This is a genomic window from Agromyces sp. NDB4Y10, assembly GCF_001620055.1.
Classification (GTDB): Bacteria; Actinomycetota; Actinomycetes; order Actinomycetales; family Microbacteriaceae; genus Agromyces; species Agromyces indicus.
Genome location: NZ_LQGY01000055.1, coordinates 170,108 through 219,514 on the forward strand (window position 1 = coordinate 170,108; position 49,407 = coordinate 219,514).

55 protein-coding genes and 1 tRNA gene are annotated in these 49,407 nt (G+C 71.4%); 20 read left to right on the plus strand and 36 right to left on the minus strand.

Annotated elements, in window-relative coordinates; translation table 11 throughout:
- Positions 1-100 precede the first annotated feature (100 nt).
- Genes AVP42_RS13095 through AVP42_RS13105 form a run of 3 tightly spaced genes read right to left on the minus strand, consistent with a single transcriptional unit; the run spans position 101 to position 1,398 of the window.
- Positions 101-361 (minus strand): SHOCT domain-containing protein, encoded by a 261-nt coding sequence (locus AVP42_RS13095; RefSeq protein ID WP_082847257.1) that lies wholly within the window; start codon positions 359-361, stop codon positions 101-103.
- The gene (locus AVP42_RS13100; protein WP_067949710.1) at positions 358-1,065 is read right to left on the minus strand and encodes a hypothetical protein; all 708 of its coding nucleotides are present in this window, start codon (positions 1,063-1,065) and stop codon (positions 358-360) included. Before AVP42_RS13100 ends, AVP42_RS13095 begins: the two co-directional genes overlap by 4 nt.
- 33 nt (positions 1,066-1,098) lie before the next feature.
- Positions 1,099-1,398, minus strand: coding sequence for an alkylmercury lyase (locus tag AVP42_RS13105; protein WP_067949712.1), 300 nt, complete (start codon positions 1,396-1,398; stop codon positions 1,099-1,101).
- 56 nt (positions 1,399-1,454) lie between these two features.
- Here AVP42_RS13105 and AVP42_RS13110 point away from each other — a divergent pair, with 56 nt between their 5' ends.
- Together AVP42_RS13110 and AVP42_RS16310 are read left to right on the plus strand one after the other, a co-directional pair.
- Positions 1,455-1,886, plus strand: coding sequence for a heavy metal-responsive transcriptional regulator (locus tag AVP42_RS13110; protein ID WP_067949714.1), 432 nt, complete (start codon positions 1,455-1,457; stop codon positions 1,884-1,886).
- Positions 1,887-1,996: 110 nt separating this feature from the next.
- Entirely contained in the window at positions 1,997-2,461 is a 465-nt protein-coding gene (locus tag AVP42_RS16310; protein ID WP_082847258.1) for a YdeI/OmpD-associated family protein, read from the plus strand.
- Positions 2,462-2,695: 234 nt separating this feature from the next.
- On the opposite strand, the gene AVP42_RS16490 is transcribed toward AVP42_RS16310, so the two are convergent.
- The gene (locus AVP42_RS16490) at positions 2,696-3,112 is read right to left on the minus strand and encodes a hypothetical protein (protein ID WP_157356842.1); all 417 of its coding nucleotides are present in this window, start codon (positions 3,110-3,112) and stop codon (positions 2,696-2,698) included.
- Positions 3,113-3,641: 529 nt separating this feature from the next.
- On the opposite strand from AVP42_RS16490, the gene AVP42_RS16495 reads away from it, so the two are divergent.
- Positions 3,642-3,724, plus strand: a tRNA-Gly gene (locus AVP42_RS16495).
- Positions 3,725-3,907: 183 nt separating this feature from the next.
- Here AVP42_RS16495 and AVP42_RS13120 read toward each other — a convergent pair.
- From AVP42_RS13120 to AVP42_RS13145, 6 genes are all read right to left on the minus strand, one after another.
- The gene (locus AVP42_RS13120) at positions 3,908-5,155 is read right to left on the minus strand and encodes an RNA polymerase sigma factor (RefSeq protein WP_067949715.1); all 1,248 of its coding nucleotides are present in this window, start codon (positions 5,153-5,155) and stop codon (positions 3,908-3,910) included.
- Positions 5,156-5,168: 13 nt separating this feature from the next.
- Complete coding sequence (locus tag AVP42_RS13125; RefSeq protein WP_067949717.1) at positions 5,169-5,519, minus strand: YciI family protein; 351 nt, start codon at positions 5,517-5,519, stop codon at positions 5,169-5,171.
- Between the two features lie 198 nt (positions 5,520-5,717).
- Entirely contained in the window at positions 5,718-6,074 is a 357-nt protein-coding gene (locus tag AVP42_RS13130; RefSeq protein ID WP_067949719.1) for a YciI family protein, read from the minus strand.
- Positions 6,075-6,194: 120 nt separating this feature from the next.
- Positions 6,195-6,638 (minus strand): VOC family protein, encoded by a 444-nt coding sequence (locus tag AVP42_RS13135; protein ID WP_067949721.1) that lies wholly within the window; start codon positions 6,636-6,638, stop codon positions 6,195-6,197.
- 63 nt (positions 6,639-6,701) lie between these two features.
- Positions 6,702-8,312, minus strand: a complete 1,611-nt coding sequence (locus tag AVP42_RS13140) for an amidohydrolase (RefSeq protein WP_067949722.1) — start codon at positions 8,310-8,312, stop codon at positions 6,702-6,704.
- Positions 8,309-9,757, minus strand: a complete 1,449-nt coding sequence (locus AVP42_RS13145) for a cytosine permease (protein ID WP_157356843.1) — start codon at positions 9,755-9,757, stop codon at positions 8,309-8,311. Before AVP42_RS13145 ends, AVP42_RS13140 begins: the two co-directional genes overlap by 4 nt.
- A gap of 84 nt (positions 9,758-9,841) precedes the next feature.
- Between AVP42_RS13145 and AVP42_RS13150 the strand changes: the two genes are divergently transcribed.
- On the plus strand, positions 9,842-10,489 hold the full coding sequence (locus AVP42_RS13150) for a TetR/AcrR family transcriptional regulator (protein ID WP_067949723.1): 648 nt from the start codon (positions 9,842-9,844) through the stop codon (positions 10,487-10,489).
- Positions 10,490-10,687: 198 nt separating this feature from the next.
- Positions 10,688-11,725 carry a TerC family protein gene (locus AVP42_RS13155; RefSeq protein ID WP_067949724.1) on the plus strand — a complete coding sequence of 346 codons (1,038 nt, stop codon included), beginning with the start codon at positions 10,688-10,690 and terminating at the stop codon, positions 11,723-11,725.
- Between the two features lie 28 nt (positions 11,726-11,753).
- On the opposite strand, the gene AVP42_RS13160 is transcribed toward AVP42_RS13155, so the two are convergent.
- Positions 11,754-12,227, minus strand: coding sequence for a GNAT family N-acetyltransferase (locus AVP42_RS13160; protein ID WP_067949726.1), 474 nt, complete (start codon positions 12,225-12,227; stop codon positions 11,754-11,756).
- Between the two features lie 77 nt (positions 12,228-12,304).
- Here AVP42_RS13160 and AVP42_RS13165 point away from each other — a divergent pair, with 77 nt between their 5' ends.
- The 3 genes from AVP42_RS13165 (at position 12,305) to AVP42_RS13175 (ending at position 14,360) form a co-directional block, all read left to right on the plus strand.
- On the plus strand, positions 12,305-12,913 hold the full coding sequence (locus AVP42_RS13165; RefSeq protein WP_067949728.1) for a TetR/AcrR family transcriptional regulator: 609 nt from the start codon (positions 12,305-12,307) through the stop codon (positions 12,911-12,913).
- Between the two features lie 103 nt (positions 12,914-13,016).
- Entirely contained in the window at positions 13,017-13,955 is a 939-nt protein-coding gene (gene bla / locus AVP42_RS13170) for a class A beta-lactamase (protein WP_067949730.1), read from the plus strand.
- A gap of 69 nt (positions 13,956-14,024) precedes the next feature.
- The gene (locus tag AVP42_RS13175; protein ID WP_067949732.1) at positions 14,025-14,360 is read left to right on the plus strand and encodes a hypothetical protein; all 336 of its coding nucleotides are present in this window, start codon (positions 14,025-14,027) and stop codon (positions 14,358-14,360) included.
- Between the two features lie 20 nt (positions 14,361-14,380).
- Here AVP42_RS13175 and AVP42_RS13180 read toward each other — a convergent pair whose 3' ends face one another.
- The 4 genes from AVP42_RS13180 to AVP42_RS13195 form a co-directional block, all read right to left on the minus strand.
- Positions 14,381-15,052 carry a GAP family protein gene (locus AVP42_RS13180; RefSeq protein WP_067949734.1) on the minus strand — a complete coding sequence of 224 codons (672 nt, stop codon included), beginning with the start codon at positions 15,050-15,052 and terminating at the stop codon, positions 14,381-14,383.
- Positions 15,049-16,722 carry a SulP family inorganic anion transporter gene (locus AVP42_RS13185; RefSeq protein ID WP_067949736.1) on the minus strand — a complete coding sequence of 558 codons (1,674 nt, stop codon included), beginning with the start codon at positions 16,720-16,722 and terminating at the stop codon, positions 15,049-15,051. Before AVP42_RS13185 ends, AVP42_RS13180 begins: the two co-directional genes overlap by 4 nt.
- Positions 16,719-18,635 carry an alkyl/aryl-sulfatase gene (locus AVP42_RS13190; protein WP_067949738.1) on the minus strand — a complete coding sequence of 639 codons (1,917 nt, stop codon included), beginning with the start codon at positions 18,633-18,635 and terminating at the stop codon, positions 16,719-16,721. The genes AVP42_RS13185 and AVP42_RS13190 overlap by 4 nt, the downstream gene beginning before the upstream one ends.
- Positions 18,636-18,735: 100 nt before the next feature.
- On the minus strand, positions 18,736-19,341 hold the full coding sequence (locus AVP42_RS13195; protein WP_082847262.1) for a DUF305 domain-containing protein: 606 nt from the start codon (positions 19,339-19,341) through the stop codon (positions 18,736-18,738).
- Between the two features lie 222 nt (positions 19,342-19,563).
- Between AVP42_RS13195 and AVP42_RS13200 the strand changes: the two genes are divergently transcribed.
- Genes AVP42_RS13200 through AVP42_RS13215 form a run of 4 tightly spaced genes read left to right on the plus strand, consistent with a single transcriptional unit; the run spans position 19,564 to position 22,717 of the window.
- A complete protein-coding gene (locus AVP42_RS13200) occupies positions 19,564-20,094 on the plus strand; it encodes a thioredoxin family protein (RefSeq protein ID WP_197467024.1) in 531 nt (176 codons plus the stop codon).
- Between the two features lie 4 nt (positions 20,095-20,098).
- Complete coding sequence (locus AVP42_RS13205; RefSeq protein WP_067949742.1) at positions 20,099-20,839, plus strand: cytochrome c biogenesis CcdA family protein; 741 nt, start codon at positions 20,099-20,101, stop codon at positions 20,837-20,839.
- Complete coding sequence (locus tag AVP42_RS13210; RefSeq protein WP_067949744.1) at positions 20,829-21,572, plus strand: response regulator transcription factor; 744 nt, start codon at positions 20,829-20,831, stop codon at positions 21,570-21,572. The genes AVP42_RS13205 and AVP42_RS13210 overlap by 11 nt, the downstream gene beginning before the upstream one ends.
- Entirely contained in the window at positions 21,569-22,717 is a 1,149-nt protein-coding gene (locus AVP42_RS13215; RefSeq protein WP_067949745.1) for a sensor histidine kinase KdpD, read from the plus strand. Before AVP42_RS13210 ends, AVP42_RS13215 begins: the two co-directional genes overlap by 4 nt.
- A gap of 18 nt (positions 22,718-22,735) precedes the next feature.
- On the opposite strand, the gene AVP42_RS13220 is transcribed toward AVP42_RS13215, so the two are convergent.
- Positions 22,736-23,095: a MerR family transcriptional regulator gene (locus AVP42_RS13220; RefSeq protein ID WP_067949747.1), complete on the minus strand. Its 360-nt coding sequence runs from the start codon at positions 23,093-23,095 to the stop codon at positions 22,736-22,738.
- A 172-nt stretch (positions 23,096-23,267) separates the two neighbouring features.
- Here AVP42_RS13220 and AVP42_RS13225 point away from each other — a divergent pair, with 172 nt between their 5' ends.
- A complete protein-coding gene (locus AVP42_RS13225; protein WP_067949749.1) occupies positions 23,268-24,788 on the plus strand; it encodes a SulP family inorganic anion transporter in 1,521 nt (506 codons plus the stop codon).
- A gap of 40 nt (positions 24,789-24,828) precedes the next feature.
- On the opposite strand, the gene AVP42_RS13230 is transcribed toward AVP42_RS13225, so the two are convergent.
- Positions 24,829-25,689: a universal stress protein gene (locus tag AVP42_RS13230; protein WP_082847263.1), complete on the minus strand. Its 861-nt coding sequence runs from the start codon at positions 25,687-25,689 to the stop codon at positions 24,829-24,831.
- 164 nt (positions 25,690-25,853) lie between these two features.
- On the opposite strand from AVP42_RS13230, the gene AVP42_RS13235 reads away from it, so the two are divergent.
- The 4 genes from AVP42_RS13235 (at position 25,854) to AVP42_RS13250 (ending at position 29,194) form a co-directional block, all read left to right on the plus strand.
- Positions 25,854-26,234 carry a TIGR03618 family F420-dependent PPOX class oxidoreductase gene (locus tag AVP42_RS13235; protein ID WP_082847264.1) on the plus strand — a complete coding sequence of 127 codons (381 nt, stop codon included), beginning with the start codon at positions 25,854-25,856 and terminating at the stop codon, positions 26,232-26,234.
- A 91-nt stretch (positions 26,235-26,325) separates the two neighbouring features.
- Positions 26,326-26,568: a hypothetical protein gene (locus AVP42_RS13240; protein ID WP_067949752.1), complete on the plus strand. Its 243-nt coding sequence runs from the start codon at positions 26,326-26,328 to the stop codon at positions 26,566-26,568.
- Between the two features lie 135 nt (positions 26,569-26,703).
- Positions 26,704-27,474 (plus strand): hypothetical protein, encoded by a 771-nt coding sequence (locus tag AVP42_RS13245; RefSeq protein WP_067949757.1) that lies wholly within the window; start codon positions 26,704-26,706, stop codon positions 27,472-27,474.
- A gap of 130 nt (positions 27,475-27,604) precedes the next feature.
- A complete protein-coding gene (locus AVP42_RS13250; protein WP_067949759.1) occupies positions 27,605-29,194 on the plus strand; it encodes a PxKF domain-containing protein in 1,590 nt (529 codons plus the stop codon).
- Between the two features lie 63 nt (positions 29,195-29,257).
- Here AVP42_RS13250 and AVP42_RS16500 read toward each other — a convergent pair whose 3' ends face one another.
- The 10 genes from AVP42_RS16500 to AVP42_RS13290 form a co-directional block, all read right to left on the minus strand.
- Positions 29,258-29,740 carry a hypothetical protein gene (locus AVP42_RS16500; RefSeq protein WP_157356844.1) on the minus strand — a complete coding sequence of 161 codons (483 nt, stop codon included), beginning with the start codon at positions 29,738-29,740 and terminating at the stop codon, positions 29,258-29,260.
- 271 nt (positions 29,741-30,011) lie between these two features.
- Entirely contained in the window at positions 30,012-30,662 is a 651-nt protein-coding gene (locus AVP42_RS13260; RefSeq protein ID WP_067949763.1) for an RNA polymerase sigma factor, read from the minus strand.
- 68 nt (positions 30,663-30,730) lie between these two features.
- On the minus strand, positions 30,731-31,057 hold the full coding sequence (locus AVP42_RS13265; RefSeq protein WP_067949765.1) for a hypothetical protein: 327 nt from the start codon (positions 31,055-31,057) through the stop codon (positions 30,731-30,733).
- A 4-nt stretch (positions 31,058-31,061) separates the two neighbouring features.
- Positions 31,062-31,223 (minus strand): hypothetical protein, encoded by a 162-nt coding sequence (locus tag AVP42_RS16755; protein WP_197467025.1) that lies wholly within the window; start codon positions 31,221-31,223, stop codon positions 31,062-31,064.
- Positions 31,224-31,270: 47 nt separating this feature from the next.
- On the minus strand, positions 31,271-31,396 hold the full coding sequence (locus AVP42_RS16995; protein WP_255361480.1) for a hypothetical protein: 126 nt from the start codon (positions 31,394-31,396) through the stop codon (positions 31,271-31,273).
- A 70-nt stretch (positions 31,397-31,466) separates the two neighbouring features.
- Positions 31,467-33,134, minus strand: a complete 1,668-nt coding sequence (locus AVP42_RS13270) for an FAD-dependent oxidoreductase (protein WP_067949767.1) — start codon at positions 33,132-33,134, stop codon at positions 31,467-31,469.
- A 55-nt stretch (positions 33,135-33,189) separates the two neighbouring features.
- Positions 33,190-34,692: a multicopper oxidase family protein gene (locus tag AVP42_RS13275; protein ID WP_157356845.1), complete on the minus strand. Its 1,503-nt coding sequence runs from the start codon at positions 34,690-34,692 to the stop codon at positions 33,190-33,192.
- Positions 34,685-34,873 carry a hypothetical protein gene (locus AVP42_RS13280; RefSeq protein WP_067949769.1) on the minus strand — a complete coding sequence of 63 codons (189 nt, stop codon included), beginning with the start codon at positions 34,871-34,873 and terminating at the stop codon, positions 34,685-34,687. The genes AVP42_RS13275 and AVP42_RS13280 overlap by 8 nt, the downstream gene beginning before the upstream one ends.
- A gap of 81 nt (positions 34,874-34,954) precedes the next feature.
- Positions 34,955-36,631: an AarF/ABC1/UbiB kinase family protein gene (locus AVP42_RS13285; RefSeq protein ID WP_067949771.1), complete on the minus strand. Its 1,677-nt coding sequence runs from the start codon at positions 36,629-36,631 to the stop codon at positions 34,955-34,957.
- Positions 36,631-37,014 carry an SHOCT domain-containing protein gene (locus AVP42_RS13290; protein WP_067949772.1) on the minus strand — a complete coding sequence of 128 codons (384 nt, stop codon included), beginning with the start codon at positions 37,012-37,014 and terminating at the stop codon, positions 36,631-36,633. The genes AVP42_RS13285 and AVP42_RS13290 overlap by 1 nt, the downstream gene beginning before the upstream one ends.
- Positions 37,015-37,149: 135 nt before the next feature.
- On the opposite strand from AVP42_RS13290, the gene AVP42_RS13295 reads away from it, so the two are divergent.
- The gene (locus tag AVP42_RS13295) at positions 37,150-37,932 is read left to right on the plus strand and encodes an SDR family oxidoreductase (protein ID WP_067949774.1); all 783 of its coding nucleotides are present in this window, start codon (positions 37,150-37,152) and stop codon (positions 37,930-37,932) included.
- On the opposite strand, the gene AVP42_RS13300 is transcribed toward AVP42_RS13295, so the two are convergent.
- From AVP42_RS13300 to AVP42_RS13335, 9 genes are all read right to left on the minus strand, one after another.
- Entirely contained in the window at positions 37,933-39,696 is a 1,764-nt protein-coding gene (locus AVP42_RS13300; RefSeq protein WP_369798147.1) for a SulP family inorganic anion transporter, read from the minus strand.
- Positions 39,689-40,459 (minus strand): phosphatase PAP2 family protein, encoded by a 771-nt coding sequence (locus AVP42_RS13305; RefSeq protein WP_082847265.1) that lies wholly within the window; start codon positions 40,457-40,459, stop codon positions 39,689-39,691. Before AVP42_RS13305 ends, AVP42_RS13300 begins: the two co-directional genes overlap by 8 nt.
- Positions 40,449-41,288 (minus strand): phosphatase PAP2 family protein, encoded by an 840-nt coding sequence (locus tag AVP42_RS13310; RefSeq protein ID WP_082847266.1) that lies wholly within the window; start codon positions 41,286-41,288, stop codon positions 40,449-40,451. Before AVP42_RS13310 ends, AVP42_RS13305 begins: the two co-directional genes overlap by 11 nt.
- A 9-nt stretch (positions 41,289-41,297) precedes the next feature.
- A complete protein-coding gene (locus tag AVP42_RS16505; protein ID WP_157356846.1) occupies positions 41,298-41,465 on the minus strand; it encodes a methionine/alanine import family NSS transporter small subunit in 168 nt (55 codons plus the stop codon).
- Positions 41,462-43,069, minus strand: coding sequence for a sodium-dependent transporter (locus tag AVP42_RS13315; protein ID WP_067949779.1), 1,608 nt, complete (start codon positions 43,067-43,069; stop codon positions 41,462-41,464). Before AVP42_RS13315 ends, AVP42_RS16505 begins: the two co-directional genes overlap by 4 nt.
- A 90-nt stretch (positions 43,070-43,159) precedes the next feature.
- Positions 43,160-44,596, minus strand: a complete 1,437-nt coding sequence (locus AVP42_RS13320) for a DUF2252 domain-containing protein (protein WP_067949781.1) — start codon at positions 44,594-44,596, stop codon at positions 43,160-43,162.
- The gene (locus tag AVP42_RS13325) at positions 44,593-46,299 is read right to left on the minus strand and encodes an MFS transporter (RefSeq protein ID WP_082847267.1); all 1,707 of its coding nucleotides are present in this window, start codon (positions 46,297-46,299) and stop codon (positions 44,593-44,595) included. Before AVP42_RS13325 ends, AVP42_RS13320 begins: the two co-directional genes overlap by 4 nt.
- On the minus strand, positions 46,274-47,113 hold the full coding sequence (locus AVP42_RS13330) for a class II glutamine amidotransferase (protein ID WP_067949783.1): 840 nt from the start codon (positions 47,111-47,113) through the stop codon (positions 46,274-46,276). Before AVP42_RS13330 ends, AVP42_RS13325 begins: the two co-directional genes overlap by 26 nt.
- A gap of 122 nt (positions 47,114-47,235) precedes the next feature.
- Positions 47,236-48,567 carry a serine hydrolase gene (locus AVP42_RS13335; RefSeq protein WP_067949785.1) on the minus strand — a complete coding sequence of 444 codons (1,332 nt, stop codon included), beginning with the start codon at positions 48,565-48,567 and terminating at the stop codon, positions 47,236-47,238.
- 198 nt (positions 48,568-48,765) lie between these two features.
- On the opposite strand from AVP42_RS13335, the gene AVP42_RS13340 reads away from it, so the two are divergent.
- Together AVP42_RS13340 and AVP42_RS13345 are read left to right on the plus strand one after the other, a co-directional pair.
- Complete coding sequence (locus AVP42_RS13340; protein WP_067949787.1) at positions 48,766-49,173, plus strand: DUF4383 domain-containing protein; 408 nt, start codon at positions 48,766-48,768, stop codon at positions 49,171-49,173.
- 10 nt (positions 49,174-49,183) lie between these two features.
- Positions 49,184-49,372 carry a hypothetical protein gene (locus tag AVP42_RS13345; RefSeq protein WP_067949789.1) on the plus strand — a complete coding sequence of 63 codons (189 nt, stop codon included), beginning with the start codon at positions 49,184-49,186 and terminating at the stop codon, positions 49,370-49,372.
- Positions 49,373-49,407: the final 35 nt, after the last annotated feature.

Here is a 49,407-nt window from a genome sequence, read left to right on the forward strand (position 1 = left end):
GCTACATCAAGAGACCTGTCCATCGCGGCCGGCGTCTTTTCCCGCGCTGTCGGGATCATGCTCAGCCTTGAGATACCAGCGATCAGCATGTCCGGCTCGGCTAACGCCGGCGTCCCTCTTCCAGAGTGTCCAGCAGCTCGCGGTACTGCTCAGGGGTGATCTCGCCGCGCGCCAGGCGCTCCTCGAGCAGTCGACGAGCAGGGTCGGTCGTGTCGCTCGGCCCGGTCGGTCCACGACCCGGCGATCCCCCCGAACGCACCAGCAGCACGATCATGACGATGATTCCGGCGATGACCAGCAGGGGAATCAACACCGCGGGGATCCACATCCACCATCCGCCGAATCCGTAGTCCCACATCATCTCGGGTCTCCCATCGTTGCCCTGCAATTCAACGCCGCGTCGACGCCGAACGTCGGGCCCTTCGACCCGGAAATCCGGGCGGGCACGAACCGGACACCGCGGCACGAGGTCATCCGGATGCGGCCTCGCACAGCCGAAGGGTGCTTGGCAGCCCGCGCCCGCCGGCGAGCGGTGCTGGTGCGATCGACGAACATGATCGTGACTACCACGGTGAGTGCTGCTACCCACCCGAGGCCGATGAGCAGTCCGCCGGTTTCGTCGAGCTCCTCGGTGAGCCCGGTGTCGATCAGTAGCCGATAGGGGCCGTAACCGGGAAGCAGCACGGCGGGTTCGGGAGGCTCCAGCCGAAGCATGGGGCTCTGCGTGATCCCGAGACCGAGGAACGGAACGACGAACGCGATCAGCACACCGGCGACCCGCCCGAGGAGGAACCCCAGGCGCATCCCGAGCAATGCGTAGACCGCTGCGAGCAGGAGCATGCCGCCCGTGAATCCCGGCCGCTGCTCCGCCGGGAACGCCATCGCGGTGAGCGCCAATGACGCCGCGGAGGTGATCAGGACCGCCACGGCGACCTCGCCGAATCGGGCCCAGCAGCAGCGCGGACCGATGCATCCCGGACTGGACGAGCACCTCGCGCCCCGCACCGGATCGCGACGTTCCAGCCGCTCGCGGCCGCCTTGGCCGCCGGCGGCGATCGCCGCCATGCCGGCCCGACGACGACCGGGTCGTGTTCTCGTTCAGACATCGCCGAGCACCTCCCGCAGCTGCGCCTTCGTCGGCGCACCGGCCGGGCCCGCCGGGGTGGCGTAGATCCGGCACGCGAGACCCACCGGGGCGTTCGGGTAGGCGAACGGGTCGATCCCGTCGACCAGGATGCTCGGCGAACCACGGAACCCGATCCGCTCGGCCTGCTCCGCCGTCGCGACGAGCTCCCGCCTCAATGTCAGATCGGGCCTGCCGGAGATGAGCTCGGTCAGCTGGCGCTCGACGGTCGTCCAGTTCGGGCAGCCGTCGAAGTACTGCAGCGTGATCTCCATACCCGCGACGCTAGACCTTGAACCCGACTTCAAGGTCAAGGACGTAGCATGACGGCATGCGGATCGGAGAACTCGCCGACGCCGTGGGTGTCAGCACCCAGGCCGTCCGGTACTACGAACGCGAACGGCTGATGCCGGCGCCGACGCGGGGCGGCAATGGCTACCGCGCGTACGACGACCAGGCCGTCGCGAGGGTCGGCTTCATCCGGACGGCGCAATCGGCCGGGCTCACCCTCGTCCAGATCCGCAGCATCCTCGACCTGCGCGACCGGGGCGTGATCCCCTGCGACCACGTCTCGGACCTCATCGACGACCGACTCGCCGAGGTCCGCCGTCGCATGGCCGAGCTGGCAGCCCTCGAGGAGGAACTCGTCCAGCTCCGCGATCGCAGCGAACGCCTGAACCCAGCCGACTGCAGCGACGGCGACATCTGCCACATCATCACTGCCCAGCCCCAGCCCCAGCCCCAGCCCGCAGTATCCGAATAGGACCTCGCTCTGAAGCGGCCAGCCTGGTGACCGGCCGCGGCCCGCTTGCGGCGACTCGAGTCGTCAGCGCGGCCATTCTCGTTCGACCCCCCACGTGACAGGCTTCGTCCATGGACACTCAGCGGCGCTTCCGAACCACGGTCTCAGTCGACCAGCGCGGGCGCACCATCGTGCCCATCCCGTTCGACCCGGACGAGGCCTGGGGCGCGAAACCGCGCCACCCGGTGCGGGGGTCGGTCGCCGGCTGTTCAATGCGCGGCACCGTCGAGAAGCAGGAAGACGGGCCACTGGTCACCCTCGGACCAGCATGGACACAAGTCCCTCTGCGCGACGGGGCCGAGGTCGAAGTCGTGCTCGAGCCTGAAGGACCACAGCGGGCCGACCTCGCGCCCGACATCGCGGCAGCACTCGACTCCGAACCGGACGCCGCAACGTTCTTCGACTCCCTCGCGCAGTTCTACCGCAAGGCGTGGCTGCGGTGGATCGACTCCACCAAGCGGAACCCCGAACAGCGTCCAGTGCCCATCGCGGAGATGGTCAGGCACCTGCAAGAAGGACGCAAGGAGCGGCCATAGGCGCCAGGGTGCCCTTCTCACGCATCCGGCGACCCCTTGGTCACAGAAGGTCGTCGCCTCCTCTCCTGAGATCACGGAGCACCTTGTCCGCCGAATGCCGAGATCCGGCTGACTCGGCCGTTCCGGCCCTCTTTGCGATCGCGCCGCGAGACCGCGGGCGGCTTTGAGTCGCCGACGGCGGCGCAGCGGAACAGGCGCCGAACGAACGCCGGCGCATCCGATACAACGTCCAGATCAGCCAGTCGCGAGCTTCGGGCAGGCCTTGAAGGCCGGGAAGTTGGGGTCGGGTTCGATCAGTTCGAGGTAGACCGGGACGCTGGGGTCGATGACGACGAATACACCGGTTCCGACTACCTTCACGTTCGGAAGGTCGTAGTTGAACTCGACGAGCAAGCCGGGCCCTGCGCTTCCTGTGATCGGGACGAGGTCTCCTGTGACGAAGCCGGATGCGATGAGCGGCTTCGCGAAGTTGTCAGCCCGGCTGCCGCCCGAGATCCCGGGTGGGGCGAGCTCTCCCTGACCGGAGCACCATTGGCCTACGATCTCGTGCACGGTGGCCGATGCTGGTGCGGCCTGAGCGAACACGATGCCGACAGCCGCGGTGGCGGCGATCAGGGCACGTGTAGCGAAGCGTTTCGTGTGATGGGGCATCTTGGCCTCCGGAGTTCTGAGTTGCGTCCGACCAGGGCGGCCGAACGTCCTCTGCGGGCGGCGAGGCGGCATCGGGTTACCGTCGCCAGCACTTCCGGCGACATGGGTAAGGTCGTCCCGGACGTGCGCCGCCCCCGCAGGGGTCTCTCACGCCACTCCGCACGTTACACCCGGGCATGCGGTGCCGGGAATCGTTCTTGAGGGAACCTCATATCCCCAGAACGGGGCATGCGCCGCACCGATCGCCAGGCCCGCCGTTCGACAGATGCGAGCGCTCGATGTCGCTTGTGTCGGGGTCCGGTTAAGGCATGGCGCCGCACGCAGAGCCCGCCACGCGACGAACGGCGTGCAGATGCCGTTCCGGCTCAGCAACCCGGTGCGGGCGCTCAATTGCTACCCTGCACCGAGGCCGGGTCGTGTAGGCCGACCGCCAGCAGGAAGGGGCCCTCGTAGTCACTTAATAGTCACAAATTCGAGGTCACGTTGATTCACTCGAGTTCACACTTCCCCGTGATTCCGGGGCTCGTGAGCCCAGGTGAAGTCGAGTGAATCACTACTGGATAACTTCTGCTTCCCAAGCAGACAGCGCGGGTTCGATTCCCGTCATCGGCTCTTCGCGAATTCCCTTGGTCAGACCTCGTTTCTGCGGCAGTCCGGCACGGCCGCCAACGACCTCAGGGGCGATCTCCTCGAGGTGGGCCGCCGGTGCGGTAGCCGCTCCCTCCACGCGCCGCGGGCCACGGCGGTCGTCTCAGCGGGTCGACGACGGGCCGGTGGCAGGGGGAAGAGCCCGCCTCAGCGATCGACCCGCGCCGCCAGCAGGCGCCGCTCGGCGTCGTTGGCCGTGAGTTCCAGGGCGCGCAGATCCTCGGCCATCGCCTCATCCCGACGGCCGAGGTGCCGGAGCATCCGCGCGCGCACGGCGTGCCAGAGGTGGTACCCCGTGAGGGCGCGTCCGAGCGCATCCACCTCGTCGAGTGCCGCCTGTGGTCCGTCGACCTCGGCGAGCGCCACCGCGCGGTTCAGCCGTACGACCGGCGAGCGGTCGTACGCCAGCAGCATGTCGTAGAGCGTGAGCACCTGGAGCCAGTCGGTGTCGCCGCCGTCGCGCGTATCGGAGTGGCATGCGGCGATCGCCGCGTGCAACTGCCATCGCCCCGGGCGGCGGAGCTTCGCCGCCTTCTCGAGCACGGCCTGTGCCTCGGCGATCAGCCGGCGATCCCACCGCGCGCGGTCCTGATCGGCGAGCAGGATGAGCTCTCCATCGACGGCGCGTGCCCCTTCGCGTGCTCGATGGAACAGCAGCAGTGCGAGCAGTCCCTGCGCCTCCGCCTCGCGCGGCAGTTCGTGCGCGACGACGCGCGCGAGCCACACGGCGTCGTCGGCGAGGTCGCGGTCCGCAGCCGCGTCTCCGCCCGCGACCAGGTGGGCCTCGCTGTACATCACGGAGACGACGGTCAGGACGATGTCCAGGCGCGCGGCCCGCTCGGATCCCTCGGGGATCCGTAGTGGGATGCCGGTCGCACCGATCTTCCGCTTGGCCCGCACGATCCGCTGCGCGACCGTCGATTCCGGGGCCAGGGTGGCTCGCGCGATCTGCGCGGTCGTGAGGCCGCAGATCGCCCGGAGGGTGAGGGCGAGCTGCGCGTCCGGGGAGATGGCGGGGTGACAGCAGCCGAACAGGAGCGGCAGTCGCTCGTCGGGCTCGCCGGTGAGCGGGGCGGCATCGGCGGGATCGGCGAGCAAGGCCAGCTTCTCGCGGTACCGCTTCTCGCGCCGCAGGCGGTCGATGGCGTTGTGGCGGGCCGCCTGCGTCAGCCATCCCCCGGGATTGGGGGGCACCCCGCGCGTCCGCCACTGGCGCACGGCCTCCTCGATCGCCTCGGCGACCGCCTCCTCGGCGAGGTCGAGGCTCCCGAGCCACCCCGTGAGCGCCGCGACGATGCGCGCGGACTCCTCGCGGATCACCCTCGCGAGGAGTCGATCGGATGCCGCGGCGTGCCCCCGGCCCGACTCCGCGGCCGCGCCATCCGTTTCGTTCACGGTCGACGTGGCTTCAGTAGACGACGATCGGGCGGATCTCGACCGCGACGCCGGGCAGCTCGAGCAGCGGCCACGTCTTCACGATGGCGATCGCCGCATCGAGGTCGGGCACGTCGATCACCTGGAATCCGCCGATGACCTCCCTCGCCTCCGAGAACGGCCCGTCGGCCACGACCGGCTCGTCGCCGCCGTGGCTGACCGTGGTCGCGGTGGTGACCGGCTGCAGCTGGGCGCCGGACTCGGTCATCACCTCGCGGTGCGTGCCGAACCAGTCGTAGGTGCGGCGATAGGCCTGCTCGACCTGCTCGGGCGAGGCCGCTGCCTCGAGTTCGGGCGTGGTGGTGAACATGATGACGTACTTCACGGTCGTGTCCTTCCGTCATGGGAACCGTTTCATCCCTACAGCGAACGGGCAAGCACGAATTCGACACGAGCCGCTCGGAAATCCACTTCTTCGCCTGGGTACTCCGCGCCGGCATCGAACCCGAGGGCACCAGACGCGGCACGGCAGCGACCGCGTCCGCCTGCACGGCGGACGCGGTCGGCTCGCGGGTGTAAGCGATCAGAACGGGTTGGTCGCCGTGTCCACGAGCGGGCGGACTTCGACGCCGCCGCCGGAGGCGGGACACAGCTTGGCGAGCTCGACGGCATGCTCGAGGTCGCGCGCCTCGACCACGTAGTAGCCGAGGAGGGCCTCCCTGCTGCGGACGAACGGGCCGTCCGTCACCGTGCCGCCACCCGTGATCGTGGTCGCCGTCGTCACGGGCGCGAGCGCCCCGCCGCCCGTCAGGGACCCACCCAGCTCGGAGACGCGCTCGGTGAACGTGTGGTGCGCGTCGACCACCGTGGCCCACCCCTCGGGCGGCATGGTCTCGTAGAACGACGGGTCTTCGTAGATGAGGATCGCGAACTGGGACATGGAACAGCCTCCTGCACTGGGTCGCGGACCGGCCTGTCCGGCTCCGTCACAGAGACAGCGAACGTCCGCCCGCGAAATCGACAACCACCGGGAAGAGACTCCGGACGACTCGCGCTTCGCTCACCGGGCGTCGCGCTTCAGTTCCTGAGCGAGCATCACGATGATGCCGCTGGGGCCGCGGACGTACGTGAGCTTGTAGAGGTCCTCGTACTCCGCCACGCCACGGAGGGGATGGCAGCCGTGCCGTGCGGCGATCGCGAGGGCCTCGTCGATGTCGTCGACCGAGAAGGCGACGCGGTGCATGCCGATCTCATTGGGGAGCGTCGGCTGCGTCTCGATGGCCAGGCCGTCGAGGTACTCGAACAGCTCGAGCCGACCGGAGCCGTCCGGCGTCTGCAGCATCGCGATGCGGGCGTGGTTGCCATCCAGGCCGACGGCGGTGTCCGTCCATTCGCCGCTCACCTCGTCGCGCCCGACGAGCTCAAGGCCGAGGTCGGTGAAGAAGGCGATCGTCGCGTCGAGATCCCGGACGGCGATCCCCACGTTCTCGAGTCGTATGGCCATGCGCCGCATGGTATCGAGCAGGGTCCGCCTTCCGACACCGCGTGGCGCCCAGCAGCATCCGTCTCAGAGTCGGAACCGCGTGCGACCGGCGACGATCGTCTCCACGACCTGCGCCTCCAGAAGCGAGTGCGGTCCGCACTCGAACGGGTCGGTGTCGAGCACTACGACGTCGGCCGCGTAGCCCGGCGCGATCCGGCCGCGCCAGTCGCCGTCGCCGACGGATGCCGCGGCGTCCCGGGTCGCATGGCCGAGCGCTCGGTCGAGGGGCAGCGCGTACTGCGGATGGACTGCCGGTACCGACGGGTCGAGCGCCGAGGCGCGCGTCGAGGCGACGTACATGTTCGCCAGGGCGGCATGCGGCGCGGTCGGCGCGTCGGTCGAGAAGGCGAGCAGGGCTCCCGCGTCCTCGTATTCGGACCACGGGAATGCGCGCTCGACCCGATGGTCGCCGAGCATCTCGGCCCAGTTGGCGAAGATCGCGGGGTCGGCGTGCACCGGCTGCATCGAGGCGGTGACGCCGAGTCGCGCCATCCGCTCGGCCGTACCGGGGGCGGCGTACTCGAGGTGCTCGATGCGGTGGTGACGGTTCCGTTCGCCGTTCACGGCGAGCGCGCGTTCGATCGCGTCGAGCGCGATCTCGCTCGCATAATCGCCGATCGCATGCAGGGCGACCTGCAGGCCGGCCGCATCGGCGGCAGCGACGACGGGCTCGAGGTGTTCGAGCGGCCAGATCGGTCTCGCGTTCGATCCGTCGGCGTACGGATGGCGCAGGGCGGCGGTGCAGGCGTCGATGGTGCCGTCGAGGATGAGCTTGATCCCCACGACCCGCAACCAGGGCGACGGCGGGTCGGCGGCCAGCTCGGCGGCGCGTGCGACCTGGGCGAGGTTCGCGGCCTCGTCACCGGTGTTGTCGATGATCCAGTGCGCGGCGACGCGGAGCGGCAGCTCCCCGCCGTGACGCGCGCGGGCGCGCTCGAACGCCGCGAGGCCGAACTCGTCGAACGCCATGTCGACCACGCCGGTGACCCCGCTCGCCAGGTAGGCGTCGATGGCGCGCTGCGCGTCCTCGTCGCGGTCCTCGTCGGTCGCTGCCGCGTCCCGCTGCGCCCACGCGTACTGCATCGCCGCGGTCTCGTAGAGCAGTCCGGTCGGTTCGCCTCCCGCATCCCGGGCGATCTCGCCGCCGAGCGGGTCGGCCGTGTCGCGCGTGATGCCCATCTCGGCGAGCGCCGCGGAGTTCACCCAGCATGAGTGGTAGTCGTTCGCGTCGAGGTAGACGGGGATATCGGCGACGACCGCGTCGATCATCGCGGCGGTGGGCGCGCCGCCCGGCACCGAATCGAAGAGCCACCCCCGGCCCCGCAGCACGGTCGCCTCGGGATCCTCCTCGCGCGCCCGGCGCAGGCGGGCCTGGATCTCGTCGAGCGATCGGGCATCGGTCAGGTGCACCTGGGCGAGGGCGGCCCCCATCATGAGCAGGTGCGTGTGGGCGTCCGTGAATCCCGGGAGCACGAGCCGGCCGCGCAGGTCGACCGTGAGGTCGGCGGGCGGCGCATCGTCGTCGGCGCCGACGAACACGATGGTGTCGTCGCGGATGGCGAAGGCCTCGGCCCACGCGCGTTCCGGGGCGGGGTCGGCGGTGAAGACGCGCCCGTTGACATAGCGGGTGATCACGGGCGGCCCCTTCCTCCGAGCGGCGTGCGCAGCAGGCCCGCGTAGAGCGCGCCGGCGACGAGCATGCCGACGGGCACCGAGAGGTCGATGAACTGCGTGGCTTCCGCGACGGGGCCCGCCCAGACGCTCGTGGCCAGGCAGAGCGCCGTCGCCAGCCCACCGAGGAGCAGGGCGGCCACGCCCGGGACGCTCCATCCCCTCGTGTACCAGAACCGGCCCCCCGGGTGGTCGTCGAACAGCTCGGCACCGTCGTACGCGTAGCGGCGCAGCAGCACGTCGACGACGAAGATCGCCATTGCGGGTCCCGACACGATGACCAGGAACTGCAGCATGAGGTTCGCCGCCTCCAGCAGGCTCGACGACAGCACGAGGTAGATCGTCAGGGCGGTTCCCACCACGCCCACGATGATCGCGGCCGGGATGCGGCGGAGCCGGAACCCGATGGCCTGCAACGCCATGCTCGACGTGTACGTGGTCATGGCGTTGAGCGCGATGGTGTTGATCACGACGCCCACCACGAGGACGGGACCGAGCCACGCGGGCAGGAGGTCGAGCAGGGCGGCGTCGAGTCCGCCGTCGAAGGCGGCCGCGCTCATCCCGGTCGCGAGCAGCACGCCGACGCTCGTGAAGGCGATGAAGGGGACGGCGCCGCCGAGCCCCGTCGCGAGGGCGATGCGCGAGGGCTTCGTCGAACGCGGAAGGTACCGCGCGATGTCGGGACTGTTGATGAACGACAGCGGTGTCGAGGCGAGGATGGTGAACCCGATCGTGAGCGACGACCACAGCGCGGCCCCGGTCAGAGGTTCGGGAGCGGTGTACTGCCAGTCGACGGTCGGCAGGATGAAGCCCGCGACCACGAGGAAGATCACGAACAGCGCCGCGGCCATGTAGGAGTAGGCACGGACGATGAGCCCGTGGCCGAAGATGGCGACGACGATCGTGATCGTCGCGACGACGACCGTCACGCCGATCGGCACCCACACGGGGTCGTCCATGCCGAGCCGTCGGAGGAGGTCGGCTCCCATGAAGGATGACGCGAGCCAGGTCAGCGACAGGAAGACGGCGCCGATGAACCATCCGACGAACGCCACGAACAGCCGGTTGCCGAGGATGCCGTACATGGCTCGGGTCACGACGGACCCGGACGTGCCGGCCGCGGGTCCGCTTCCGGCGATGAGCCCGGGGAAGACCCACAGGAGTGACGCCGCGACGATGACGGCGAGCGCCTGCCAGACCTCCAGTCCGAGCAGGATGAGCGTGGCTCCGATGGTGAGGTTCAGGATGCTGACATTCGGTGCCGCCCAGACGAAGAACAGGTCGCGGGCGCGACCGTGTCGTTCCGAATCGCTGACGAGCTCGATGCCGCGCGTCTCCGGGCGGGATGGCGCGTCGACGAACGCGTCGGGGTGGGGCGGCGCGTGCAGCGCGGGCGGGGTCTGGGTCATGGGGGCGCCTTTCACGGGAAGCATCGTTGCTATTGGTCACGTGCCCAATGGACTATTGGTCAGTCATTCAATAGGCTGGCCGACGTGACGTCAAGTCCTGCAGCGACTCGAATCCGGAAGCCCCCGGCGGAACGGCGGGAGGAGATCCTGACCCACGCCGCCGCGATCGCGCTCGAGGGCGGGCTCGAACGGATCACGCTGCGAGCCGTCGCCGAGCGGCTCGGCGTCCGGCCCGGCCTGATCACCCACTACTTCCCCGCCGCGGAGGACCTCGTCATCGAGGCGTTCGTTCGGGCGGCGGTGCACGAACGGGAGCAGTTCTTCCCGACATCCGGCGAACCGCTGGACCGGATGGCGCACTTCATCGCCCATGTCGAGAGCGGCGCGTCGACGCCGCTCGCCCGGTTGTGGCTGAACGCGCGGCACCTGTCCCGATTCAGTCCCGCGCTCGAGGCGGCACTTCAGGAGCAGGATGCCCTCGATCGCGAGCGCCTCACGGAGATCATCGAGGATGGCATGCGGACCGGCCGCTTCCCCGTCGCGGACGCGGAGGCGGCCTGCATCCGCATCCTCATCGCCGTGGACGGCAGCGGGTCGTACGTCAACAGCGCTTCGGAGACCGTGCATCCGGCGCAGGATCACGTCGTGGCCGACATGGCGGAGTGGGCGCTCGGCCTGGACCCCGGCACGCTCCGCGCGGCCGTCGGGGCTCTGCGCCATCCGATCGGGTGAGCCCCGTGGCGCCGCACACGCTCAGACTTTTCCGGGCTTCGCGCAGCGCAGCCGTTTAGACTGGGCCATCCGAGGGGAGTACTCCGGCACGGTCGCTCGTCATTACGGATGCACGTCGCATCCCGGGCCATCGGTTCCTGATCGCAGGGATGGAGGAGACCTTGGCGTCGATCCGTCACGCCAGGTTTGGAGTCCCTCTTGAATGTCACCCCGCTCGTCTGGGCCATCACGATCGCGGTCACGATCGTCTTCTTCGTCTACGAGTTCTTCGCCCACGTGCGGAAGCCCCACGAGCCGACGATCGGGGAGTCGGCCCGATGGTCGGCGTTCTACATCGCGCTCGCGCTGCTGTTCGGCGTCGGCATCGGCGTGGTCTCCGGCTGGACGTTCGGGGGCGAGTACTTCGCGGGCTACCTGACGGAGAAGGCGTTGTCGATCGACAACCTGTTCGTCTTCCTCATCGTGATGGCGAGCTTCGCCGTGCCGAAGATCTACCAGCAGAAGGTGCTGATGATCGGCATCGTGATCGCGCTGGTGCTGCGCGGCATCTTCATAGCCGTCGGCGCCGCCCTGATCGAGAACTTCACCTGGGTCTTCTACCTCTTCGGCGCCCTGCTGCTGTACCTCGCCTGGCACCAGGCGTTCGCGCACGACAGCTCGAACCCGGCCGACGGCAGGTTCATGCGCTTCATCCGCCGGCGCCTCCCGGTCACCAACGAGTACCACGGCGACAGGCTCACGGTGCGGATGGATGGCCGGCGATGGGTGACGCCGATGCTGCTGACCATCATCGCCATCGGCTTCGTCGACCTCATCTTCGCCGTCGACTCGATCCCGGCGATCTACGGGCTGACCGAAGAGGCGTACATCGTGTTCACGGCGAACGTGTTCGCGCTGATGGGGCTGCGACAGCTGTTCTTCCTCATCGGCGGCCTGCTCGAGCGACTGGTGTACCTCGCCCAGGGGCTGGCCGTCATCCTGGCGTTCATCGGCGTGAAGCTGCTCATCCACGCCCTGCACAAGAACGAGCTGCCGTTCATCAACGGCGGCGAGCCGATCACGGTGATCCCCGAGGTCCCCATCTGGCTGTCACTGCTGTTCATCGCGGTGACGATCGCCGTGGCCACCGTCGCGAGCATCGTCAAGACGCGCGGTGCCCGCCGCATCCCGGCGGCCGATCGGGTGGCGGCCGGGGTCACCGAGACGGACGCCCGTGAGGACCGCGCAGTGCGCTGACCCCGCGTGATCCGGTCCGCTGTCGGCTTCAGCGACGCAGGTCCTTGCGGAACAGGACGAGGTCGTCTCCGTCGCTCCAGTAGTCGCGGACCCGCGCGACCTCCTCGTAGCCGAGGCCCGAGTAGAACCCGCGGGTCGCGGTGAACGCGTCGGTGCCGGAGGTCTCGACCAGGAGCAGGCGCTCGCCCTGCTCCCGGAGCTCGGCCTCGACGTGCCGCATCAGCTCGGAGCCGTGACCGCGCCCGTGCGCCGCCTTCGGGACGGCGATCATCGTGAGGTCCCACACGCCCGCGGCCGCCGGCTTCGGCTGGTAGTACACGACCCCGTGGATGCGTCCGTCGATCTCGACGACGCGCATGCGCCGCCCCTCGGGGGCCCCGGTCGCCAGGTAGCCGTCCACGATCTCCTGCACGAAGGGTCGGTCCTCGGGGGCGAACAGTGTGGAGGCGACCGCGACATCGATGATCTCCGTGGCATCCGTCGCGCGGACTTCGCGGATCATACGGCTCCCTTCGATAGAATGTACCGATCGGTACAATACGTCGGAACGAACGACGGCGCAACGAGGAGGATGGTCGGATGAGCACCGGGCCGACGACCGAGAAGGGTCGACGCACGCGGGCGCGGATCGTGGATGCCGCAGCCGAGCTCTTCTACGAGCGCGGCGTCTCGGCGACGGGCCTCGGCGACGTGATCGCCGCCTCCGGCGCCGGCAAGGGCCAGCTCTACCACTTCTTCACCGACAAGGGCGACCTCGTCAGCGCGGTCATCCGGCATCAGGTGGAGGGCACCCTCGCGCCGCAGCGTGAACTGGGGGTGCACCGGCTCGACGATCTTCAGGAGTGGGCCCGCCAAGCCGTGCTGCAGCACGAGCAGTCCCCCGTGATGCGGTGCCCGCTCGGATCCCTCGTCGTCGAACTGTCCGATCGCGACGCCGACGCCGCCTCGGCACTCGAGGCCGGCTTCGCGCAGTGGCGAGAGCTCATGAGCGGATGGATCGCGGAGCTGCAGCGCCGTGGCGAGGCCAGAACCGACCTTCCGGCCGACGACCTCACCGACTCCCTCCTCGCCGCCTACCAGGGCGGGCTCGTCCTCGCCCGATCCCGCGGCGACCTCCGCCCGCTCGAGACCGCACTCGCCTTGGCGATCGAGGGGATCGGCAGCTCCAGGTTCGCCGGCGAGCGGTGACACGACGCCACGTGATCCTGCCGGTGTCCGCACCTCGTCTGGCAGGATGGGGGCTCGGTCGGGACCGGGGCCTGCGAAGGGCCGGGAGACGAGGGGCGCACGGATGACTCGAAGCGCCGTTCGCGGCACCAGGGCGCTCGGCGCGCTGTGGGTGGCGGCCTCCCTCGCCCTGATAGCGTCGGCATGCACTCCCGCCGCATCCGGCGGTTCGCCGACCTCGTCTGCGAGCGAGACCGCCGCAGCGACCCCGGATGCCGCGCAGGAGCTCGACGCGAGCGACGAGCTCAGCGCACTGGAGCAGGAGTACGGCGCCCGTGTCGGCGTCTACGCGATCGACACCGGCTCAGGCGACGTCGTCGCCTACCGCGGCGACGAGCGCTTCGCCTACGCCTCGACGATCAAGGCGTTGCTCGCGGCGGCGATCCTGCAGCAGGTGGACGACCTGGACCGAGTGGTCCCCTACTCCGCGGACGTGCTCGGGAGCCACTCCCCCGTCACCTCCGGGGCCGTCGGCGGCGGACTGAGCGTCCGCGACCTCGCCGAGGCAGCCGTGCGCGTGAGCGACAACACCGCGGCGAACCTGCTGCTCGATCAGCTCGGTGGCCCGGAGGGGTTCGCCGCCGTGCTCGCCGAGGCCGGCGACGCAACGACCAACCCCGTGCGGGTGGAGACCGAGCTGAACACCGCCGTCCCGGGCGACACGCGCGATACGAGCACGCCTCGAGCGCTGGTCGAGTCCCTCCGAGGATTCGCGCTCGGCGGCCTGCTCACCGACGCCCGGTCCGACACCCTGATCGAGTGGATGAGCGGCAATGCCACGGGCGACACCCTCATCCGGGCCGGAGCGCCCGACGCGGCGATCGTCGCCGACAAGTCCGGCACCGGAGGCCACGGCACGCGCAACGACCTCGGGATCGTCTGGCCCGTCGACGGCGAGCCGATCGTCATCGCAGTGCTCACCACCCGTGGCGTCCCGGACGCCCCCAGCGACGACGCACTGGTCGCGGACGCCGCCGCCGCGGTCCTCAGCGCGTTCGGCTGAGCCGGATGCGCGGAAACCCGCCCACGTCAACTGGTTGCCGCGCCGCAGCCGATCTGCTGCGATGAGGCGATGAAGCAACTCACCTACGCGGGCGGTGACGTCCTCACCGGCACCGCGATCGCGGAAGCCGTGATGGACTTCGCCGAAGCGCTCGCCCGGCACGACGACGCGTCGCAGGTCACGTTCCCCGCGCTCGGCGAGGACGGCTCGATCCTGCAGACCACGCTGCTGATCGGCCCGGCCAGCCAGATCGTCGCGCGGGACGTCGAGGTCGAGCACGACGAGCTCGTGGACGACGCGGCGGTCCGCGAGCTGCGCGCCCGGATCCGCGCACTCCGCGCCGGGCCGTCCTCGGGCGACCACGGCGATCACGACGTCGACCACCCGTCGATCGACGAGTTCTAGGCGCCCGGCCGCGGCACCAGTCAGAAGCTGCCGATCCCCTTTCCGATCATCACGACGCCGATCACGAGCAGCAGCACCGCCATCACCGCGGCGTTGTGGTCGACGAGCCACCGACGGAGCGACTCCAGCGGAGCCGACATCCGCTCGGACGCGAGCAGGTAGGCGACCACCGGGATCGCCACCGAGCTCGCCGCGAGCACGGTGAAGACCGCGATCGCGATGGTCGACCCGCCGACGCCCTCGCCCGCGCTGCCGATGAGGACCCCGGCGCCGGCCGCCATGATGAGGTTCTTCGGGTTGATCGCCGCGAGCGCGAACGCCAGCAGGAAGGCGCGTGCGGCGGTCATCTCGCCGATGGCCTCCATCCACTTCGGCAGGGCCGCCGTCTCGCCCGGCTTCGGGCGCCCCTGCCATTGCCGCAGCGCGAGGAACAGCAGCAGGAGGCCCAGCAGGATCTTGATGGTGCCGGCGACGGGCGTCGACGCCTCCGGATCCTGTTCGGGGATCACCGACGCGAGCAGCGTGAACACCGTCACCGCGACGGCGATCCCGACCACCCAGCCCGCCAGGAACCCGAGGCTCGTGCCCCGCGCGCGCGGCGAGAGCAGCATCAGGATCGCCGCGATGATCGGGATGGGGCTGATGGCCACGCCGAGCGCGAGCGGCAGGATGTCGCCGATGACCTGGTTCACGTTCCGTCCTCCGTGCGGGTCGATGCGAGCGCGGCGATCGCCGCGCGATTGGTCTCGTAGACGTCCGGCGGGCCGGGCACACCGAGCGCGGCGAGACGCTGGCGGATGCCGGGGCGGACGCGGCTGAGCGCGACGCCGATCTCGCGGCGCTCGAGCCATTCGAGGAGCGCTTGGAAGCTCTCGGCGCCGGTCACGTCCACGTCGGTCACCGCTTCGAGGTCGATCACGACATGCCGTACCGGGCCGTTCCCGGTCGCGTCGGCCGCGTCGACCGCGCGCTTCACCGCGTCGGCGAAGACGCCGCCGTTCGCGAAGAAGAGCGGCGCCGCGAGGCGGACGACGATGACGCCGGGCGCGGTCACCGCACCGCGGGGTGCCGCGTCGAGCAGCGAGTCGGTCGGTTCGCCGCCCGACTCGAGCACGTCGATGGCGGGGTTCGCCGCGCGCTTGGCGAGGTTGACGAGCGCGAGCACCACCGCCACGAGGATCCCGGCGATCGGGCCGACGAGCAGGGTCACGAGGAAGCACGCCGCCCCGATGACGAACTCGAAGCGGTCGCGCCGCCAGAGGTCGCGGAACTCGCCGATGCCGAGCAGCGGGAGGATCGCGACGGCCACGACGGCCCCGATCGCCGGCGACGGGATGTCGGCGAGCAAGGCCGTGCCGAACAGCAGGAGCAGCAGCGTGCCGACCGCGACGACGACGGACGGCAGCTGCGTCCGAGCGCCGGCCTGGTCGACGGCGGCCGTGCGGGAGGTCGACGCGCCGATGGCGAAGCTGCCCTGCGCGCCCGCTGCCACGTTGGCCACACCGAACGCCAGCAGGTCGCGGTTCGCGCGGAACGGGTAGCGCCGCTTCTCGGCGTACGACCGCGACACGAGCAGCCCCTCCGCCGTCGTCACGAGCGTGAGCGCGATCGCCGAGGGCACCAGCGCGAGCCACGTCGCCCAGTCGAGGATCGGCCACGTGAGCGCCGGCGGCCCGGCCGGCACCTCGCCGAGCACCGCCACGCCGCGCTCCTCGAGGCCTCCGACGACGACCGCGACGGTCGCGGCGACGAGCACGATGAGCGCCCACGGCACCGCACGCGCGAGGCGCCGCCCGACGAGCAGCACCGCGACGGCGACGGCCGAGATGAGCACCGACCATCCGTTCGTCGTGCCGAGCTGCGTCACCAGCTGCACGAGCTTCTCAGGGAACTCGGCCCCCGAGTCGATGCCGACCCCGAGCATCTTCGCCACCTGGCTGAGCAGGATGTCGAGCGCGAGTCCGCCCACGAACCCCACGAGGATCGGCTTCGACAGGAAGTTGGCGAGGAATCCGAGCTTGAACACGGCCAGCAGCACGAACAGGATGCCGCTGATGATCGCCTGCGCCATGGCGAGCGCGGCGTAGTCGGCCGATCCGGCGACCGCGAGCCCGCCGATCGACGAGGCGACCAGGGCGGCGGCCGCGGCATCCGGCGACGCCACGACCTGACGCGACGACACCACGAGCGCGTAGAGGATCGTCGGCACGATCAACGCGTACAGCCCCGCGGTCGGCGGCAGGCCCGCGATCTGCGCGTAGCCGATGTTCAGCGGCACCGCGATGGCGAGCAGGGTCACCCCCGCCACCAGCTCGGTGCCGAGGTTTCGTCGCGTCAGGCCGGCGAACGGCCGCTGCCTCACGGCCGGATGATCTCGAACCACAGCGGGAAGTCGTCGAGCAGGCCGAAGATCCGCGCCACCAGGTCGGCGTCGCCCTCGATGGCGATGTCGGATGCCGCGACGAGCTCGTCGAGCGGCCGACCGCCGAAGAGCGCCTCGGCGAGCGCGCCCTTCGACGACTTCGCCGTGGCATCCGGTTCGGGATGCCGCGCACCGGCCGTGTAGACGAGCACGCCGTTGCGCACCTCGAGCAGGTAGTCCACCGGCCCGTCGGCGGTGTCCTCGACGGTCCACACGACGGTGGCGGTGAGGTCGCCGGTCCGCTCGGCGTTCAGCTTGATGCCCGCGAAGTCGAGGATCATCTCGGTCGTCATCGCAGCGAACACGTCGGGTGTGGCGAGCTGGATGCTTCCGAGGTCGCGCACGCCGTTCCGGAGCTCGACCGCGGCCATCAGGTACTCGTTGCGCCACGTCGCGTTCTCGGCCTGGTAGCCGAGCTGCTCGAGCGCGTCGGCCTGGAGCTCGGCGGCCGCCCGGTTCCCCGGGTCGGCGAACACGACGTGCGTGAGCACCTCGGCGACCCAGCGGTAGTCGCCCTCGTCGAACGACGCCCGGGCCCGCTCGACGACGGCGTCCGCCCCGCCCATGAACTCGACGTAGCGTCGGCCGGATTCGGTCGGCGGCAGGACGTGCAGGTGCGCGGGATGCGAGTCGTACCATCCGAGGTACCGCTGGTACACGGCCTTGGCGTTGTGGTTCAGCGACCCGTAGTAGCCGTGGCTGTACCACTGGCGGTCGAGGCTCGCGGGCAGCCGAAGCTGCTCGGCGATCTCGGTCATGGTGCCGCCGAGGTTCGCGAGCCGCAGGGTCTCGTCATGGATGAACTTGTACAGGTCCCGCTGGTCGCGGAGGTACTCCCGGACGTCGCCGGTGCCCCACCGCGGCCAGCCGTGCTGCGCCACGATCACGTCGGTGTCGTCGCCGAACAGCCGGATGGTCTCGTTCAGCGTCTTCCACCACGTCGCCGCGTCGCGCACCTGCGCCCCGCGCAGCGTGTACAGGTTGTGCATCAGGTGGTTCACGTCCTCCGCGGCGCACAGCAGACGCCGCTGCGGGAAGTGGACCAGGAACTCGGCGGGCGCCTCCGTGCCCGGCGCCATCTGGAAGACCATCTCGACGCCGTCGACGGTGCGCGTCTCGCCCGTGCGCGTGATGAGGTCGGTCGGCGGCACGAGCGTCGAGCCGCCGCCGTTCGCGAGCGCGTTCGCGAGGCCGGCGTCGACGTGCCCCTGCGGCCCGGGCTGCAGCATCGGACCGTACATGTAGATGGCGCGCCGCGTCATCGCCGTGCCGGCGTACACGTTCTCGGCCGCCGCCTCGGCGAGCATGTGGTCGGGTGCGATGACCGGGATGTCGCGGGCTCCCTCGACGACGGCGCGCGAGCCGCCGTAGTGGTCGGGGTGGCTGTGCGTGTAGATCATCGCCGAGACGGGTCGATCGCCTCGGTGGCGGCGGTAGAGCTGGAGCGCCGCGGCCGCCGTCTCGACGAACGACAGCGGGTCGATCACGATCACGCCGGTGTCGCCCTCGACGAACGTGATGTTCGCCAGGTCGAGGCCGCGCACCTGGTACACGCCGTCGACGACCTCGAAGAGGCCGTGGTGGCCGTTCACCTGGGCGTGGCGCCACAGGCTCGGGTGCACCGTGTCGGGCGCCTCGTCCGACTCGGCCACGAAGTCGTGCGCCGAGACGTCCATCACCGGCCTGCCGTCGGCCGCGCGGATCACCGGATCGTCCAGCGTGCCGATGAAGCCGCGTGCCGCGTCCTCGTAATCGCGGCGATCGCCGAGCGGCAGTCCGTCTCGCGCCGCCTGGTTGGCCGCCTTCGTGTGCTCGGTCGCCGGCTTCGGTCCCGACGCTCCCCCCGTTGCCATGCCCGTCCCCCTCACGGGCCGTGCGGGATGCCGGCCCACAGCGCTCACGATAGCGAGGCGGCGGCCCGGAGAACAGGGTCCGGTACGTCGCCGCCCCGCGTCAGGGGGCGGGGCACTCCCGGTCGGCCGAGCGCGTGAAGTCGGGCACCGCCCGAGCCTCGGCATCCTCCGCGGTCGCCGCGATGCCGTTCTCCTCGATGTCGCGGATGAGCCAGTCCATCTCGTCGATCTCGCGGCGCTGCGCCTCGCTGATCGCGACGGCGAGCTCGCACACGCGGACGTCCTCGTTCCGGAAGCGCTCCGAGCGCGTGATCGCGAGCGAGTGATGGGGGATCATGGCGCGCATGAACGACGTGTCGTTCACGGTGGCCTGGGTGCGGTCGAGGGCGATCCCGCCGCCGATGAGCAGTACGCTGACCGCCACCACGGCGATGTTCCCCTTCGTGCTCCGGTACATGCCGAGCATCCAGGCCAGCATGACCAACCCCATGGTGCCGCCCATGGTGATCGCCATGAAGATGCGGCTCTGGCTGAAGCGGATGTGCGTCCACTCCCATGAACCGGCGAACATCACGAAGTACATCACCACCATCGAGGTGAGGATCATCGCGGCGAATCGCAGGTACGTCTTCAGGGTGTGCTTCGAGTCCTGCTCGGACCCGTGCTCGCGCTCGCGCTCGGAAGCATTCGGCTTGCCTGTGGACATGGTGCTCGCACCTCCGGGGATCGGGTGCGTCCACGGGATCAGTTCGCCGGGAACGCGGCAAGGGCGTTGCGGTCGCGGGCTCGACGCTGGTATCCGGGTCGACGGTCCCGCGGCGCGGCATCCGTCAGGGTTTCGTAATCGCCCGGCCGGGACGCCGGCCGACGCCCGCGCGTAGCGTGTGGATCGGAGCGGGCCGAGGGCGCCCGCGGAACGAGGGTCATGATGCGCGCACGAGCACACGGTCGGGTCGTCCGCGGGGGCTGGGTCCTGCTGCTCGCCGGCGCGCTCGCGCTCACGGGGTGCGCGACGACGGATGCCTCCGGCGCAAGCGCCGACCCGTCGGCCACGCCGCGATCCGACGCGATGACCTCCGAGCCGATGGGCGACGCCTCCGAGACCCCCGAGGCATCCGCCGAGCCGATGGACGACGGCGGGGCTGCACCGGCCGACGGCGCCTACCTCGACTACGAGGACGGCGCGATCGAGGCGACCGCGGGCCCGAAGGCGCTGTTCTTCCACGCGAGCTGGTGCCCGAAGTGCCGAGCGCTCGACGAGGACCTGAAGGCGCAGGGCGCACCCGAGGGGCTCACCGTCTTCAAGGTCGACTACGACTCCCGCACCGACCTGCGCCAGAAGTACGGCGTGACCCTCCAGACGACGATCGTGTTCCTCGACGACGCCGGCGAGAAGGTGTCCAGCGTCGTCCTGTACGACGACCCGTCGGTGGAATCGCTCACCGCGGCGATGCCCTGAGCCGATGAACGCATCGCTCACCCTCGCGCTCGCGGCGGGCGTCCTCACCGTCGCGGCGCCGTGCGTGCTCCCCCTCCTGCCGGTGGTGGTCGGGGGCGCGATCGTGCAGGACGGCGACGCGCGCCGGGCGCGGTGGCGGCCGTACGTGATCGCGGGGTCGCTCGCGGCATCCGTCGTCGCCTTCACGCTGCTGCTCAAGGCGACCACCGCGCTGCTCGGGGTGCCGCCGCAGGTCTGGCAGGTGGTCTCCGGCGGCATCGTGATCCTGCTCGGGGTCGACCTGCTGTTCCCGCAGCTGTGGGACCGGGCCTCGACCGCGCTCGGCCTCGGCGCGCGCAGCGGCGCGATGCTCGACCGGTCCGTCCGCCGCCAGAGCGTGGGCGGCGACATCCTGACCGGCGCCGCGCTCGGCCCCGTATTCTCGAGCTGCAGCCCGACGTACGCGCTCATCGTCGCGGCCGTGCTGCCCGTCTCGTTCGCCGAGGGGGTGGCGTACGTCGTCGCCTACGCGATCGGCCTCGCGGGGATGCTGCTGCTCATCGCCCTGCTCGGACGCCGCCTCGTGCGCCGCCTCGGCTGGCTCGCGAACCCCGACGGATGGTTCCGCCGGGCGATCGGCGTCGTGTTCATCGCCGTCGGCGTCATCGTCGTCACCGGCTTCGACAAGCAGCTGCAGACGTGGATCCTCGACGCCGGGCTGTACGATCCGATCGCACGCCTCGAGGAGGTGATCGGTGGCGGCTGACGCGGACCTGCTGCTCGACGGGCGCCTCGTGCTGCTCGTCGACGACGACCCGACCGTGCTCGAGGTGTGCCGCAGCTACCTCGAACAGGCGGGGTTCCGCGTCGCCGAGGCCGCCGACGCCTTCACGGCGCTCGAACGCGTCGAGCGCGAACGTCCCGACCTCGTCGTGCTCGACCGGATGCTGCCGGGGCTCGACGGGATCGAGGTGTGCCGCCGCATCCGCGCATCGTCGGCCGTGCCGATCATCATGCTCACCGCGCTCGGCGCCGAGGACGACCGCATCGCCGGCTTGGAGGCGGGCGTGGACGACTACCTCGCCAAGCCGTTCTCGCCGCGGGAGCTCACCCTCCGCGTGCGGACGGTGCTCCGCCGCGCCCTCGCCGTCGAGACAGTGGGCGCGGTCACGGCCGGCACGCCGTCGGCGGTGATCGAGCGCGGACCCCTCCGCATCGACGTCGGGGCGCGCACGGTCGACCTCGGCGGTCGCCGCCTGGGCCTGACGCAGCGCGAGTTCGAGCTGCTGACGTTCCTCGCGCGCCGACCGGGCACGGTGTTCTCTCGCGAGGACCTCCTCGCCGGGGTGTGGGGATGGAGCCACGGCGACCTGTCCACGGTGACGGTCCACGTCCGGCGGCTGCGCGAGAAGATCGAGACGGATGCCGCCGACCCGCGCCTGCTGGTCACCGTGTGGGGCTACGGGTACCGGTTCGACCCGCCGGAGGACGCGTCGTGACGGCCTCCGACCTCCTGCTCGTGATCGCGCTGTCGGCGGCGATCGCCGCGGTCGTCGGCGCAGCGGCCTGGTTGGTCCTGCGATCGATCGCCCGCGCGCCGATCGTCGTGCACCTGGTGACGGTCGTGGTCGCAGCGGTGGCCGCGGTCGTCGGCGGTGTCCTCATCGCCGCCCAGGCGATGTACCTGTCGGAGCACGACGCCCGCGTGACGATCGCGATCGCGCTCACGAGCGGCACGGTCGCCGTGATCACGGCGATGATCCTCGGGTCGCGCATCTCGCGTTCGGCGCGGGAGCTCCGGTCGGTCGCTGAAGACCTCGGCCGGGACGTGCCCGTGACGGACCGCCCGCTGCCCGTCCGCGAGTTCCGCGACGTGCTCGACCAGCTCGCGGCATCCGACGCCCGGCTGCGGGCCGCGCGCGACGCCATCACCCGACAGGAACACGCGCGGAGCGAGCTCGTCACCCGTATCGCACACGACCTGCGCGTCCCGCTCGCCGGGATCCGCGCGCAGGCCGAGGCACTGCAGGACGGCCTCGCCGCCGACCCCGACCGCTACCTCGCGCGCATCACCGCCCAGGTGGACCGGGTCGACGCGCTCGTGTCCGATCTCTTCGCCGTCTCCCAGATCGACGCCGGGACGCTCGCTCCCCGACGGCAGCGCGTCTCCCTCGCGGACCTCGCGAGCGACGCCGCCGCCGACCTGCGCTCGCTCGCCGACGCGGCCGGGATCCGCCTGGAGGTCACCGCCTCCGACGCGGCCGTGGTCGATGCGGACCCCGGCCAACTCGCGCGCGCCGTCGCCAATGTGCTCGCCAACGCGATCCAGCACGTGCCCGCCGGCGGGCACGTCGACGTGAGCGTTCGCACGGATGGCGACCGCGTGCGCGTCACCGTGGAGGACGACGGTCCTGGGTTCGGCGACGGCGAGACGGCATCGGCGTTCGAGGCCGGCTGGCGCGGCTCGACCGCCCGCTCCCCGCACCGCCTCGACGTCACCGGCGGGGCCGGGCTCGGACTCGCGATCACCCGCGGCATCGCCCGCGCCCACGGCGGCGACGCGAGCGCCGAGAACCGTCCGGGGGGCGGCGCACGCGTACTGTTCGAGCTGCCGGCGCCGCCGGCCGAGACCGCCCGGTCGTGATGCGAGCCCGAGGGCCGATCAGGCGAGCCGCGTGAGCCGCTCGATGAACTCGTCGGCCATCGCCAACTGCTCCTGCAGCCGCTGGCGCCGCGAGCGCGCCTCCGCGAGGTAGCGCTGCAAGCCGTCGCGGGCGTCCTCGGTGCCCGCGGTCACGGTGGCGCGCGCCTCGATGATCCGCAGCAACTCGGCCATGTCGTCGAGGGTGAAGCCGAGGGGCTTCATCCGCCGGATCAGGAGAAGCCGTTCGAGATCGGGTTCCGTGTACAGCCGGAAGCCCCCGTCGGTACGGCCCGACGGCTTGAGGAGCCCGATCTCGTCGTAGTGCCGGATCGTCCGCAGCGACAGGCCGGTCCGCTCGGCGAGCTCGCCGATGTGCATCGTGCGGTCGGTTCCACTCACTGCATCCTCGATTCGAACCCTACCCTCACGTTAGGGTAGGTTTGTCCACGGCCGGTGCGCCGGCCTTGCCGACGCTGTCGGCTCGCGCGACGGGGCGCTCCCACGACTGTAATCCCGGCCCACTGAGAGCCCCACCCACGAGGAGACCGACATGGCCATCCTTCGGCGTGCCGATGCGCTTTCGCGCTACCGGCCCGAGCCATCCGTCCTCACGGCGCTGCGCACGCCCCGCATCCTGACGCGCGAGGTCCTCGCGGGTCTCGTCGTCGCCCTCGCGCTCATCCCCGAGGCGATCTCGTTCTCGATCCTCGCCGGCGTCGATCCGCGGGTCGGCCTGTTCTCGTCCTTCGTGATGGCCGTGTCGATCGCGTTCCTCGGCGGCCGGCCCGCGATGATCACGGCTGCCACCGGCGCCGTGGCGCTCGTCATCGCGCCGGTGGCCCGCGACTACGGCATGGACTACTTCATCGCCACGGTGATCCTCGCCGGCGTCTTCCAACTGGGCATGGGCGTGCTGGGCGTCGCGAAGCTGATGCGGTTCATTCCGCGCAGCGTCATGATCGGTTTCGTCAACGCGCTCGCGATCCTGATCTTCTCGGCGCAGATCCCCCACCTGATCGGCGTGCCCTGGCTGGTCTACCCGCTCGTGGCGGCGGGCATCGGGATCATGGTGCTCATGCCGCGGCTCACGAAGGTGGTGCCGGCGCCACTCGTCGCGATCGTGCTGATCACCATCGTCGTCGTGGTGAGCGCGATCACCGTGCCGACGGTCGGAGACGAGGGCGAACTGCCGGAGAGCCTGCCGGAACTGTTCATCCCGAACGTGCCGCTCACGTGGGAGACGTTCACGATCATCGCCCCGTTCTCGCTCGCGATGGCTCTCGTCGGCCTGCTCGAGTCGCTCATGACCGCCAAGCTGGTCGACGAGGTCACCGACACGCACTCGCGCAAGACCCGCGAGGCGCTCGGTCAGGGCGCAGCGAACGTGCTCTCGGGCCTCTTCGGCGGTATGGGCGGCTGCGCCATGATCGGGCAGACGATGATCAACGTCAAGGCCTCCGGGGCGCGGACCAGGATCTCGACGTTCCTCGCCGGCGTCTTCTTGCTCATCCTGGTCGTGGTGCTCGGCGATATCGTCGCGATCATCCCGATGGCAGCGCTCGTCGCCGTGATGATCATGGTCTCGGTCGCGACCTTCGACTGGCACTCCATCCGCTGGTCGACGCTCAAGCGGATGCCGAAGTCGGAGACCGCCGTCATGGTGACCACCGTCGCGATCGTGGTGATCACCCACAACCTGGCGGTCGGCGTCATCGCCGGCGTCGTCGTCGCGATGATCGCCTTCGCCCGCCGCGTCGCGCACTTCGCGACGGTCGAACGACGGGTCGAGCGGGACGATCCGGTCCCGACGGCGTACTACACGGTCACGGGCGAGCTGTTCTTCGCGTCGTCGAACGACCTCACCACCCAGTTCGAGTACGCCGACGATCCGGAGCGGGTCGTCATCGACATGTCCGACTCGCACGTCTGGGACGCCTCCACCGTCGCCGCACTCGACACCATCACCAACAAGTACGAGCACCACGGCAAGCGCGCCGTGATCGTCGGCATGAACGAGGCCAGCACCACCCTCCACGGGCGCCTCGCCGGCAAGCTCGGGGCGGGCCACTAGGACGTCCGTTCCGAACCGTGTCGCCTCGACGGGAGCCCCCTCAGGCGGACCGCGGGTGCGGAACGACCAGCACCGGGCGGTGGGCGTGGTGGAGCACCGCCTTCGCGACGCTGCCGAGCAGCAGTTCCCGGCTCGCCGACCGGCCGCGTGAGCCGACGACGATCGCGCCGGCTCCGCGCTCCGCGGCGTACTCGGTGAGCGTCCCGCCGACGGCACGCGCGCTGCCCGCGCGACCGCGCAGCGGGACGAGCGTCGCCTCCCCCTCGGCGTGCGCCTCACCCTCGGGTGCGGTGGTGACTCGCTCGAGCTCGCGGCCGGGGAACAGCCGTTCCGCTGCCGCGGCGGCGGCCTCGGCGCCCGGCGACCCGTCGAACGCGATGAGGATCGGTCCGGATCCAGCGGCGGCCCGCTCGGCGGACATGAGCGCGGCGGGGACGACGAGCACCGGCACGCGGCTGACGTGCACGACCAGGTCGGAGGTGCTGCCGAGCAGTGCCTGCGCGCCGCCCATCCCCCGGGACCCGAGGACGATGACGTCGAAGGCGTCCTGCTCGGCGATCCGGGCGAGCTGGTAGCCCTCGTTGAAGCTCCGCTCGACCCTCGGCTCCGCGTCCCACCCGGCCGCGCGGGCGAGCACGACGCCCTGCGCGACGAGCCGCTCGGCCTCCGCACGCCCCTCGTCCTCGAGGAGGTCGATGAGCCGGTCGACGCTCTGAGCCCGGCTCGCAAGCCGCTGCCGAAGCTCGGCCGAGGCGAACGGCGGCTCCCACAGGAAGAGGACGGTGGCCGACGCGCCCGGGAGGAGTCGTCCCGCGGTGTCGACCGCATCCATCGCGGATCGCGAGGCGTCGTATCCGAACAGCACCCGCACCGGCCGTGCTCCTGCGTTCGTCGTCGTCATCCGCTCCCGTTCGTCCCGATCGTCAGACCTCGATCGTCCCGGGTGCGGATGCCGAAATCCAGTGCCGAAGGTCCCGGAGCGGTGCAGCGGCGAACCCTGCGCGGCCCGATGGCACACTGGAGACCGGCGGCCGACCCCGCCCGCGACCCCATGGAGTGCCACGAGTGATCACCGACGCCGCGCGCGAGTTCCTCGCCGAACGCCACCTCGCGACGCTCTCGACGCTCGACCGACGCGGCCGAATCCACTCGGTGCCCGTCGGCATCACCTACCTCGACGGCATCGTCCGGGTGATCGGGAGCCGCGGGTCGCAGAAGTTCCTCAACGCCGAACGCAGCGGCCGCGCCAGCGTCAACACGGTCGACGGCGCCCGGTGGATCAGCTTCGAGGGCCCCGTCCGCGTCCTCGACGACCGGGACGCCGTCGCGGTCGCGGTCGAGCTGTACGCCGCCCGCTACCGGGAGCCGCGTCCCAACCCCCAGCGCGTCGTGCTCGAGCTCACCGTCGAACGGGTGCTCGGCTCCTCCGGCATGCGCGACGAGTGACTTCTGCTTCACCGGATGTCAACCGTCTCGTCGCGCTCGAACCGCCCTCGTAGGGTCGAGGCTCACCGTCCGCGATGAAGCTGGAGGTCCCATGACGCAGCACGACCCCGCGCGAGCATCCCGCATCGCGCTGTACCGGGCCGGGGCCGATTCGTGGCGGGCGATCGACCCGTCCTTCCCGCTGTGGGATGCCCGATGCCTGCTGGCGCACGTCGAGGCCGTCGGCGACCACTTCGTCGTGCTCTCGCTGGTCCCGCCGCTGGGCGGCGTCACCGAGGTCGCGACCCTGTCCGCCGCCGAGGACGTCGTGGAGCAGATCCGCCGCGCCGCGTGAGGCCGGGCTGATCGGGCGTCCCCTCCGCACCCAGGTGGGCGTGGGTACACTGGCCGTTCGCTCCGGCGCGCCCCCACCCGCCGGATCTCCCACTTCGCCCGACGCACGCCGCTCGACCCGACGAGAGGAGCCGACGTGCCCACGAGCCCCACGCCCGCGCCCGGCCGCACCGCCGGCCCCGTGGCATCCGTTCGCCGCCTCGTGCGAGCGACCGCGCGCGCCGCCGACCGCACCCCGCCGCTCGCGTACGCCGCCGCGGTCGCACCCGTGGCCGTCATCATGGTCGCGGTCGTCACCCAGCCGTGGATGCCGCCGACCGACCTCGTACGCGACAGCCAGGCCGTCGCCGTGCTGCGCGACTCGACGCACACCGCGCACGGACTCGTCTCGAACCTCGGCATCCTGGCGACGGCGGTCGGCGCCGGCGCCGCGTTCATCGGGGCCGCCGCGGCATCCGCTCGTCGCCACCGGCTGCGCCGCGCCCTCGCATGGGGCGGCGTCGCCAGCCTCGTCGTCGCGCTCGACGACCTGCTGCTGCTGCACGAGGGCGCCACCTTCGCCTCATGGATGCCGAAGGCCATCGCCGCCGCATACGCCGTCGGCTTCGCCGCCTACCTGTGGCGCTTCCGCACCCCGATCCTGCGGCACCTCGACGTCGGCCTGCTCATCCTCGCGCTGCTCGGCCTCGGCACCTCCGCGACCGTCGACGTGCTCGCCGAACCCGCGACCGTCGCGTCGGTGCTCGTCGAGGACGGCGCGAAGCTGCTCGGGCTCGCCGCGTGGAGCGTCTTCCTCGTGCGCGGTGCACTCGTCGCGCTGCGACCCGCGGGTGCGACCGCGAGCCGCAGCGACGGCGATCGAGCGGATGCCACGAGCCGGGCTCGCACGGTCACCACGGGTCGCTGACGCCCCCGCACTTGGCACCCTCACGGGGGATGCCGCCGGACATATCCATCCGCATACGTTTGGCACACTCACTGCGCCAACCCGAGGTGCAGGGGTGGAGCGTGGGGAGAACACGATGAAACGAAGGGGCATGACGATCGCCGCGGCGTTCGTCGCCGGAGCGATGATGCTCGCCGGCGGAGGCATCGCGTATGCCGACACCCTCGTAGCCGAAGACGAGTTGCTGGCAGGACCCAACCTGCAGCTCGGCACGGTCGACTGCGGCCAGGGCCTGTCGGCGACCATCGACCTGAAGCTGCGGCGCCAGGGGAACACGCCGGGCGGTGGTGGCACCGACAGCCCCGTATTCGCCAACAGCACCGCGGTGTCGATCACGAAGACCTCGCAGAGCAACGTGAACGCCAGCGATCCGTCACCCTCGACGGTCACCACGCCCAGCAACTGGGTCACGTCCTCGACGAACACGCTGTCCAACGCGGCCACGTCCACCATCACGGTCGACACCACGACGGCGGGCAGCTTCACGGGCACGGTCAGCTACCGTGCGTCCGGGACGAACACCAAGGGTGGGACCCATACCGACACCGTCACGCTCAGCGTTCGGTGGACGGTGAACAGCTGCACGCAGCCGGACACGACGGCGCCCGTCGTGACGCTCACCTGTCCGACCGACGACGTCATGCTCAACTCCACCGCGTCCGCGACCTGGAGCGCCACCGACGAGACCGGGTTCCCGAGCGGCGCAGTGACCAGCGGCTCGGTTCCGCTCGACACGTCGACGTACGGAGCGGCCACGGCTTCGGTGCCCGCCGGCCTCGTCACCGACGCGGCCGGGAACCCGTCGGCCGCGCAATCGTGCGGCTACTTCGTCACCGAGGACATCCCGCCCGTCGTCCAGGTCACCTGCCCGACAGGCGAGATCCTCATCGGCGCAGAGGTCTACGGGAACTGGACCGCCACCGACGAGGGCGGCTCCGGCCTGAAGACCGCAGCGAGCGGGCAGATCCTCGCCCCCACGACGGCATACGGTCCTGCGACCCTCGTGGTCCCCGCCGGCACCGCCGAAGACAATGCGGGGAACACGTCGGCCGAGACGAGCTGCGACTACTTCGTCACGGAGAAGACGCCGCCGGTGGTCGAGCTGACCTGCCCGACCGGACCGTTCCTCCTCGGCGAAGCGGTGCCCGACGCGCAGTGGACCGCCTACGACCCGTCGCCCGGCTCCGGCCTTGCCGGCGCGGACAGCGGCTCCATCCCGGTGAGCACGTCGAGCGTGGGCGCGAAGACCCTGAAGGTCCCGGCGGGCGCGGTGAGCGACGTCGCAGGGAACACGTCGCTGGCATCCAACGAGTGCAGCTACTCGGTGGTGTACGACTTCACCGGGTTCTTCCGGCCGGTCGACATGGGCGGCACCCTGAACTCGGTGAAGGCCGGAAGCGCCGTCCCGATCAAGTTCAGCCTCGGCGGCGACCAGGGCCTCGGCATCCTCGACGGGGCGCCGACGCTCAAGTGGATCGCATGCTCGGCCGGCGCCACGGTCGACCCGATCGAGGTGACGGTCTCGACCGCCGGCGGCAGCAGCCTGAGCTACGACCCGCTCACGAACCAGTACAACTACGTCTGGAAGACGGACAAGAACTGGGCCGGGAAGTGCGGAACGCTGCAGGTCAAGCTGAACGACGGCACCACCCACACGGCGGACTTCAAGCTCCTGAAGTAGCGAGTCCCGCATGAGCGAGGGCCCCAGCCATCCGGCTGGGGCCCTCGTTCACGCGGTGGCGGATCAGCGACCGGTGAGGTCCTTCGCCGCGTCCGTGGCGGAGCCGACGCGGTCCTCGACGGTGCTGCCGGCGCGGTCCACGGCGTCCTCGGCCTCGTCCGCGGTGCCCTCGACGGCGTCGCGTGCCGAGTCGACGCCGGTGGTCGCCTGCTCCTCGACCGAGTCGACCGCCGAGCCGACCTCGCCGATGCCGTCCTTGACGGTGCCGGTGGCATCGTCGAGCGCGCCCTCGCGAGCGGTCTCGGCACGGTCGCGGACGTCGCCTGCGGTCTCACGCGCGATGTCGCCGGTCTCGCGACCCTCCTCGACGACGGTGTCGACGGCGCCGCCGCCGGTCACCTGGTCGAAGACGTGCTGCGCCGGGGCGGGCAGCATCCCGGCCGCGCCCGCGGCGCCCGCGCCGCTCACGCTGACCGCCGCGGCGGCGGAGGCGCCGATCGCGATCTTCGCCGCGATGCCGAGTCCTGCGAACCACTCGATTGCCATGTTCCTTCTCCTGCTTCTCGGCGCCGTCGATCGAGTCGACAGGGTCGGCGCCGTGGTCGGGTCCTCTGTGCGGGGAGTCGAGATCCACGACGCTCGGTCGAGGTCGAGGCGACTCGCCAGCGCGGCTGTGGGCCGCGGCGGCGCGTCGGAGGACGCCGTGCGAAGTGCGCCGAGCGCGTCGGCGAGCGGCGCGAGGTCGTCGCGGGCGGCGGGTGCCTGCCCGCGAAGCAGCGCCACTGCCTCGTCGTCGGTGATCCGTCGGTTCCTCATCTCACTCCCTGCCATCGTCGGAACCCCGTGCAGGGGTACGGGTCGGACGAACTTTTCTGCGCAATGTCTCGAGCGCCCGCCGTTGCAGGGCCTTCACCGCCCCCGGCCGCTTGCCGAGGACCTCGGCGACCTGCTCGACGGTGAGGTCGGCGACCACGCGCAGGACCATGACGTCGCGCTGGTCGCGCGAGAGCCCGTCGAGCAGCTCGAGCGCGGCGGCATCGCCGAGGTTGCGCAGGGCGTCGTGCTCGGCGCTCGGCACGCGCCGCGGGTCGGCGTCGGCGTCGAACGGTTCGTGGACGCCGCGACGGCCCCGCCGCCGCAGCTCGTCGGTGAGCCGGCGGTACGCGATCGTGAACACGAAGGACCGGAAGTCGGCCTCACCGCCCTCGAAGGTGTGGAGCCGGTCGAAGACCGTGAGGAAGACCTCGCTCGTGAGGTCGTCGGGCTCGTGCGAACCGCGTGCGTGGAGGAACGCCGCCACCGCGGGCGCGTATGCGACCCACAGGTCGGTGCACGCCCACTGGGCGCCCGCCTGCGCGGCGAGCACGAGCGACGTGAAGGCCTCGGGCCCGGCAGTGTGCGCGCCGGGCCGGGGTCGGGCCGATGATCCGAGAGCGGATGGCGCGACGGCGCCGTCGTGTTCGGTCATCCGAGGGAGTGTAGGCGAGCCCCGGCTGGACGGTCGCTGACCGTCCACAGGGCGGGGGCGGGACCCGCCTACTCCGGGAGGGACTCGCCGAGCGCCGCCAGGCCGCCCGCACGATAGCTCTCCCAGTCGCGGTTCGCGCCGTCGCCGAGCGGCATCCGTGCCGCCCAGTCGGCGGCGAGGCCACGGGCGACCTGGCGGGCCGCTGCGGCATCCGCTTCGGGGGTCAGCCGCCGCATCCACTCGCCGAGGGCGGCGACGCGACCCTCGTGGTACTTGCCCGCGGGGTACGAGCGCCCGTCCTTGGCGAGGGCGCACGACGTGGAATCCCCCATCGTCGCCGCCCACGCCTCGGCGGCGGCCGCCCGCAGCCGGCGCACCTCGTCGCGGGCGTTCATCGGATCAGCGTCCGAAGAGGCGCGCGAAGAAGCCGGTCGACGGTTCGTCCTCGTGCCCGGCGCAGCGCTGGTTGCGCGGGACGCCGCGCATGACCTGGTCGACGTGCTGGCCGCAGCCGGCCCAGGTGGTCATGCCGCACTTGCGGCAGGTGGTGGCTCGGCACATGGGTGCTCTCCTCGTGGTTCGAAGGCGGAAGGGGGCGAGGGGGGCGGTCAGCGACGGTGGTCGCCGTCGCACCACTGCTCGGCGGGCACGTAGGCCTTCACGTCGGCGACGTGCTGGCCGCAGCCGGCCCAGGTGGTCCTACCGCAGGTCTCGCAGGTGACGGGGCTGCACATGGTGGTTCTCCTTCAGGTTGCGGGGTCTCGATACGCGCCTTCGGCGCTACTCGACCAGCGAGAGTGGGCGTCAGGCGGCGAGGTCGGCGACGTCGGCGACGAGCTCGCGCGCGTCGATCCCCGCCTTCCAGGTCAGGTAGCCGCCGTCGAGGTTGACGGCATCGTGGCCGTGCTGCGCGAGCAGCCGTACGGCGGTGTGGCCGCGCTGGCCGACCTTGCAGTGCACGATGAGCCGACCCTCGGGCAGCTCTTCGAGGCGGTCGCGGAGCTCGTCGAGCGGGATGCGCAGGGAGCCGGGGATGGCGCCGTCGGCGACCTCGCCCGGGTTGCGCACGTCGAGCACGGTCGCGCCGGCGTCGACGGCCGCATCGACCTCGTGCCACTGGATCGACGGCGTGAGGCCGTCGGCGGCGTTCATGGCGACGTAGCCGAGCATGTTCACCGGGTCCTTCGCCGACGAGTACTGCGGCGCGTAGGCCAGCTCGAGTTCGGCGAGCTCGGAGGCGGTGAGTCCGCCGGCCATCGCGGTCGCGATGACGTCGATGCGCTTGTCGACGCCCTCGCCGCCGACGCCCTGGGCGCCGAGGATGGCGTCGGTCCCGGCGTCGACGAGCAGCTTGAGCGACATGCCCTCGGCGCCGGGGTAGTAGCCCGTGTGCGAGGCGGGGTGCGTGTGGAACACGCGGATGTCGCGCCCTCGCGCACGCAGCAGCTTCTCGTTCCACCCGGTGGTGCCGACGGTGAGGCCCATGACGCCGACCACGGCGGTGCCGAGTGCGTCGCGCACCCGGATCTCGCGACCCGTGATCGCGTCGGCCGCGAGGCGGCCGTGGCGGTTCGCGAGGCCCGCGAGCGCCACGATGCGCGGCTCGCCGGTGATCGCGTCGACCTTCTCGACGGCGTCGCCGATGGCCCAGATGTGCGGGTCGCTCGTGCGCAGGTGCTCGTCGACGCGGATGCCGCCACGCTCGCCGAGCTCGAGCCCGGCCGCCGCGGCGAGCGACGTCTCGGGGCGCACGCCGACCGAGCCGAGCACGAACTCGGCCGGGACGGTGGACCCGTCGCTGAGCGTCGCCGTCTCCGCGCCGATGGCCACGACCTTGGTGCCGAGGCGCACGTCGACGCCGGCGTCGATGAGGCGCTGCGCGACCGGGCCCGCCATTTCCGGGTCGATGGGCGGGAGCACCTGCTCGGCGAGCTCGACGAGGGTGACCTCGAGACCGCGGTGGACGAGGTTCTCGACCATCTCGAGCCCGATGAAGCCGGCGCCGATCACGAGCGCGGTGCGCGGCTGCACCTCGAGGCGCGCCATGGCCGTGTCGACGTCGTCGATGTTCCACAGGGTCAGCATCCGGTCGCCGCCCTCCATCGGCGGGCGGATCGGCACGGATCCGGGCGAGAGCACGAGCGCATCGTACGGCAGGACCGTCTCGTCGCCGGTGGTGAGGTCACGCGCGGTGACGGTGCGGGCGGCGCGGTCGATCGCGACCGCCTCGGTGCGCACGCGCACGTCGAGGCCGAATCGGCTGCCGAGCGACTCGGGCGTCTGGAGCAGCAGGCTCGAGCGCTCCTCGATGACGCCGCCCAGGTAGTAGGGCAGCCCGCAGTTGGCGAAGGACACGTAGCCACCACGCTCGAGGACGGTGATCTGCGCGTGCTCGTCGAGCCGGCGCAGGCGGGTCGCGGCGGACATGCCGCCGGCGACACCGCCGATGATGAGGTACCGCTGGGAAGTCATGATCCCATCGTACGGATACCCCGGGGGTATTGTCAAAACACCCCACGGGTATCAGTCAGCCGACGCGGATCACGCCCATCATGCCGAGGTCCTCGTGGTCGAGGATGTGGCAGTGGTACACGGTCCGTCCCACGATGCCTTCGAAGGCGACCCGGACGACGACCCGGCTCCGGGCGGGCGCGGGCACCACGTCGCGGACGTCCACCCCGTCGACCGGAGTTCCGTCGACCTCCACCAGCTGCATGGGCCACACGTGAAGATGGAAGGGGTGGTCCATCGTGCTGAGGTTCTCGATGGTCCACTCCTCCACCGCACCGGCGCGCACCTCGATGTCCGTGCGGCCCTCTTCGTACTCGCGGCCGTCGATCGTGAAGGCCATGCCACCACCCATCCCCATGCCGCCCATCGCGAGGGTCACCGTGCGACGTCCCGTCACCTCCTCGGCCCGCAGGTCGCGGACGGCGCCCGCGGCGAGCAGCGCGCCCGCAGGACCACCTGGGGGCCCTGCGACCGTGAACCTGGCCAGGTCCGCTCCCGTGGTCGTGCTCGGCGGTGCCCCCATGCCGGTCCGCCCACGATCGAACGGAAGCGTCTGCAGCAGCGACTCGCCCTCCGTCGCCGTCACGATGAGGTCGGCCCGGTTCCCCGGCAGGAGCACGAGCTCATCGAGACGGCGCGGCTCGGCGTAGCGCCCGGCGTCGACGCCGAGGAGATCCATCCCCTGCCCGTCGAGGCGCAGCCGCAGGTACCGCGAGGTGCACGCGTTCACGATGCGCCAGCGTTCCCGGTCACCGGGCCTCGCGACCAGCGTCGGCATGAGCTGCCCGTTCACGAGCAGCAGATCGCCCTCCCGGCCGAGCATCCGGTCCAAGCGGTTCGCCCCCGCCACTGCGCCGTCGGCACCGAACCGGATGTCGGCGATGATGAGCAGTCGCTCGCGGGCGACCGGCGCCGGCTCGTCCTCCTCGACGACGATCGCGCCGTACATCCCGCCGAAGAGCTGGTCGGCGGTCGTGCCGTGGTGGTGCGGGTGGTACCAGAACAGGCCCGGTGGATGGTCGGCGCCGAGCCGGTAGTCGTAGTCGAACGCCGCGCCCGGCTCGATCATGGTGAAGACGTTGTCGCTGTCGCCCTCGGGTGAGACGACGAGGCCGTGCGTGTGGAGGTTCGTCACGGCCGCGAGCTCGTTCCGGAGCCGGAGCGTCACGCGATCGCCGGGGCGCACGCGCAACGTGGGGCCCGGCATCATGCCGTTGTAGGTCAGCACTCGCACGTCGCGGTCGGCGACCCTCGCCGCGGCGAGCGCGGCCACGAGTTCGAGGTCGAGCCGCCCGCCGGCGCTGCGCAGCTCGTCGGGTTCGCGGAAGGTCTCCGCCGGGCCCGGGCCGGCGGCATCCGTCTGGGGGGTGGTCGTCGTCGCGCCCGGCGGGACCGCCTCGTCGTCCTCGCCGCGATTCCAGAGCGCGAGGCCGCCGCCGACGGCAGCTGCGCCGGCTGCCGCCGCACCGATGACGAGGAGGCCCCGACGGCTGATGCCCCCGTTCGGCTGATCAGTCACCGAGCGCTGCGAAGAGCTCGTAGACCATGAACGCCGGCCAGAACAGGCCCTGGAAGATCGCCCAGACGTACTCCCAGAACGCGTCGGCCTGCTGCCAGAAGTACACCCAGGCTCCGAAGATCCCAAGCCCGTAGATCGCCCCGCCGCCGGCCACGCCGGCGTTCGAGCCCCTGTCGCCCATGTCGCACCTCCAGGGCCGACGGTACGCCGCGTCATCTGCTCGGCGTCGGGCCCAAGGGCCCCCGGAACGGAGGGGACGCGGCTAGCGCGGCCGGCGCCGACGCGCCGCGGTGACCACGAGGTAGCCGCCGAGCGTGCCGAGCACACCCAGCCCCGTGCCGAGCAGCGTCCCCTCCCAGCGCCGGAAGCGCCGCTCGCTCGTGACGATGCTGCCGACGCCGGTGATGAGCGCGGCGCTGATCATGCCCGCCACGAGTCGATTGCCGATGCGCTCGGTGCGCGCCACGAGCGGCTCGAGCTCCGCCGCGCGCAGGTGCACCTGCATGCCGCTGCCGTCGGCCGCGTCGATGAGCCGTCGCAGCACGCCGGGCGCCTCCAGCGCGAGCTCGCCGAGGTCGATGCCCGCCCGCGCCATCCGCCGCGCGAGGGCCGATGCGCTCACCCGCTCGCGCGCGAGCCGCTGGGCGTACGGCTCGAGCGACTCCCCCAGCCGGAACTCCGGGTCCAGCCGCAGCGCGAGCCCCTCGATGAGCAGCAGCGCCTTGAACAGCAGCGCCATCTCGCGCGGCAGGTGCAGGCGGTTGGCGCGCAGGATGGCGAACAGGTCGGCGATCATCCGGGCGAACGGCGTCTCGCGCAGCGACCGCAACCGGTACTTCGCGAGGAAGACCCGGAGGTCCTCGCGGAGCACCTCGCGGTCCGCGGGGGCCGAGCCCACCGAGACGCCCGTGAGGGCGCCCGCGAGCATCTCCGGGTCGCTGCGGACGAGCGCGACGAACAGGGCGCTGAGGTGCCCCCGGAGGTCCTCGCCGATCGCGCCGACCATGCCGAAGTCGATGAGGGCGATGGTGCCGTCGGCGTGGATGAACAGGTTGCCCGGGTGCAGGTCGGCGTGGAAGAAGCGGTCCTCGAAGGTCATCTTCAGCACGATCTCGGCGCCGCGCCGGGCGACCCGCTTCCGGTCCACCCCCGCCGCGTCGAGCGCCTCGGCATCCCCCACGTTCATGCCGCCCATGCGCTCGAGGGTCAGCACCCGCGAGGTCGTGTGCTCCCAGAACACCCGCGGGATCACCACGTCGTCCTCGGCCGCGAAGTTCTCGGCGAACCGCTCCGCGTTCCGCCCCTCCTGCAGGTAGTCGAGCTCGGCGCGGAGCGTCTCCGCGAACTCGTCCACCACGCCCGACACGTCGATGTCGCGTGCGGGCCCCCAGCGACGGGTGGCCCGCGCGGCGAGGTTCTGGAGGATCTCGAGGTCCTCGAGCACCTGCGCGACCGCCCCGGGACGCCGCACCTTCACCACGACCGCGGTGCCGTCGTCGAGCGTCGCCGTGTGCGCCTGCCCGATCGACGCGGATGCCAGGGGCCGGTCGTCGAACTCGGCGAAGAGCGCCTCGGGCTCGGCGCCGAGCTCCCGGCGGATCACGGCGCGGATGTCGGCGGTGGGGACCGGCGGCGCGGCATCCTGCAGCTTCGCCAGTTCATCGACGAACGCGGGCGGCAGCAGGTCGGATCGCGTGGAGAGCAGCTGCCCGAGCTTGATGAACGTCGGCCCGAGTTCCTCGAGCGCGAGCCGCAGGTGCTCGGGCGACGTGGCGGCGAACCCCGGGTCGGCGGCGCCGGCGGCCTCGGTGGACCGGCGGCGCGGCACGAACCGCCCGAGGCCGAGCAGCCCGGCCAGGAACCCGAGGCTGTGGCGACGGAGGGTCGCCGCGATCTCCCGGTACCTCGCGTTGTGGTGCCGCTCCTCGCGCTCCGCCATCAGAACGTCGAACCGAGCGCCTTCGCCTTCAGCGCCTCGAACTCGCCGTCGCTGATGACGCCCTGGTCACGCAGCGCCTGCGCCTTGGCGATCTCCTCGGTGGGGCTGGCGAACGAGATCGCGCGCATCTCCTCCCGGCTGTACTCCTGGTACTCGACCTGCTTGCGCGCCGACCGCTCGGCCATGCCCTTGCCCCGCACGATGAGGTACACGAGCCCCGTGATCCACGGGAGGAACAGCAGCAGGATCAGCCAGAGCGCCTTCATCCACCCGTTCAGCGAGTGGTCGCGGAAGATGTCGATCACGATGTAGACGAGCACCAGCAGGTAGGCGAGGTACGCGAACATCCAGAAGTAGAACCAGATCCAGCTCCACAGGTCCATGGTCGGCTCCCTCCGCTCGCCTCCGACTGGTGCACACGCTACTCCCGAGGCGGTCGCGCGGACGGTCTTTGGTCCCGGATGGCGCCGCTCCCCCGTCGATAGCGTGACGGCATCGCCCCCGGAAGGAGCCCCCCGATGCCCCGCACCTACGTCATCACCGGAGCCGCGAGCGGCATCGGCCTGGCCACCGCCGACCTGCTCGTCGAACGCGGTCATCGCGTCATCGGCGTCGACCTCGCCGGCTCGGACGTGAACGTCGACCTCGCGTCGGCGACGGGCCGGGCCGAGCTCGTCGAGCGCGTGCGCGAACTGAGCGGCGGCACGATCGACGCGGTGATCGCCAACGCGGGCCTCGCCACGCCCACCGCCGCGACGGTGGCCGTGAACTACTTCGGCGCGGTCGCCACGCTCGAGGGGCTGCGCCCGCTGCTCGCCGGGTCCCCCGCACCCCGGGCGGTCGCCACCGTGTCGATGGCCTCCCTGTTCCCCACCGACGACGCGCTCATGGAGGCCCTGCTCGCCGGGGACGAGGAGGCGGCCATGGCGCGCGGCGCCGAGCTCGAGGCATCCGCCCCCGAGGTCGCGAACCGGATCTACGCGACCACGAAGGCGGCGCTGTCCCGCTGGATCCGCCGCAACGCCGCGACCCCCGAGTGGGCCGGCGCCGGGATCCCGCTGAACGCGATCGCCCCGGGCGTCGTGGTCACACCCATGACCGAGCAGTTCACGGGCACCGAGGAGGCGCGGAGGGCGATCCTCGAGATGGTGCCCATGCCGCTCGGCGGGATCTTCGAGCCCCGCGATGCGGCCTACCTGCTGGCGTGGCTCACGAGCGAGGAGAACGGCCACCTCTGCGGTCAGGTCGTGTTCATCGACGGCGGCTCCGACGTCGTCCTCCGCGGCGACTCCACCTGGTGATCAGGCGCGGTCGGGGCGGTCGGCGTCGTCCGGTCCCTCCGTCCCGTCCTGCTCCCACCTCGTGCCTTCGAGGTCGCCGCGCAGGGTGCCCGTCACCTCGTCGACGGCCGCACCGACCGTCGGCGCGAACCGGTCGGGCGTGAACCGCCGCGTCAGGCCGTAGTCGCGCAGCACGTCCACCACCGGGTCCTTCATCTCGGCGATGACGAGACGGATGCCGCGTGCGGCGAGCCACTCGTCGAGCTCGACGAGTTCGTCGGCCGCGGTCGTGTCGACGTCGGTGATGGGTTCGGCGGCGAGGATGACGGTGCGGATGCCGGGCCCGGCGGCCTCGACGCGCGAGCGCACGAAGTCGTCGAAGAGCCCGCCGTTCGCGAAGAACAGCGGCGCGTCGAACCGCACGATGACCACGCCGGGGATGCGCTCGCCCTCCGGGTACCGCGACAGGTCGTGGTACCCGCGCAGTCCCGACACGCGTCCGAGCTCCGCACGGTACGGGCGCCACGACTGGTTCACGAACGCGAGCAGCGAGAGCCCGATCGTCACCGCGATGCCCTCGAGCACGCCGAACGCGAAGACGCCCACGAACGCGGCCGCCGACAGTGCGGCATCCACCCGGTCCATGCGCACGAGCCGGAGGAACCCGCGGACGTCGATCAGGCGCGACGCGGCGAAGATCACGACCGCCGCGAGCGTCGCGGACGGCAGGAACTCGGTGAGGCCCGGTGCGAGGAGCATGAACGCCACGAGCAGGACCGCCCCGACCACCCCGGTCAGCTGCGACTTCGACCCGGCCTGCTCGGCGACGGGGGTGCGCGACGACGACGCGGTGATCGGGAAGCCGCCGAACACCCCCGCCGCGAGGTTCGCGGTGCCGATCGCGCCCATCTCGCGGCTGCCGCTCACGGTCTCCCCGCGCCTGGCCGCGAGCGTGCGCGAGAGCACGCCCGCGTCGGCGAACGCCACGAGCGCGATGCCCGCCGCCGGCAGCGCCAGCGCCGCGACATCCGCCCACTGCAGGCCGCCGAGCGCTGGCGCGGGCAGGCCCTGCGGCAGCGCGCCGACCACCGGCAGCTCGTCCGAGAGGCCGAGCAGGGCGGTGAGCGCCATGGCGGCGACGACGGCCGCGAGCACGCCCGGGACCGGCGACTTCACGAGCGTGAGCGCCACGATCACCGCGAGCGAACCCAGTCCGAACGCGAGCGGCAGCCACTGCACCTCGCCGTCGGCGACGCCGATCCAGATCCCGGCGATCTCGCCGATGGGCGAGTCGGCGTCGGTCGAGAACCCGAGCAGCGTCGGGACCTGGGAGATGATCACGATCAACGCGATCGCGTTGAGGTACCCGACGCGGATCGGCTTGGACAGCAGGTCGGTCACGAACCCGAGGCGGAGTACGCCGCCGAGGAGCAGGATGGCGCCGACCATGATGGCGAGCAGCCCGGCGAGCGCAACGGCGCGATCGTCGTCGCCGAGCGCGAGCGGCACGATCGCGGCCGCGATGATCGGGCCGAGCGCCGAGTCCGGACCGAGCACCAGGATCCGCGACGGCCCCACGAGGGCGTACGCGATCAGCGGCACGATGGTCGCGTAGAGCCCGGTCTCGGGCGGCAGCCCGGCGACCTGCGCATAGCCCATGCCGGCCGGGATGAGCAGCGCGGTGACGACGATGCCGGCTCGCAAGTCGGGCCACAGCCACTCGCGTCGGTAGTGCCGCGCGGTCACGATGCCGGGCGGCATCCAGCGCGGCATCCGCTCAGCCACCGCGCGTCCGCTCCACCTTCTGCCAGATCGGCGGATGCGGGAGCCGGTTCTCGCGGTAGAGCCGCTCGGAGAAGCCGGCCCACACGATGAGGGCCGCGCCGGCGCCGACGAGCACGCCGCCCACGACATCCGACACCCAGTGCGCGCCGAGGTACATGCGGCTCGCCATCATGAGCAGCGTGTAGACGCCGCCCGCGATCCAGACCCAGGTCCGCAGGAAGATGAGGCCGAGCGCCATCGCGATGACCGCGGCGTTCGAGGCGTGTCCGGAGGGGAACGACCCGAAGTCGGGGTGCACGAGGATGTCCTCCGGTCGCACGCGTCCCACGGTGACCTTGACGAGTTGCGTGACGAGGCCGCTCGCGGCGACGGCCGCGACGAAGAAGCCCGCCGCCCACGGCCGTCGCCACAGCAGCAACCCGATCACGACCACGGCCGGGACCACGAAGCTCGAGACGCGTCCGCTGCCGAGGAAGTCGAACGCCGCGGCCACGGCGGTCACGCCCGGCGTGCGGATCGCGACGATCGCGCTCATGAGCGCCGACTCGAACTGGAACGGCTCGCGGGCCTGGTTCACGACGATGACCGCGCCCAGCGCGGCGACGAGGGCGAGCGCGATGAGCCCCGTCCACATCCACGGCCGGCGACTGACCCGCACGGGTGCCGGCGCGTGGTGCACGGGCAGCGACGGCCCCTCCTCCGAAGCGGATGCCGCGCCCGCGGCGGGCCCGGACGTGGACTCGCCGTCGTGGTCAGCGCTCATCGCGCCCCCACGCCTCGGGTCGCGCGTCGGAGGCCTCGACCTGCTCCTGGGACCCGACGCGGACGGTGCGCCACGTGTCGACCGCGATGACGATGCCGAGCACCACCAGCGAGAGCATGATCGACCCGAGGGCGTCGGTCGGCCAGTGGTAGCCGAGGTAGATGCGGCACGCGGCGGTGAGGAGCACGACGAACGCCGCCGCGGCGAACGCGAGCACCGTGATGAGCGGGCGCCAGTGCCGGGAGAAGACGAGGTAGGTGCCGATGAAGAAGAAGTCGGCGACGCCCATGACGTGCCCGGACGGGAAGGAGGACGTCGGGTCGTAGCCCATCATCATGTCGGCTGCCGGGGGCCGGTCCCTCGCGATGATCGGTGCGAGGAGCTGCACCATGATCACGCCGAGGATCATGCCGCCCGCGAGCAGGACGGGGCGCCACGCGTGCTTGGCGAGCACGCCCCAGGCGACGGTCGTCACCAAGATGATGATGGGCATCGCGACCGGGCCGAAGACGATCGCGAGCACGATCATGACGGTCGTGAGCCAGCCGTCGCGCCCCGACTCGATCCACTGCTCGATCGGCGCGTCGATGAACGACAGGTCGTCGGCCTCGAGGACCGAGTCGAGCACGATGAGGAAGCCGACGAGGCCCACGACCACGAGCGCCGCCGCCACGAGGTAGAGGTTGCGCTTGCCGCCGGGCGAGACGTAGCGCTCCTCGACCATGAACCGCTCGTGGAAGCGGCGCAGGCGCCCCTGCTTCCGTTCCTCGGCAGCGGATGCCGCGGGGTCGCCTCCGCTCGTGGCGTCGGTCTCCGACTTCGAACTCATGCAGACACGTTACGTGTCGCGCTCGACCGGCGCGATGTCCTCGCGGTGGTCGTCTTCGCCTCCCGGGGGGAAGTCGTGCCGGTCGGGCTGACGGCTGAGGTAGAGCACGCTCACGGTGAACCCGCCCCAGACGAGCACGATGGCGAGCACGAGGAAGAAGATCGCGATGCCGGTCATCGACGGCCTCCCTTCGCCGGCGCGGCCGCATGATGCGGCGGCGTGTGGTCGGGCAGCGGCGGCCACGCCCGGAAGTCGTCGGGGTCCTGACGCCACCGCAGCACGGTGAGGAGCACCGCGCCCAGCACGATCACCGCGATGGCGCCCCAGCCGAGCGCGAGCAGGTACCACTGCGGGTAGTCGGCGTAGCCGTCGACGATGAGCGAGACGATGCGCGAGATGAGCATGTACCCGAGGATCACCGGGGCGAGGATGCCCGCGAGCACGGTCCAGGTGCCGCCCACGCGGAAGGTCGACACGCTGTTCAGGTGGTAGCGCAGCTCCGGGCCCTTCCGCAGCACCCAGAACGCGAAGACGCTCGCGAGGATCGCGGACAGGACGATGCCGATGTTGTTCGCCCAGTTGTCGACGGTGTCGAGCGCGAGCAGTCCCGTGGTGGTCGAGAAGAGCAGGATCGACAGCACCGCGGCGACCACGCCCACCCGCACGGCCGCCTGCCGCGGCGTCAGCCCGAACTTCTCCTGGAAGCCCGCGGACACCACCTGCAGCACCGACAGCAGCGAGGTGAACCCGGCCATCGCGAGCGACCCGAAGAAGAGGATGCCGAAGATGGGCCCGCCCGGCATCTGCGAGACGATCGCCGGGAAGGTGATGAACGACAGCCCCACGCCCGTGAGGCCCTCGAGCTCGCCGACCGCGACGCCCTGCTGGAACGCGAAGAAGCCCAGCGTCGCGAAGACGCCGATGCCCGCGAGGATCTCGAACGACGAGTTCGCGAACGCCACGACGAGGCCCGGCGTGGTGAGGTTCGACCGACGGCGACGGTACGACGCGTAGGTGATCATGATGCCGAACGCGATCGAGAGCGAGAAGAAGATCTGGCTGTACGCGGCGATCCACACGTTCGGGTCGGCGAGCGCGGCGAAGTCGGGCGTGAACAGGGCGTTCAGGCCCTCGGCCGCGCCGTCGAGGAACAGCGCGCGCACGACCAGCGCCGCGAACGCCACCACGAGCAGGGGCAGGAAGATCACGTTGACGCGCTGGACGCCGCGGGCGACGCCGAGCGCGAGCACCACGATCACGGCGACCCAGATGAGGACGAGCGGGATGAGCACGCTCGGCACGAACGACAGGCTGAAACCCGGGTCGCTCGCCTGCAGGTAGTCCCCGACGAGGAAGCCCGCGGGATCGTCGCCCCAGCGGAGGTCGAACGAGAAGACGAAGTAGCTGAGCGCCCACGCGATCACGACCGTGTAGTACAGCGAGATCACGAAGCAGATGGCGACCTGGAACCATCCCAGCGCCTCGAGCGAGCGCCCGCGCGGGCCGCCCAGGCGCCGGAACGCGGTCGGTGCGGACCCCCGGAACCGGTGCCCGACGGCGTAGTCGAGGAAGAGGATCGGGATGCCCGCGGTGATGAGCGCCACGAGGTACGGGATGAGGAACGCTCCCCCGCCGTTCTCGTACGCCACTCCCGGGAACCGCCAGATGTTGCCGAGGCCGACCGCCGAGCCGATGGCCGCCAGGATGAAGCCCACCTGGCCGGTCCACTGCTCCCGAGGTTGCCGATGCTGTCCGTGCTGCTCGACGCCCGCTTGTGACATCGCACCTCCCAAGGCTCGCGACTGGCTGCCTGCACCGTACCAAGGGCGGGGCGGATGCCGCAGCATCCGTTCACCGACGCGGCGGCGGCGTCAGACGAGGTCGGCGGCGACGAGGCGACCGGACGCCAGGGCCTCGCGGAAGGTCGCGTAGTCGCGCTCGTTCTGGTCGGCGTAGTCGATCGCGAACTCCGCGATGGCGCGGTCGAACCGGTCGGACCCGCCGAGGTAGGCGGCGATCGCGACGCGGTCCCCGGCACGCGCGTGCGCCCGCGCCAAGGTCTCGCCGCAGGCACGGGCGTAGAGCTCGGCGCCACGGGGCAGCATCACCTCGACGTCGGCGGAGCCCTTCCAGTCGTTGAGCTGGCGCAGGTAGAAGTCGCGCTCGACGCCGTCGGGCGCGACGATGCGCTGCCAGCCGAGGAACAGGTCGCTCGCCGCCTGCATGAGTCGTTGGCCGCGTACGACGCGTTCGCCGTGGTGGTCGTAGCGGCTGGGGGGCAGGAAGCGTTCGAGCACCGACGCCTCGGCCTGCTTCGCCTGCAGGATGAGCGGGTCCTGGTCGTCGCGCCCGCGGAGCAGGACGATCCACGCGCGCGTGCCGACGCTGCCGACCCCGACGACCTTGCGCGCCAGGTGGACGTAGCGGAACTCCTCGATCGGGTGCCGCTCGAGGGGCAGCGTCGACCGGTACTCGGCGAGCATCTGCCGCATCCAGTCCTCGACGGCCTCGCCCGTGCCGGGCTCGAGGCCGAGGTCCTCGATCGCGACGATGAGCGGCGGTTCCGACCGGATCCGCATGCGGCCGTCGTCGACCTCCACGAGCTTGGTGAACACGCGCACGCTGTCCCGCGTCCGCGCCTTCGCGAGGGCGGCCTGCGTCCGCTTGACCTGCTTGCTGCCGACCCGGTTCGCCTCGCGCTCCTCGCGGATCCACTGCACCATGCGGTCGGCGTCGAGCCGGTCGTACCAGGCGGCGAGCACACCCGAACGGGCCGCCCGTCGCATCCGCTCGCGATACCCGGCGACCGCCTCGAGGACGACGCGACGGCGCTCGACCGCCGAGTAGCCGCGGTGGCGACCGGCGATCTCGAAGCTCGCCGCGAGCCGCTTGACGTCCCACTCCCAAGGGCCGGGCAGGGTCTCGTCGAAGTCGTTGATGTCGAAGATCAGGTCCCGCTCGGGCGTGGCGAACACGCCGAAGTTCGACAGGTGCGCGTCGCCGCAGATCTGCGCAGTCAGCCCGGACACGGGGGTTCCGGCGAGGTCCGACGCCATGATCAGCGCCGCACCGCGGTAGAACGTGAACGGCGAGACGGCCATGCGGGCGTAGCGGATGGGGACGAGCTCGGGCACGCGCGTGACCGCCTGCTCCTCGAGCAGGGCGACCGGGTCCGGTCGGTCGGTGGGCGGCGTCCAGCCGGCGTGCGACGACCTCGGCGCGCGCCGCCGCGCCGACCGCCCCGCCTCGGCGCGCGCCGCGAAGTCGTCGCGGGGTGCCGGATCGAATGCGGCATCCGTGTCGGTCATCGTGGTTCCTCCGTCACCTCGGTCGCGCGCGCCCGCGGCGACGGTCGTACGGGTCGTTCGCTCGGGATGTTCCTCGAGAACAGCAGCGCGGCGAGCGCGATCGCGATCAGCCCGACGAACGCGATGCGGAGCGCCTGCACCTGCGACTCGCCGTACGTCTGGGTCAGCGCCTCCGCGTCGTCCTCCGAGAGCCCCGCGTCCTCGGCGATCTGCTGCACCGACGACGCCGGCACGAGCTCGACACCGCCCGCGGTGGCCGTCGCGACCTCCTGCTTGACGTCATCGGGAAGCGCGCTCGAGGCGACGCCCCCGGCGAACGCGGTCGCCAGCGCGCCGATCAGGATGGAGCCGATGAGCGCGGTGCCGAGCGAGGAGCCGAGGTTCTGGAAGACGCCCTGCATGCCGCCCACCTCGCTCGACTTCTCGACGCCGACGCTCGACATGTTGACGTTGCCGAGCTGGGAGGCGAGCAGCCCGAGGGCCGCACCCGCCGTGAACATGCCGATCCCGAACGCGGGCACCTTGAGCTCGACGTCGACCGAGGCGAGCAGCACCACGGCGGATGCCGCGAGCACGAGCTGCCCGATCCGGACGATGGTGCGCGGCGACCACACGTTCGAGAGCCGCGTGCCGGCGAACGAGAACAGGATCAGCGAGATCGACAGCGGGAAGATCCGCAGGCCCGTCTCGAGCGCGTCGAGTCCGAGCGTCATCTGCAGGTACACGGGGATCATGAAGAACAGGCCCGCGGTGACGGCGTACTGGGCGCCGAGCGCACCGAGCCCGCTCCGAAGCCGCGGGATCGACAGCAGGGTCACGTCGAGCAGCGGCGGACGGCCCGCCTCGACGAGCCGGCGCTGGCGCCGGAAGAACCACGCGATGAGCACGCCGCCGGCGAGCACGAACCACGTCGTCAGGGAGATGCCGAACGGGGCGATCGGGAAGCCGTTGATATCGGGCGAGTCGAGCGGCAGGATCCAGCCCCAGGTCTTGCTCTGCAGGAGGCCGAGCACGATGAGCACGAGCCCCGCCGACGACAGCACGATGCTCATCAGGTCGATCCGCATGCGAACGGGCTCGTGCCGATCGACGATGCGCCGGGCGAAGAGCACGACGACCGCCATGACGACCACCTCGCCGATGAAGACGTACCGCCACGACGCGTACGTCGTCAGGTACCCGCCGATGAGCGGGCCCGCGGCGACCGCGGCACCGGATGCCGCCCCGATCATGGCGTACGCCGTGACCCGGGCGCGACCGGTGTAGTTGTCGGCGATGAGCGCCGCGATGGCGGGGATGACGAGCACCGCGCCCATCCCCTCGACCACCGACCAGCCGAGGAACAGCACCACGATGTTCGGGCTGAGGGCCGTCGTGAGCGAGCCGAGCGCGTAGACGATCGAGCCGATCACGAACGCGCGCAGCCGACCCCAGACGTCGCCGAGCTTCGCGCCGACGAGCATGAGCGCCGCCATGGTGAGCGTGTAGAAGGTGATCGCGGCCTGCATCGCCGAGACCGTCGTGTCGAGGTCGCTCACCACCTGCGAGATCGACACGTTCATGACCGTGCTGTCGAGCACCATGACGAACTGCGCCGCCGAGAGGGCGATGACGACCGTCCACGAGGTCTTCGCGGCATCCGTCGTCGTGTCGGGTGCCGGTGGGGTGGATGCCGCGTCAGGCGGCGGATCGGAAGGGCTCATGGTGGTATCCCTCTCGGTCGAGGACGGCGATGGTCGACTCGGGTACCTCGAGGAATACTCCCGGGAGGTCGTTCAGCGGTTCCGACACGACGACGTGCGCGTGATCGCCGAACTGCGAGAGCCGCTCGGCGTCCGGGTACATCTCGCGGATCGTCGGGATGTCGGCCGAGTGGAACAGGGACCGCGACCGGCCCTGCGACGAGTAGCGGAGCGCCCAGATGGTGGCGCCGTCCGACACCGCCACGGTGCCCTGCATGGGGAAGAGGATGCCGTGCTCGCGCCCCACGCGCTCGACGTGGTCGACCGCCGCGGTGAGCCCCTTCACCGGGTCGTCGGCGAGGCCGAACGTCAGCGCCAGGTGGAAGAGGACCTCCGAGTCGGTGGTGCCCGTGACGTGCGGATACAGCGACGGGTCGATCGCGAACGTCAGGTCCCGCTTGACCTTCGCGAACTCCGCGAGAAACCCGTTGTGCATGAACAGCCAGTTCTCCCAGCGGAACGGATGGCAGTTCGTGCGCTGGATGGGCGGACCCGCGGCGGCGCGCACGTGGCTGAAGAACAGCGGGCTCTCGATCGCGCGCGCGAGCTCGCGCACGTTCTCGTCGTTCCACGCGGGCTCCGTGCTGTGGAACACCGCGGGGATGCTGCCGGCGACCGCACCGGGCGGGTACCAGCCGATCCCGAAGCCGTCGCCGTTCACGGTCTCGGCGCCGAGCGGCGAGTCCAACGACTGGGCCACGAGGGAATGGGTCGCGTCGAGGAGCACCGCGGACGTCCGGAGCGGCTCCCCCGAGTAGGCCAGCCACCGGCACATGGGCGTCCCTCCTGACCGCGACCTCCGCACGGGCGTCGCTGCCGGTCAGTCTCGTGCGTGGCCGGGCGCTCGGACGGGCCGAAAGTCCCCACCTCCACGAGTCGAGCGGGAGGCGGGACGGGTCACCCGTCGGTGGCGGGCTCCTCGGCCGGGGTCTCCTCGGTCGCCTCGACCTCGGCCGGCAGCGGGCACACGGCGGCGGCCGTCATCCGCTCGACCGCCTGCTCGTACGACCACGGGAGCTCGATGAGCGGCGGGGTCTCCTCGCCCGACGCCGTCGCCTTCGAGGCGATGGATGCCAGCGCGAACGCGGCCTCGCGCGCGAGCGTGCCGCCCGACGAGGAGTTGTTCAGGGCGACCACGACCGTGAGGCCCGTCTCGGGTTCCGTGAAGACGGCCGTCAGGGCGCCCGTGGTGACGCCCGCGAGGCCGCGCATCGGGCCGTACTGCTGGGCGCCGATGCCCTGGGACTGCCACGCCGGCGCGTCACCGCCGAAGGGCGTCGTCGTCCAGACCTTGCGCGCCGTGTTCTCGCTGAAGAGGGTGCCGTTCGCGAACGCCTCGCTGAACCGCTTCGCCTCGTCGAGCGTCGAGTAGGCGCCGGCCGCCGTGCCGCCGATCGAGCTCGAGCGGTCCGAGACGTCCATCACGACCTCGCAGTCCCGGTTGCCGTCGGGCAGCACGCCCGCGGCGTAGCCGCCCAGCGCCCCGGTGTGGTCGGTGGCCTGCGCCGGCGGGATGCTCGTCTCGTCGAGGTCCAGCGGCTCGAAGACGTACTGGTCGACGAGGTCGGCCCAGGTGCGGCCGGTGTGCTGCTCCAGCGCGGTGGCCAGCAGCATGACGCCCGTCCGCGACTCGGCCCACCCGGTGCCCGGGTCGAACCGGCGACTCGCGGCCATGCCGCTCGCGACGAGCTCGGTCGCCGGCCACACGCGCTGCGGGTTGCCGACGAAGAACCGACTGAGCGAGGGATAGTAGTCGGCGATGCCCGACTGGTGGCGGCACAGGTGCTCGAGCGTGATCCCCCCGAGACCGGGCACGCCGCGCACCATCGTGCCGACCTGGTCGTCGAGCGCGACGACGCCGGCGTCGACGAGGCGGAGCATGAGCGCGCACGTGATCGCCCCGGTCGTGGTGGCGAGCTGGAACCGGGTGTCGGGCGTGACCTCGGGTGCGCCCTCACCGAAGTCGACCGTGCCGACGCCGGTGGTCCACGCGCCGGCCCAGGGAGCCCACACGCCCGCGACCGCGCCGCTCGACCCGCTCAGGCGCACGGCCTCCTCGAGGGTGGCATCGAGGCGCTCGACGACCTCGGGAGCGAATTCCGCATCGACCTGGTCGTACTCGGTGATGGCCTGCGAGGGCGTCGTGCACCCCGCGAGCAGGAGGACGGCGCAGGCGGACGCGACCGCTGCGGCGATCCTCCGCCGAACGCGACCTGCTCCTGAAGCCACCGAGCCCCCCGCCGTGTGTCCGCAGCGATTGTAACCCGCTCGACCGGCGTCGCCCTGATCGGCACGTCACGGTTCGGCCACGCCGGGGCGCCGGGCCGCCGGACGGTGTCCCCCGAACCGACCGCCAATCCGTCTGCGCGGGCACGCCGAACCACGACCAGCACGGCGAACGCCGCGCGACGACAAGGAGGCATCGCCATGAAGAACTCACCCAACCGCATCGCCGCGACCGTGTTCGGTGCGGTCTACGTCCTCGTCGGACTGCTCGGCTTCAGCGTCACGGGCGGCGTCGACTTCATCGCGACCGAGGGCGGCCTGCTGCTCGGCATCTTCGCGGTGAACCCGCTCCACAACATCGCGCACCTCGCCATCGGCGCCGCGCTGCTCATCGCGGGGCTCTCCAACGTCGCCGCCGCGAAGGCGACGAACACCACGGTCGGCGCCGCGTACCTGCTGCTCGGCATCGTCGGCTTCTTCATCGCCGGCACGGCGGCCAACATCCTCGCCCTCAACCCCGCCGACCACTTCCTCCCCCTCGCCAGCGCGATCGTGCTGCTCGGCGTCGGTCTCGGAGCCGAGCGCTCCGCACGCGTGGCGACGGCCTAGGGAGCCCGCCATGACCGCACTGGCCGTGATCACGCGCAGCTGGCCGATGCTCGGCGCCCTCGGCGCGGGCCTCGTGCTCGCGGCGCTGGCGGCCGGTGCCGGGGGTGCGACGCAGGTCGCCCTGGCCGGGCTCGGCATCGCCGCGCTCGGCTGGGGCGTCCTGTCGCTGCGCGCCGGGCGCGCCCTGGCCCCGCGGTAGAGGTAGCGGGCGCGCTCGGGACTGCCGGGCGCCGC

Excerpts from the sequence above, each read along its gene's own strand:
- AVP42_RS13250 (WP_067949759.1), top strand. The coding sequence starts at position 27,605 with ATGACGATCGCCGCGGCGTTCGTCGCCGGAGCGATGATGCTCGCCGGC.
- bla (WP_067949730.1), top strand. The coding sequence starts at position 13,017 with ATGACTCGAAGCGCCGTTCGCGGCACCAGGGCGCTCGGCGCGCTGTGG.
- AVP42_RS13240 (WP_067949752.1), top strand. The coding sequence starts at position 26,326 with ATGACGCAGCACGACCCCGCGCGAGCATCCCGCATCGCGCTGTACCGG.
- AVP42_RS13295 (WP_067949774.1), top strand. The coding sequence starts at position 37,150 with ATGCCCCGCACCTACGTCATCACCGGAGCCGCGAGCGGCATCGGCCTG.
- AVP42_RS13130 (WP_067949719.1), bottom strand. The coding sequence starts at position 6,074 with ATGTCCCAGTTCGCGATCCTCATCTACGAAGACCCGTCGTTCTACGAG.
- AVP42_RS16995 (WP_255361480.1), bottom strand. The coding sequence starts at position 31,396 with ATGTGCAGCCCCGTCACCTGCGAGACCTGCGGTAGGACCACCTGGGCC.
- AVP42_RS13285 (WP_067949771.1), bottom strand. The coding sequence starts at position 36,631 with ATGGCGGAGCGCGAGGAGCGGCACCACAACGCGAGGTACCGGGAGATC.
- AVP42_RS13190 (WP_067949738.1), bottom strand. The coding sequence starts at position 18,635 with ATGGCAACGGGGGGAGCGTCGGGACCGAAGCCGGCGACCGAGCACACG.
- AVP42_RS16500 (WP_157356844.1), bottom strand. The coding sequence starts at position 29,740 with ATGGCAATCGAGTGGTTCGCAGGACTCGGCATCGCGGCGAAGATCGCG.
- AVP42_RS13320 (WP_067949781.1), bottom strand. The coding sequence starts at position 44,596 with ATGACCGACACGGATGCCGCATTCGATCCGGCACCCCGCGACGACTTC.
- AVP42_RS13175 (WP_067949732.1), top strand. The coding sequence starts at position 14,025 with ATGAAGCAACTCACCTACGCGGGCGGTGACGTCCTCACCGGCACCGCG.
- AVP42_RS13330 (WP_067949783.1), bottom strand. The coding sequence starts at position 47,113 with ATGTGCCGGTGGCTGGCCTACTCGGGGGAGCCGCTCCGGACGTCCGCG.
- AVP42_RS13095 (WP_082847257.1), bottom strand. The coding sequence starts at position 361 with ATGATGTGGGACTACGGATTCGGCGGATGGTGGATGTGGATCCCCGCG.
- AVP42_RS16490 (WP_157356842.1), bottom strand. The coding sequence starts at position 3,112 with ATGCCCCATCACACGAAACGCTTCGCTACACGTGCCCTGATCGCCGCC.
- AVP42_RS13160 (WP_067949726.1), bottom strand. The coding sequence starts at position 12,227 with ATGATCCGCGAAGTCCGCGCGACGGATGCCACGGAGATCATCGATGTC.
- AVP42_RS13145 (WP_157356843.1), bottom strand. The coding sequence starts at position 9,757 with ATGACCCAGACCCCGCCCGCGCTGCACGCGCCGCCCCACCCCGACGCG.
- AVP42_RS13195 (WP_082847262.1), bottom strand. The coding sequence starts at position 19,341 with ATGTCCACAGGCAAGCCGAATGCTTCCGAGCGCGAGCGCGAGCACGGG.
- AVP42_RS13225 (WP_067949749.1), top strand. The coding sequence starts at position 23,268 with ATGGCCATCCTTCGGCGTGCCGATGCGCTTTCGCGCTACCGGCCCGAG.
- AVP42_RS13265 (WP_067949765.1), bottom strand. The coding sequence starts at position 31,057 with ATGAACGCCCGCGACGAGGTGCGCCGGCTGCGGGCGGCCGCCGCCGAG.
- AVP42_RS13110 (WP_067949714.1), top strand. The coding sequence starts at position 1,455 with ATGCGGATCGGAGAACTCGCCGACGCCGTGGGTGTCAGCACCCAGGCC.
- AVP42_RS16755 (WP_197467025.1), bottom strand. The coding sequence starts at position 31,223 with ATGTGCCGAGCCACCACCTGCCGCAAGTGCGGCATGACCACCTGGGCC.
- AVP42_RS13325 (WP_082847267.1), bottom strand. The coding sequence starts at position 46,299 with ATGAGCCCTTCCGATCCGCCGCCTGACGCGGCATCCACCCCACCGGCA.
- AVP42_RS16505 (WP_157356846.1), bottom strand. The coding sequence starts at position 41,465 with ATGACCGGCATCGCGATCTTCTTCCTCGTGCTCGCCATCGTGCTCGTC.
- AVP42_RS13315 (WP_067949779.1), bottom strand. The coding sequence starts at position 43,069 with ATGTCACAAGCGGGCGTCGAGCAGCACGGACAGCATCGGCAACCTCGG.
- AVP42_RS13280 (WP_067949769.1), bottom strand. The coding sequence starts at position 34,873 with ATGGGCGACAGGGGCTCGAACGCCGGCGTGGCCGGCGGCGGGGCGATC.
- AVP42_RS13260 (WP_067949763.1), bottom strand. The coding sequence starts at position 30,662 with ATGACCGAACACGACGGCGCCGTCGCGCCATCCGCTCTCGGATCATCG.
- AVP42_RS13205 (WP_067949742.1), top strand. The coding sequence starts at position 20,099 with ATGAACGCATCGCTCACCCTCGCGCTCGCGGCGGGCGTCCTCACCGTC.
- AVP42_RS13345 (WP_067949789.1), top strand. The coding sequence starts at position 49,184 with ATGACCGCACTGGCCGTGATCACGCGCAGCTGGCCGATGCTCGGCGCC.
- AVP42_RS13165 (WP_067949728.1), top strand. The coding sequence starts at position 12,305 with ATGAGCACCGGGCCGACGACCGAGAAGGGTCGACGCACGCGGGCGCGG.
- AVP42_RS13270 (WP_067949767.1), bottom strand. The coding sequence starts at position 33,134 with ATGACTTCCCAGCGGTACCTCATCATCGGCGGTGTCGCCGGCGGCATG.
- AVP42_RS16310 (WP_082847258.1), top strand. The coding sequence starts at position 1,997 with ATGGACACTCAGCGGCGCTTCCGAACCACGGTCTCAGTCGACCAGCGC.
- AVP42_RS13230 (WP_082847263.1), bottom strand. The coding sequence starts at position 25,689 with ATGACGACGACGAACGCAGGAGCACGGCCGGTGCGGGTGCTGTTCGGA.
- AVP42_RS13105 (WP_067949712.1), bottom strand. The coding sequence starts at position 1,398 with ATGGAGATCACGCTGCAGTACTTCGACGGCTGCCCGAACTGGACGACC.
- AVP42_RS13340 (WP_067949787.1), top strand. The coding sequence starts at position 48,766 with ATGAAGAACTCACCCAACCGCATCGCCGCGACCGTGTTCGGTGCGGTC.
- AVP42_RS13100 (WP_067949710.1), bottom strand. The coding sequence starts at position 1,065 with ATGGCGGCGATCGCCGCCGGCGGCCAAGGCGGCCGCGAGCGGCTGGAA.
- AVP42_RS13220 (WP_067949747.1), bottom strand. The coding sequence starts at position 23,095 with ATGCACATCGGCGAGCTCGCCGAGCGGACCGGCCTGTCGCTGCGGACG.
- AVP42_RS13305 (WP_082847265.1), bottom strand. The coding sequence starts at position 40,459 with ATGAGCGCTGACCACGACGGCGAGTCCACGTCCGGGCCCGCCGCGGGC.
- AVP42_RS13310 (WP_082847266.1), bottom strand. The coding sequence starts at position 41,288 with ATGAGTTCGAAGTCGGAGACCGACGCCACGAGCGGAGGCGACCCCGCG.
- AVP42_RS13290 (WP_067949772.1), bottom strand. The coding sequence starts at position 37,014 with ATGGACCTGTGGAGCTGGATCTGGTTCTACTTCTGGATGTTCGCGTAC.
- AVP42_RS13135 (WP_067949721.1), bottom strand. The coding sequence starts at position 6,638 with ATGGCCATACGACTCGAGAACGTGGGGATCGCCGTCCGGGATCTCGAC.
- AVP42_RS13200 (WP_197467024.1), top strand. The coding sequence starts at position 19,564 with ATGCGCGCACGAGCACACGGTCGGGTCGTCCGCGGGGGCTGGGTCCTG.